The sequence below is a fragment of the Streptomyces sp. NPDC051976 genome (assembly GCF_040680795.1).
Classification (GTDB): domain Bacteria; phylum Actinomycetota; class Actinomycetes; order Streptomycetales; family Streptomycetaceae; genus Actinacidiphila.
The window spans coordinates 57,672-115,342 of the sequence record NZ_JBFAXL010000010.1; the positions used below are offsets into that span (position 1 = coordinate 57,672).

Sequence of the window (57,671 nt, forward strand, 5' to 3'; positions counted from 1 at the left end):
GTGGTACGGGTGCGCTATTGAGTCATTGCCGGCGGCGTCCACGGCGTAGACCCACAGGGTGTGCCGACCAGGGGCGACGGGCGTCACGGTGAAGCTCGCCTGGCTGTTCGTGGCGGGCACGACCTGCGCGGCCGGTGGATTCGTGGTGGGCGGCTCGGCGTCGAGGCCGAAGACGTACTTGGTCGGCCAAGCCGCGACGGGTGCCAGAGGGTGGGTTGCGTGGAACGTCCCCGGTGTGCCCGCCTCGACACCAGGCCCGCCACCATTGTCCAAGTCGGGGTAGCGGTTGTCCTGCGTGGTCACGATGGGCTCGTCCGGCGCCCTCTGGTCGACAGTGAAGTGGCAGACACCGGCGGTGGCCGATGTGTCCTTACCGTCGGACGCCGTTACCTGCCAGCTGACAACCTCGCCATCCGGGAGGCCGGAGATGAAACTCGCGGGGATGACCGCCGGTGCGGCCGTTCCACTGCCGACGTCCTTGCTTCGCACGACCGTGTGCGTGGGGTTGTTCGTCGACCAGTAGGTGTACGAGGCCTGGATCTCGTCGCTGTCCCCGTCCTTGGTCACCGAGGTGAGAGTCGGGGGAGTGGTGGCGATGGTCTTGCCGAGGATCGGGTAGGGAGTGTTGGCGCCGCAGCCGTAGGAGGTGGCGTTGAGTTTCACGGCGAGGCCGGTGGGCGGGCTGGGCACGTGGTTGTAGGTGATGCTCATCGAAGGGTTGGCGGCGAATCGCTTGAAGTGGTAGCCGTTCGACTCATTCGCGTTGATGAGTACGTAAGCCAGGGACGACCAATGTCCGGCCGCGGCGCGGGCGACCGTTGACGTGGCCGAGTAGCCGCTGGAGACATAGCTGGTGCAGGCGGGAGCGAACGACCGGCTGTCGATCTTCGAACCTGCCGCAGGTTTGTTGTTCCACGAGAACTTCGAGTTGATCGCGGACGTCAGGTACATGTTGATCGTGCTGGTGGTGTCGCACTGGGCGGCGTATGTCTCCATGACGTTGATCGCGGCCGAGACGATATGCGTGCCCCAGATGGTCGACGGGACGCTGAGCTGGAAGTACGAACGCTCGACGCCCACACAGCCGGTGTAGGTGTTGTTCCCGACTCCGGGATCGCCGTACGCAGTGGAGTCATAGTTCGAGGTGGTGGTCGGGCACGCTGCCTGCACTTCGTTCCAGTGCTGGCGGGTGCCGGATTCCGGATGGGGGTTCCAGGTGGGGTCGATGTACAGCGGGTACACCGTGTTCGAGGCCGTCAGCATGCTCTGATCAGGCGACAGGGTCAGTGCGTCCTTGGTCACCTTGGTCTGGACGTCAGCCACGTGCGCGCCTGGCGGCGGTCCTGCGTCCGGGGTCACGGGATCGGCGGCGGCTGCCCTCACTTCCGCCGAAGCGGACCGGTCGGCAGGTGCCTTGACGGAAGCGGGGGCGTTCGGGGCGTGAGCCGAGTCCCACATGATCGGCCTGGGGGCGCTGAAGACCACGCCTCCGCCGGGTCCCACGGCGGTGAGGTTGTCCTGGGAGTCGTCCTTGACCGTGACGCCCGTGCTGTGGAGAGCCAACGTCAGCGTTCTGAGTGCCGGATCGGCCGCAGCACTCGGCGACTTGACGATCAGTACCTCGGAGAAGCCCCCCAGGGTGGTCGCGGTAACCTTCAGGTCGACGCCCGTCAGTACGTCCGGGTAGGTGAGACTCGCGCCTGAAGCAACCGGGGTCGGAAGATCCGTCGGCCATCCGAACGACAGTTGCTGGTCGCCGGTGCCGAGCGATGCCAGCGGCGCGGACGCTCCCCCTCCCGAGAGTTTCAGTGCTCCCGAAGCGGCTGCCGGCCTGTACGTCCCGTCGTCGTTGCGGACGAGGGTGGCATCGACGGGTACCCACCCGCTGCCGTGACGCACCCGGGTGGGCAACAACGAGGAGTCCTGGGTCAGGGCGCCGTCGGGGTTCGCTGTCGTGGTGGAAGTCTCGGTCGTCAGTGCGTCGACCACGACCGGCGTGCCGGACTTCGCTGCCTGCTGCTTGGCGTCGTCCAAGGCCTGTCGCTGTGCTGTCGTCAGGCCGCTGTCGTCGGCGGCCGCCATCGGGGCCAGATCAGTGGGCTTCGGGTCGGACGCGGTGGGGGCCGGCGTCGCGGTGCTGGGCACTCCGCCACCCGGCACAGACGCGTCGGCGGCGGCCGACCCGGCTTGGGCGAGGGTCGCCCCGGAGACGAAGCTGAGCAGCAGTACGCCTACCGCGGCCGTAGTCTTCCACCGCGTGGAATTGTCCGAATTTTGGCAGCGCGCACGTATTCGTCGATGCATTCCCCACCCCTGGTGTCCTGAATCGCAGGCAAAAGCGGCAGTAAAGCTACTGCTCTTCCGGTCGATTGGGCAACAAGCGACGACTTTGCGACACGCAGAAGCGGTGCGGGGAAATATGGAGGCGGGAATTCCGGAATACTGGGGAGTCAGGTAATCCGTCACATACGGCACTGTGCTGCATGTGAGTAATGTGTGGTTCGCTTGCTTCCGTCCTGGGGATTTGACGAATCCATGGGCTGGGCTATGGATCACATTTGCTGGATGTTCACCTTCGGTGTGGATGCAGTGGGTTCCCGGCTGATAACTTTCCGTTGGCTTTACGGTGCCCGTGGGGGGGATTTGTGATGCGCAGTTATTCCGGCATGCCCTTGTCCAGACGATCGGCGACGAGCGTGCATCGACTGTGGGCGTGGGGGCTGCGGGCCGCGCTGGTCGCGCTCGTCGTGCCCTTCGTCACGGCCGGCCCGGCCGCGGCGGCCGATGCCCCGCACTACCATCTCGCCGCGGTGAAGGAACATCCCGTTCCTGTTACGCCGGTCAAGGGACGCCCCGCCAAAGTTCCGGCCATGCCGGCATGGGACCCCGCGAAGGCGCATCACGCCTGGCCGGCAGCAGGCAGTGCGGATGTTCCGGTGGCTCCTACCGCGGCGCGAGCCGCGGCCATGCCGCTGCGGGTCGCGCAGGCACCCACTTCCAAGTCCGCGAAGGCGGCGGCTGGTGCGGCCCCCGTCACTCGTGTGCACGTCAGCGTGTCACCGCACTCGGTCGCCCAACGCCTCCACGTGGACGGAATCCTCTTCCAAGTGGTCCGCGCCGACGGGCACTCGGGGTCCAGCAACGTGCAAGTCGGCCTGGACTACAGCGGTTTCCGTGACGCCTATGGAGCGGACTACGGGTCCCGCCTGCGGCTCGTCACCCTACCGGCGTGCGCGCTGACCACCCCTGACCTTCCGGTGTGCCAGAAGCAGACGCCCCTCCAGTCGAGCAACAACAGCGATACGCAGACAGTCTCGGCCGTCATCCCGCTGAGCACGGTCACAGCGCGAGACGCCCCGCTCCTGGCCGCCACGGCCGACGTCGCCGGCGGCGGCGGAAGCTTCGGCGCGACCTCGCTCTCTCCTTCGGGGCAGTGGTCCGGTGGCGGATCCACGGGCGCCTTCTCGTGGTCGTACCCGATCCCGATCCCTGACGTCCCGGGCGGGCTCCAGCCCTCGGTCGGCCTCTCCTACAACTCCCAGAGTGTCGACGGGCGTACCTCCACCACCTCGCCGCAGGCCTCCTGGATAGGCGACGGCTGGGACTACTCGCCCGGCTTCATCGAGAGCTCTTACGCGCGCTGCGCGGACGACGACAACGGCAAGGGCCCCCAGACGTCGGACCAGTGCTGGTCCGACGACACCGACCAGTTCACGCTTTCCCTCAACGGCTCCTCCAACACGCTGGTGCACGACACCGCCACCGGCGCCTGGCACCCGCAGGGCGACTCGGGCGAGATCGTGAAGGTCGCCACCGACACCGTCAACCCCGACACCGAACACCGCTACTTCACCGTCACCACCCGCGACGGCACGACGTACTACTTCGGCCGCAACCAGCTGCCCGGGTGGTCCGACCACGGCACGGCAGCCGATGACCCGGTGACGAACTCCGTGTGGACGACGCGGGTCTACGGCAACGACTCCGGCGAGTACTGCCACGCCTCGACCTTCGCCGCCTCCTCCTGCGCGCAGGCCTATCGGTGGAACCTCGACTACGTCGTCGACGGCCACAACAACGCGATCAGCTACTGGTACTCGCCGGAGACGGGGTACTACGGCCCGAACAACACCACCACCCCCGCTCCGTACACGCGCGGCGGCTACCTCACCAAGATCCAGTACGGTCAGCGGGCCGGCAAGGTGTACGACACCGCGGGAACCCCGGCCGCCGCGCAGGTGTATTTCGACACCTCCGAGCGCTGTCTGGCCGACAGCACCTTCGACTGCGCTTCGTCCAAGCTCAACGCCACGAACGCCGCGCACTGGCCCGACGTGCCGGTGGACCAGACGTGCGCCTCCAGCGGCACCTGCAACAACCACGGCCCCGCGTACTTCACCACGAAGTGGCTCACCGGAATCCGTACCCAAGTCCTGGTGGCCGGCGCGTACAAGAACGTGGACTCCTGGGCACTCGCCCACACCTTCCCACCGCCCACGGACGCGAAGGACACCACGACTCCGACCGCCTGGCTGTCCTCGATCACCCGCACCGGACTCGACGGCGGCAGCGCCGCACTCAAGCCGGTCACGTTCGACGGCCAGTCGATGATCGGCCGCGTCGACGGCCTTGACGGCTACCAGCCGCTGTCACGCTACCGGCTGACATCCGTCACGACCGAGACCGGCGAGCTGATCAGCGTCAACTACTACTCGGCGCAGTGCCATCGGGCCGGCACCCCCGTCATGCCGTCCGCCCCGGACACCAACAAGTACAACTGCTACCCCGAGTACTGGACTCCGCCAGGCAAGACCGCAGCCATCCTCGACTGGTTCAACAAGTACCTCGTCCACTCGGTCACCGAACAGGACATCACCGGCGGCGGCCTGCCGGTGGAGACGGACTACAAGTACCTCGGGGACCCGGGCTGGCACTTCGACGACGACCCGGGAACGCTCGCCAAGTACCGCACCTGGAACGAGTGGCGGGGTTACGCCAAGGTCGAGACGCGCAGTGGCTCTGATGGCGGGATCGTCACCCTGTCGAGCAGCGCCTACTTCCGCGGCATGGACGGCGACAAGACGTCGACCGGAACACGCAAGGCGACGCTCACGGACTACGCCGGAGACGACACCGTCACCGACAAGGACGAGTTCGCCGGGCAGGTCTTCGAGGCCCAGAACTACAACGGCGACGGAGGAGCGCTCCTCAGTGATGCCGTGATCGACCCTTGGGAGAGCGCACCCACCGCCACCCAGTCACGCGTGAACGCGGGCCTCGATCCGCTCGTGGCCCATCAGACCGGTACCCAGCGCGAACGCACCACCACGTTCAAGGCCGACGGCAAGCCCCGGACCGACGAGACCGACTACACGTTCGACACGGCGAGCGGCCTCCCGATCAAGGTCAACGACGTGGGCGACACGTCCACCACGGCCGACGACCGGTGTGAGCAGACGTGGTACGCCAAGGACGGCTCCGGGGCCACCATCGCGCTCCCGCGCCGCGTGCAGACCGTCGCCGTCGCCTGCACCGGGACGCCGCACTACCCGGATGACCTGATCAGCGACGACGAGGCCTTCTTCGACGGCTCCACCGACAACACCGCCGCCGTCACCGGCACGGGTGACGTGACGATGGTCAAGAAGGCCGACTCGGTCGCCGCCGACGGCACCCCGCACTACGTGACGGCCATCACCAACACCGTCCCGTCCACGGGTGTCGCCGACTACGACATCTACGGGCGGGCCCTCAGCCAGACCGATGCCCTCGGCCGCCGCACCATCACCACCTACACTCCGGCCACCGGCGCTGCGCCGACGAAGATCAAGACGACGCAGCCGCAAGTCACCGGGCAGCTCCAGGGGTTCAGTTCGACGACGACCTATGACCCGGCCCGCGCCCTGCCGCTGTCCACCACCGACGCGGCCGGCTACACCACATCCAGTACCTACGACCCGCTCGGCCGGGTCACGGCATCGTGGGACGCCGGATTCTCGCAGTCGCTGGGTGCCGACCCCAACGTCACCTACTCCTACAACCTCTCGAACGCGACACCCTCAACCGTGACGACGAAGACCCTCGTCGACAACGGCAGCGCCACGACGTACCGCACGTCGGTGAGCATCTACGACGCGCTTTTGCGCCAGCGCGAGACGCAGACGGCGACGGTCGACGGCGGCCGGGTCATCACGGACACCGCCTACGACGATCACGGATGGAACGTCAAGGTCAACGGCCCTTACTACACCGGCGGGGCGCCCGACGGGACGCTCGTCTACGCTCCCGACGACCAGGTCGCCACGGAGAGCGGCACCTTCTACGACGGCGCGGGCCGGGTCACCGCTTCCGTGGCCTACAGCCTGGCGTCCGAGAAGTGGCGCACCACATACGCCTATCCCGGCTCCGACCGCACCGATGTCACCCCGCCGCTCGGCAGCACGCCGACCTCGACGATCACCGACGGCCGCGGCCGGACCGTCCAGCTGCTCCAGTACCACGGCACGACGCCCAGCGGTGCGGCGGACACCGTCTCCTACACCTACGACAAGGCGGGCCACCAGACGGGCCAGGTCGACGCGGACGGCAACACATGGTCCTCGACATACGACCTGCTCGGGCGGAAGGTCTCCCAGACGGATCCCGACACCGGCAGGAGCACCTACGCGTACGACCTCGCCGGTCAGGAACTCAGTTCCACCGATGCCCGGAACAAGACCGTCAGCACGACGTACGACGAGATCGGCCGGCCGACCGCCGCATACGACACGAGCGGCAACGCCACTCCGTCGACGGCGAATCGGCTGTCCTCCTGGACTTACGACACCCTGAAGAAGGGCCTGCCCACCTCGTCGACCAGCTATGACGACGGGCTCGCCTACACCAGCAAGATCCTCGGCTACGACAGCCACGGGTGGACGCAGTCCACCGAGACGATCATCCCGTCCGGGGACGGCAACCCGGCAGGAACGTACGCGACGGACCGCACCTATACGCCGACGGGCAACCTGCACAGCTACACCGAAGGGGCGGTCGGCTCGCTGCCACAGGAGACCGTCAGCTACAGCTACGACGCCTTCGGCCATCCCACCTCCGCCGGCGGCGACGTCGACAGCTGGGACTACGTCGACAAGCTGACCTGGACTCACTACGACGAACCGGAGCAGTTCACCTTCGGGCCCTCGGGCAACTTCACGCAGACCGGTTACACCTACGACGCCCAGACCCGGCGCCTCACCGAGCAGCAGACGGTGGCCGGTTCGGGACGCGTTCTGGCCGACACGACCAACTACCAGTACCAGCCGGCCGGAACGATCACGAAGATCACCGACAAGCTGGAGACCGGCCAGACCGACACCCAGTGCTTCACCCATGACTGGGACCAGCGTCTGACCCAGGCATGGACGGCGACCGACGCGTGCCAGGCAACCCCGGCGTCCGGTTCGGCCGCGACCGTCGGCGGGCCCGCCCCGTACTGGCAGTCGTGGACGTATGACACGACCGGTGACCGGAAGACGCAGACCAACCACAACCTGACCGGTGACGCGGCGCAGGACAGCGTCTCGACGTACACCGACGGCAAGCAGGCAGGCGACACTCTCCACGCGCACACCCTCGCCTCGGTCAGCACGCACACGCCGGGGGCGCCGCAAGTCGACACCAACACCGCCTACACCTACGACGCGGCGGGCAACGTCCACACCCGGACCACCGCAGCGGGCACCGACACCTTCACCTTCAACACGCAGGGCAAGCTGGCTCAGCTCGACCAGACCGGCCAGGCCGCCCCGACGAAGTACGTCTATGACGCCGACGGCAACCTGCTGGTACGACGGGACGCCGGCGGAAGCGAGGCGTTCCTCGGCGACGAGGAGGTCACGCTCAAGGCCGGTGACAGCACGCCTTCCGCGGTCCGGTACATCTCCGTCGCCGGCATCACCGTCGCCGTGCACTCCGCCGCCGGCGTCTCCTACCTGGTGGCCGACCGGCAGGGCACCGGCCAGCTCCAGATCGACGCGACGACCCAGAGCATCACCCGGCGCCAGTACCTGCCCTTCGGCGAGACCCGTACCGCCACCTCGGGGTGGGTCGGAGACCGCGGATTCGTCGGGGGCGAGCAGGACGACAACACCGGTCTGACCAACCTCGGCGCTCGCGAGTACGACACGTCGACCGGCCGGTTCCTCACGCCCGACCCACTTCTCGTACCGGGCGAGCCGGAGTCGTGGAACGCCTACGCCTATGCCGACAACAGCCCCGTCACGCTGTCGGATCCAGCGGGCACACGCACCGAGGAATGCAGCACGGGTGAGGTCGTCTGTACGGGCAACAACGTGCACAAGGGCGACAAGGCCGCCAAGAAGGCAGAGAAGGACTCCGACGGTTGCAATGTCAGCAGTTGCAGCAGCTGGAGCAAACCGGCGCCTTCCCAGGCCACGATCCAGGCCGAGGACGATGCTCTCGGCGCCGAGCAGGCAGCGGCTACGGCCGCGGCCACCGCGGCGGCGGCGAAGGAGCAGAAGGAAGGACTGGTCGGCCGGATCGTCAGCCTGGTGGGCGACCTGATCGGTGTCAACGACGCGATCTCCTGCGTCACCGAGGGCAACGTGATGGGCTGCATCAATACCGCCCTCACCGCTGTCCCCTGGACGAAGCTCTTCAAAGCCGCGAAGGTCGGTCTGAAGGCACTCAAAATCTGGCGGGCCGTCGAAAGAGCCGAGACCGCGATCAAGGACGCGGAGGACGTGGCCAAGGTCGCCGAGGACCTCGCCGACGTCAAACGCGCGGCCGCGGCGGAATCGGCTGCCGCTGACGAAGCGGCGGCGGCCGAGAAGACCGCCGCCGGCGACGCCTGCCCCACTCCGGTGCACAGCTTTGTGCGTGACACCCCGGTGCGCCTCGCCACCGGCAAGAGCGAACCGATCGCCCAAATCAGAGCGGGCGACACGGTCCTCGCGACCAACCCGCAGACCGGGCTGACCAAGCCCGAAAGGGTCCAGAAGGTCATCGTCACCCACACCGACGAGGACTTCACCGATCTGTCCATCGCCGCGTCCCCGGCCAACCCGAACGCACCCCCTGCGGCGGCCCACACCCTCACCACCACCTGGCACCACCCCTTCTGGGATGCCACCCGCCACCAGTGGACCGACGCCCACGACCTCACCCCCGGCACCACCCTCCGCCAGCCCGACGGCACCACCGCGACCGTCGTCGCCGTCCGCAACTACCACCACCACGCGACCACGTACGACCTCACGGTCGCGGACGTCCACTCGTACTATGTGCTGGCGGGCGAGACGCCGGTCCTGGTGCACAACTGCGGTGGTTCCATCCCCCGCCATAGGTCGGTATGCGACTGCGCTAACGGAGGCAAGCCGCAAATGTTGCGCGGTCCCAAGCCAGCTGGTACGGGGCCGCACAACCTGAAGATAGCCGAAACCGCCGACGAGGTAACGGATGGCCAGGTGATTGCGGGAGGAGCCAGATTGCCTGAACGTGAGTTTGCCACGCCAGGTGGGTTCAAGGGTTCTCGTCGGCCAGATATCCTGGTGGAACGGCCGGACGGCACCCAGTACGGCATTAATATCGGAAAACAGACTATGCGGTCCGGAGCCCCGATCAAGCGAGAAGCGGAAGCGCTGCAAGACCTCGAAGGGATCGGAATGGAGATGCATTTCGTTGCTTACAACTAGCGAGTCTCGATGAAAGTAGCACTTCAGTTCCATGGCAGTCGTCGCGAAATCTACGCCATGGCTTGGGAGTGGTCCCGAGAGTTGGGAATTCTCCTGACTGAGGAGCGCTTCGCGCCCACCTATCAGGTGAAACTGGTAGGTGGGGTGCATGGATCAGGGACCCCACCGGAATGTGAAGACAACGTTCGCCGCATTTCCTTGACTCCATCTCCAGCCGATCTGAACGCCGCTTCAGCGCTCGATTATTTGAAAAGGAATCCGGACTCTCTATTCATTACCATTGGCGGGCAGTCGGACGCTATCTTGCGAGAGTCTGTTCTTTCGGCCATGACTGACGAAGTGACTCTGGCGGCAGTCTGGAAGAAGCTTCGCGAGCGCGCCAGAAAAACCATGCTCAAAGGAGCTTGGGTGGAGAACACTATGTCGGGCGCCCGGTCGCGGGCCGCGAATCATTACTACACGACAGAAGCCAAGTGTCTTGCGGACGCTGGCGTCACGCTGATGGGCGGGACGGACTGGATCAAATACCAGCTTGACTAGCGCTGTTCCTGCGTGGCTTCCAGTCAGCCAATTTGTTATCAGAACGTCCACATCAGCTCCGTCGGACTTTGGTTCGGTGGGGCTTCTGGCGGATTGACGGCAGCACCTGGCGGCAACGTCAACGGATGGGAGGTGCGCAAGTGTTTCGCGGTGTCGGGCCGGTTGTCGGACCCGGCAGGGTTCTGGAGCGTGCGGCCGAGGAGGTTGATGGTGGCGCGCTGGAGTCGGAGCCGGACGCGGGCGTAGACGGAGGCGGTTGCACGGACACGAGCGTGGCCGAGGAGCTTCTGGATCACGACGAGTTCGACACCTGCCCCAGGAGGAGCGTCGTGGTGGAGCTCCGTAGTCCGTGGAAGCGGATGCGTTGGAGCCCGGAAAGACGGGGCTGTTGTCCTTCCACCTGGTCGCGGCCGCGTCACGGATGCACTCCAGGTCGCCGAGTCGTGGGTCGACTGCATCCCAACCCTGACCGAGAACCCGACTCCTGACGGCATTATGAGGATCGAAGTTCTGATTTTCGCGCAATGGTGTGAATGCGACCTGTTGAAATCGCGGGCCTCCGGACGGCGGTTTGGCGCGCCAGGTAACGATCCAGGCCGAGGGTGATGTTCTCGGCGCCGAGCAGGCAGCGGCTGCGGCCAGCGCGGCGGCGGCGAAGGAGGAGAAGGAAGGACTGGTCGGCCGGATCGTCAGCCTGGTGGGCGACCTGATCGGTGTCAACGACGCGATCTCCTGCGTCACCGAGGGCGACGTGATGGGCTGCATCAACACCGGCCTTACCGCTGTCCCTCTGGTCGGAGCTCTCCAAAAGCCGCGAAAGTCGTTCTGAAGGCATGCAAGATCTGGCGTGCCGTCGAACGGGCCGAGGCCGCGTGGCCAAAGTCTTGGGGGGGGCGACTTGGGTCCGCTGCGTCTGTGTTCGATGTCGCTATGCGAGGCATGTTGAAGAGAGCGTTTTGTGAAGGATGGGATGAGGCGACCTGGGGACCGACGGGGGGTCACGCACTGTTCGAAATGATGGACATGGTCGCTTAACCACATGTTATGTGTGTGGAGTTAGTCCCGTTTTGGCAGGGAAGTCCCCTTGGTCTTCGCTCCTAGAGGCCAGGTGGCCGCAGGTTCGCATCTGTCGTCCCGACCAGTGTTTTCGCGGGTCGGAGGGCCGTTTCGGCAGAGATGCGGGGGCGGCCTTCTCGGTTTTTGCGGGGCGGGGGTGCCTACTGGTCGCGTCGTGCGGAACTCGGGGCGGCGGGGGGTGAGTTCCCGGTGGGCCGCCTTCGGTGTCGTTCGGGGGGCGGCGATCTGCGGGAGCGGTGGTCCGTCCCGCCCGAGTCGCGCCAGCGTGGCTTTGGCTGCGAGGTCGGCTACCGACAGTCCCGCAGCCCGCGGACGCGCTCCGCGGAACCCCAGGTCCCACACCCGTACCGCACGTAAGTGTGCGCATGTTTTTGCAGAGTTGCGTCTGTATTCAACGAAAATGGATCCAGATATTGCATGGGTGTGTCCAGGAGGCTACGGTCCCCCTGCACTGTTCAGGCCCCACCCTCATCCCCCCACCGCCCCCCACCACGGAACCTTCGGTCACTCGCCCGCTCCGGTAGCCGGTGAGGCGGTCCGCCGTGTCCGGGCGTGCCTCACCCCTCACCTCAGAGAGGAGCAAGTCGTGTTCGCCAGACTCAGAAAGCTCAGGCGTGCGGTCGCCGCGGGAGGTGGCACCGTGCTGCTGACCGCGGGTGTGGTCGCCCTCGCGGCGCCGCAGGCCATGGCCGCGGCCACCGGCGGAAGCGGTGCGAGCCTGCCGTACGTGGAGGTGCAGGCGGAGAACTCCAGCACCAACGGATCGGTCATCGGCCCGAGTTGGGCGGCGGGTCAGCTCGCCGACGAGGCGGCGTACCGTAAGGCGGTCACGCTCTCCGGCAGCGGCAAGTACGTCACCTTCACCACACCGGTGGCGACCAACTCGATCGACTTCCGCTACAGCATCCCGGACACCGGCGGCGGCTCCGTATACACCGCGCCGCTGTCGTTCTCCGTCAACGGCGCCGCGCAGCCCGACTTCACGCTGACCAATGCCTACAGCTGGTACTACGGCAGCTACCCGTTCACCAACTCGCCGGGCAGCAACCCGCACCACTTCTACGACGAGGCGCACCGGCTGCTGTCGCAGACGTATCCGGCGGGCACCACCTTCACCCTGCAGGTGCCCTCCGGCGGTACGGCGACCACGATCGACTTCGCGGACTTCGAGAACGTCGGCCCGGCGCTCGGCCAGCCCTCGGGCTCGGTGTCGGTGACCAGCAAGGGCGCCGACGCCACCGGTGCGGCCGACTCCACCGCGGCGTTCAACGCCGCGATCGCCGCCGCCGGTTCGGGCGGCACGGTGTGGATCCCGGCGGGCACCTTCAAGGTCCCCGGCCACATCGCGGTCAACAACGTGACGGTCGCCGGAGCCGGCATGTGGTACTCGACGGTGACCGGCGCCGCTCCGGGTTTCTACGGAAACTCCGCGCCGTCCGCCAGCACCGGCGTACACCTGCAGAACTTCGCGATCTTCGGTGACGTCCAGGAGCGCAACGACAGCGCCCAGGTCAACGGCGTCGGCGGCGCGATGTCCAACTCCACCGTCTCCAACCTGTGGATCGACCATCTGAAGGTCGGCGCGTGGATGGACGGCCCGATGGACGGGCTGACGTTCAGCGGGATGCGCATCCGCGACACCACCGCGGACGGCATCAACTTCCACGGCGGGGTCACCAACTCCAAGGTGACCAACAGCGACATCCGCAACACCGGTGACGACGGCGTGGCCACCTGGGCCGACTCCGGTCTGGGCGCGGACGCCAACGACACCATCTCCGACAACACGGTGAGCCTGCAGATCCTCGCCAACGGCATCGCGATCTACGGCGGCCACGACAACACCGTCAGCGGCAACCTGGTCACCGACACCGGCCTGGCCCAGGGCGGCGGCATCCACGTCGGCCAGCGGTTCTCCTCCACGCCGGTCGGCACCACCACCATTTCCAACAACACGCTGATCCGCGACGGCAGCCTCGACCCGAACTGGCAGTTCGGCGTCGGCGCGCTGTGGTTCGACGGCAGCCAGGGCTCCATCACCGGCCCGATCAACGTCAGCAACGCGCTGATCGAGCAGAGCCCGTACGAGGCGGTCCAGTGGGTCGAGGGCACCGTCAGCGGTGTCAACCTCAGCAATGTGACGATCGCCGGCACCGGCACCTTCGCGCTGCAGGAACAGACCGGCGGCGCCGCCAAGTTCACCAACGTCACCGCCACCGGAGTCGGCGCCTCCTCGCCCGTCTACAGCTGCGAGGGCGGCAACTTCGTGGTCACCGACGGCGGCGGCAACTCCGGTATCAGCGGCACCCCGCTGTGCGGCGGCTTCCCCGCCCCGGTCTTCCCGCCGTACCCGGCCGAGGGCGTCACGGCCAACCCGAGCGCCCTGAACTTCGGTTCGGTGGCGACCGGTGCGACCAGCGCCGCGCAGACCGTGACGGTCAGCAACCCGACCGGTGCGGCCGCCGCGGTGTCCTCGATCGCGGCCACCGGTGACTTCGCGCAGACCAGCACCTGCGGCTCGTCCATCCCGGCGAACGGCTCGTGCGCGATCAGCGTCACCTTCAAGCCCACCGCGACCGGCTCCCGCACCGGCACCCTGACCGTCAACGCGGGCGGCACCACCAGCACCGTCGCGCTGTCCGGCACCGGCACCGCGCCCGGCCCGGTCGTCAACGCCAACCCGGCGTCGCTGTCCTTCGCCGGTACGGTCGTCGGCGCCACCGCCGCCGCGCAGACGGTGACCCTGACGAACTCCGGCACCTCCTCCGCCACGGTCTCCGCCGTGTCGGCCACCGGCGACTTCAGCCAGACCAACAACTGCTCCACCGTCGCCGTCGGCGCGTCCTGCGCGGTCACCGTCTCGTTCAAGCCGACCACCGGCGGCGCTCGCACGGGCACGCTGACGGTCACCAGCAACGCCAACAACAGCCCGACCACGGTGGCGCTGTCCGGTACCGGCATCGACAGCTCCACGAACATCGCCGCGGGCAAGACCGCGTCGGCCAGCTCCAGCAACGGCACCTACACCCCGGCGAACCTGACCGACCCGGACGCCTCCACCTACTGGGAGAGCGCCAACGGCGCCTTCCCGCAGTGGGCGCAGGTCGACCTCGGCCAGAGCTACGGCGTCGGCAAGGTCGTACTGAAGCTGCCGCCGTCCACCGCGTGGGCGACCCGCCAGGAGACGCTGTCGGTGCAGGGGTCGGCCGACGGTTCGTCCTTCTCCACCCTGGCCGCCTCGGCGGCGTACACCTTCGACCCGAACGCGAACAACAACACGGTGACCATCACCTTCCCGTCCGCCTCCGCGCGGTACGTACGGGTGAACGTCACCGCCAACTCCGGCTGGAACGCGGCGCAGTTCTCGGACTTCGAGGTCTTCCCCAGCGGCAGCGGCGGCGGCACGTCCGCGACGCTGACCGCGGCCCCGGCGTCCCTGTCCTTCGCCTCGCAGGCGCCCGGCACCACCAGCGCCGCGCAGACCGTCACCGTCAGCAACACCGGTACGGCCGCCGCGGCGGTCTCCGGGGTCAGCGCGACCGGTGACTTCGCGCAGACCAACACCTGCGGGTCGTCGATCGCCGCGGGCGGCAGCTGCACGGTCAGCGTCACGTTCAAGCCGACCGCCTCCGGTACCCGTACCGGCACCCTGACGGTCGCGAGCAACGCGTCCAACAACCCGCTGACCGTGGCCCTCACCGGCACCGGCAGCGGTACGGTCAGCATCAACCTGGCCGCGGGCAAGCCCACCGCCGAGTCCAGCCACAACGACGTGTACCCGTCGTCGCACGTCACCGACGGGGACCGCAACACCTACTGGGAGAGCGCCAACAACGCCTTCCCGCAGTGGGTGCAGGTCGACCTCGGGTCGGCGCAGAGCGCGTCCAAGGTGGTGCTGCAGCTTCCCGCGTCCTGGGGCGCGCGCAGCCAGACGCTGACCCTGTCGGGCAGCACGGACGGGTCGAGCTTCACGACGCTGAAGGCCTCGGCGTCCTACACCTTCGACCCGAACACCAACGGCGACAGCGTGACCATCACCTTCCCGGCCACCTCCGACCGCTACTTCCGCGCGACGTTCACGGCCAACACCGGCTGGCCGGCCGGCCAGCTCTCCGAGTTCCAGGTGTGGAACTCCTGATCACCCCGACGGGACCCGGTGCCGCCGGGAGGCCCAGCGCCTCCCGGCGGCACCGCCGTGCAGGGCCCCACGGGCAGGTGCGCCCAGTGGGTGGCACCGCTCTGATGCGTACGGGCGCCGTGTGCGTGGGCGAGGAAGCCGATGATGCCGGTCCCGCGGCCGTGTTCGCCGGTTCCGCGACTGGCCGTCCACGCGCCCTCCTCGGCCGCTCGGCCGCCGTCGTCGACCTCGATGTGCAGGGAGCCGTCGGCGGGGAGGTCCAGATGCAGGGCGACGGGCGGCCGCGCGTGCTCCACGGCGTTGGTGACCAGTTCGGAGACGACGAGCAGTACACGTTCGGTGATGTCGTCGTCGATGCCCCAGGCGTCCAGCGCGCACCGCGCGATACGGCGGGCGGTCCGGGCGGACTCGGGGCGGTGAGGCAGCGCCCACACGCCCGACAGGTCGGCTGTCGCGGTACGGCCGGCGGTGGCGTACACGGCGATCACCTCCGAAAGGGAACTCAGCTCTGATCCGGACAAACCCTTGCGTTCTCAGTTCTACGAGAAAGGGAGATCCCCGACATCGGGGACACCCCCCAACCCGTACCCCAACCTTCCGCCGCCGGAATCCGCCGGAATCCGTCGGAGTCCGCCGCCATCGGCACCGCGCAGCGGAATGCGGGAGGGGCCGGTTCAGTGCCACGTCTGAAGGCCGCGGAGGGCGCGTCGGTTCTCGACGCCGAGTTTCCGGTAGATGCGGTAGAGATGATTTCCCACCGTGCGGACGGATATGGTCAGGCGTTCCGCGATTTCCCTGTCCGTCAGTCCTTGGGCGACCAGCACCGCGATCTCGCTCTCTCGTGAGCTCAGCGGCTGGGCTTCCTTGAGACCTTGCAGGGCGGGGGTGACGGCTCCTTCGCAGCGGGCGGCCAAGGCGGTGGCCCGCAGCCTGGCCGCCGTCGCCCTGCGTTCGTTGCCGGAGTGCGCGTACAACCGTGCCAGCTCCGCGTATGCCTCGGCGGCACAGAGGTCGGTACCGCACGCGGCGAAGACGCCCGCGGCCTCGTGGAGGAGATCCGGGTCCTTCATGGCCACGGCGCGGCCGTAGTCCAGCCGCGCCTGCAGAAGCGGTCCCTGTACGGAGATGTCCCAGAAGGGGCTGGTGTGCCGCGCCAGGCCGAGGCGTGTCATCTCGTGGACGAGGATCGCCACGTCGCCGTGAGCCCCTCGGGAACGATGCAGTGCGGCAGCCTCGGCGAGGAGGTCGGCCGCCTCGGCGCGCCTGGCTCCCGCGGTGGCCGACCAGCCCAGGGCGACCGCGTGGTGGGCCATGAAATAGGAGCAGCCGAGCGCCGGGAGGGCGTCGGCGACCCGAGCCGCGGCGGCCCGGTCGGGCAGGGCCGCGCAGGCGAGCGCCCGGTAGACCAGGGCGCGCTGCCGCCACAGGTCCCAGCCGGTGTCGTAGGTGGAGGTGAGCGTCAGGTGGGGGAGGGCCTGGCGTGGCCGGCCGCGCTCCAGGAGGACCATTCCCAGGGCGAGCCCCCTGCGGGCGTCGACCGTGATGTGCCGGCCCGGGACGGCCGCACCGCCCGGGTGAAGCAGGATCTGCTGCGCTTCGTCGAGTGTGCCGCAGTCGGCGAGAGCGAGGGCGTGGACCTCGTCCAGGGAATGGACGTGGAACGCGGCCCGGCAGGTGTCGGGCGCCGTGTCGTCGTCGGCGAGGCGCCGGTGGAGGCGCAAGGCGTCGAGCGGGCGCCCCGCGTGGCACAGGGCGGCCATGACGAAGACGCCCGCTTCGCGCTCGACCACCGGGTCGCCATGGGCGAGAAGTGGCTCGGCGAGGCGCAGGGAGTCGGCGAACCGGCCCTGGAAGTACGCGGCCATCGCCTGGTGGTGCTGGAGTTGTACGCCGGTCATGGTGGCGATGAGCGGGCGGGCGTCGTCGAAGCGCCCTTGAAGGAGCAGGCTGCGACTCCTGAGGTCCTGGACGGCGGGTTCGGGGTCGGTCGCGTCCAGCAGGCGGTCCGCCGAGGCGAAGTCCCCGAGCGCGACCAGCGAGCGCCCGTGCGCCGCCACGGTGTCAAGGCTCTGCTGCTGGTTCCAGGCGCATTCGGTGAATCGCGCCGCGGCCTTCAAGTCCTCCATGTGGTAGGCGAGTTGAGCCGCTTCCAGCAGGTTCTGCACGCCGACGGGCAGGGCTGCCTGCAACCGCCAGTCCAGGACGCGCAGTCGGTCGTCGTGGCCGACGGGGGGCTCACGCTCGTAGGCGTCTATCCAGGTACGCAGCAGCGCCCGGCGCTTCAGTTCCGGCATGCGCTCACGGAGGAAGTGCCCGAGCAGGCGCAGGCCGAGGCGGACGCTGGGGCACTGCGACACGGTCGTCCCCGCGGTCCGGGGGACCGGGGGCAGCACGACCCGAAGCAGGTGCCGCTCCTCCAGCCCCACCAGGGAGCCGGTGTCCGTCAGCGTTTCGAGTACCGGCAGTGACGCCGGCTCCGCGACCGCGATGAGGTCCAGGGCCCGTACCTCGTCGGCGTTGAGATGACGCAGCATGCGGCTCAGGATGTCCAGCAGCGCGGGGGACCACGGGACCCCGTCGGTCACGTCCCAGCCCTCGGGGTGCGCCACGATCATGCCTTGCTCGCACGCCGCGTGCACCAGCTCGCAGAGCAGCCGGGGATTGCCCTCGGCCAGGGCCGCGAAGTGCGAGGCCGCCGTATGGAGAAGCCGGTCCCCCAGCAGGTTGGTCGCCAGATGCCGAGTCGCGTCCGTGTCGAGTGCGCGCAGGTCGACACGGGACAGATGGCTGTCCTTCCGCGGTCCGAGGATCGCCGGGGCGTGGTCCAGTTCGGTCGTCACCGTCACCAGCAGGTCGACGGACCGGCGTTGGGCCACGTCCCGCAGCGTTCGGGCGGTGGCGCTGTCCAGGTGGTGCGCGTCATCCACGACGACGACGGGACGGGCGCTTCGGGTGGCGGCGGCCAGCGTCTCCAGCGAGCTCGCGGCGATGTGGTCGGCCGGTGGCAGCGCGTGCCTCTGCCGCGGAACACCCCCATGCCTGAGGAACATGATGCGGCGCGACGAGGGCAACGCCTTGGCGACCTCCTCCGAAAAGCGCGTCTTCCCCATACCCGTGGTTCCGGCGACGACGATTCCGGCGTAGCGGTCGCTACCGGATGTCATGGCGTGTACCGCCGCCATCAACTCCATATCCCGTCCGATCAGCGGGACTTGCCCCGTAGCGAGAGGAACCGGGCGTGCCGGCGCTCCTGTTGCTCCCTTGAGGGAAGGGGCATTCACCTGGTTGTCGGGCCGGAAGGAATTCTTCACTAGATGCTCCACTGCGTTGCATCCGGACTGTCGAATGCGTAACTGTCGAAGACATCGTCAGCGCTGCGGCGACGAGCACTCACGGAGTCGCCTCACGGTGTGGTCGTCGAACTGACCGATGCCAGCCCCACGGCGGGGACTTGTCTCCGCATCGAGGCAAGAGAGAACGAGCATCTCCCGGCGGAAACCGAAACTCGTGAGTAGTTGCTGCTCAAATCCCCGGCGCGGCCCGCTCGTCGATCCCCGGGGACCGACCCCGGGGTGGTCGACATGGGGGGTGCCCGTTTTCTTGGGGGTGCGTGTAGGGGGTGTTCCCCGATGCCGAGGCCGTCGGGCGGCGGGCAACGTCGGGGGCAGCCAGTTCCCGCACTCCCGCAACGAATGAGGTGAGTCGCGCATGCCGCGGATCTCTGATCTCGACCGTTGGCCACTCATCGACCGTGCCGAAGAACTAGCGGCCTTCACGAAGACACTACGTCGCCGCGGCCGGTCGTTCATGATTCACGGACCGGCGGGTGTGGGAAAGACCCGGCTGGCGGAGGAGTGCCTGCAGCAGGCCATCGCCCTGGGGCACCAGGGCGGGCGGGCGCTGGCTGCCGGGGCGGCGGCCGGGCCACTCGGTTGCCTGGGGCATCTGCTGTCCGCCCACGCCGACCAGCACGATCCGGTGGCTCGGCTGATCGCGGCGACAAAGGCGCTCGGCGCACAGGGCCGCGACCGATTCGTACTCCTCGTCGATCACCTCGAAATGCTCGACAGCGCGTCGACGCTGCTGGTCAGCCAGCTCCTCGAGACCGGAGTGATCTTCCTGATCGCCACCGTCAGCCCTGGGCCGCCGGCGCAGGCGCTCTCCGGGATCGTCCGGCCCGACCACGACTGCCGGGTCGACCTGGCCGAACTGGACCGGGACCGCACCGAGCACCTGCTGCGTCGGGTACTCGGCGGATTCGTCGAAGCGCGGACCGTCAGGGAGTTCCACACCTTGAGCCAGGGGAATCTGACCCTGCTGAGCGAACTGGTCGGCGGTGCCAAGGCGGCGGGCGCCCTGCGGCAGGACCAGCGGACCTGGCGGCTCACCCGGCCGATTCCGCGCACCGGCCGGCTCACGGAGCAGTTCGACGCACGGCTGGCCGCGCTGGACGCCACCGCACGCGACACACTGGACCTGCTGGCCGTCGCGGGGCCGCTCACGACGGGTGATCTGGCCGAGACGGCTTCGGAGACGGTGCTGATCACGTTGGAGGCCGCCCACCTCGTCACCGTCCGCCGTCACGGGCGCCGCACCGTGATGGATCTGGCCCACCCCGCCCATGCCGAGATACTGCGCGCCCGGATGCCGGTGCTCCGCGAGCGCGCGCTGCTGACGGAGCAGGCCGCCCGGCTCCGCCGCCGCGGCCTGAGGAGACGCGAGGACCCCCTTGCGCTGGCCACCTGGCACATCCGGGCCGGCGGTGGCGCCGACTCCCGGCTGCTGCTCCGGGCCGCCGCCGTGGCACGGCAGGACGAGGACTTTCCCAAGGTGACGATGCTGCTGCGGGCCCTGCCCGAGGCGCGGCGCACGGGGGCCGCTCTCCTGACGCTCGGCGGGGCCCACGCCGTGCTCGGCGAGGTCGACGAGGCCGAGGAGGCGTTCTCCACCGCCCAGGCCATGGCGGCAACCGAGCGGGACAGGGTCGGCGCCTGCCTTGCCCGCACCGCGAATCTGCTGGGAAACGGTGAGCGGCTCCGCCAGGCACTGGCCGTCAATCGTGTCGCCCTGAAGGGGGTGGAAGGTGCTGAAGGGCGGCAGTTGCTGCGCGCGAACGAAGCCCTGATGCTCACCGTGGCGGGCTCCCCGAGTGCGGGTACCGCTGCCCTGGAGCGGTTGCCGCACGCGCGGCGGATGCTGCGTGACGGCGATCGGTGGCCGCTGGGATCCGCCGTGGCGTCCGCGGGTCTGGCCATGGTGGGGCGGGCCGGCGAGGCCGTGGAGCTGGCGGAACGCGTGCACGCACGGCAGGCGCGGGCGACGGGCACGGCGTCGTCGGGTCTGTCTGCCGCGCTGCCGGCCTTCCGCACGTTCGCCCTGACCGAGGCGGGGCTCCTCGGCCGGGCGAGGAAGATCGGGGAAAGGGGCGTGGCGGACCTCTCGGCCGGTCATGCCCCGGTGCCGCGACTGTGGCTGTTCTTCCACCTCGCCCGCTGCGAGTGGCTGGCCGGCCGGATCGACGTCGCCTTCCGGCTGTACGCAGAAGCCGCCTGTCTCGGCCGTTCGCGCCGGCAGGACAGGGCGCTCAAGCTCGCCCTCTCCGGTCTGGCGGCCTGCGCCGCGGTGCTGGGCACGGAGGATGCCGCCACGAGTGCGGCGGCCGAGGCCCGTACCCTGCCCGGCCCGGGCTTTCTGGCGGGGGAGGAGCGGCTCGGCGAGGCATGGGTCCTCGCCGCGCGCGGCCACCTGCCCGCTGCCCGGCGGGTGTTGCACGAGGCGGCCCGTTCCGCCCGGGACAGCGGGCACCTCGGCTCCGAGGCGGCTCTGCTGACCGAGAGCGCGCGGCTCGGCGGCGCCAAGGAGGCCGCACACCGGTTGAAGGAACTCGCCGCCCTCTGCGAAGGCGAACTCACCGCGGCGAGAGCACACTTCGCGGCGGCGCTCGCCTCCCGCGACGCCCAACTGCTGCTGGCCGTGTCGGAAGAGCTGGAGACCCTGGGCGCCGTGCTCCTGGCCGCGGAGGCGAGTGGCGGGGCGGCAGAGGTTCTCGCCCGCGACGGGCAGCGGTGCGAAGCCGCCACAGCGGCGGCACGGGCCAGGACACTGGCCGAGCCGTGCGGCGGCGTACGGACCCCCGTACTCGCCGGGAACGCCGCAACCGTCGCGCCGTTGACCTCGCGGGAACGCGAGATCGCCCTGATGGCCGCGCGCCGGATCCCGAGCAAGGACATCGCCGAGCAACTGGTCCTCTCCCGGCGCACGATCGACAACCATCTCAGCCACGTCTACGCCAAGTTGGGCGTCAGCAGCCGCGGTGAACTCTCCGCCCGCTTGTCGGTGTGAGTCGCGGGAGAACCCCTTCCGGACTCAGGAGGCACGCGCGGGGCGAACAGGCAAGGAAGGCGCACCATGGGACCGGACGACGCAGCGGCGCAGCACAGGGTTTCGGTCATTCCCCTGCCGTATTGCCCCTCCTCGGTTCCGCGCGCGCGGCGCGCCGTGCTCGACGTGCTGGGACGGTGGGGGATCCTCGACGCGGAACCGGTGGCCGCGATCGAGCTGATGGTGTCGGAGCTGGTCACGAACGCGGTCGTGCACGGGCGGCCACCGGTGATCCTCGAGTGCGAGACCCGCGGGGACGACTTCGTGATCCGGGTGTACGACGGCAGCACCGCACCGATCGACGTGTTCGCCGAGTGCCCCGACGCCGCCGCCGAGCGCGGAAGAGGTCTCGCCATCGTCAAAGCGCTGGCGAAGAAGTCCCGGATCGACGTCGGCGCGTCCGGTACGACAGCCACCGCCTCCCTCTCCCTGTAGCGCGCGGAATTGAGCAGCTTCTACTCATGGAAGTGGCGAAACGGCTTCGTACGATCGGTCGACAGATTCCCACGGGGGCGATCTGAAGGGGAATAAGGAACGCGAGATGCACCATGGCACCACCAACGCCGTCCCGACGACATGGGTCGTACCCGGTTACCTGGACGAGGCGGAGCTCGGGACGGGCGCGAGCGGGCGGGTCGTCCGGGCGCGGCACACAGCCACCGGGCGTGCGGTCGCCATCAAGTACCTCGCGGAGCGGCTGCGGGCGGACCGCGGATTCCGGGCCGTCTTCCGGTCCGAGGCCCAACTGCTGTCCGAACTGCGGTCGCCGCATGTGGTGCGGATGTACGAGTACGTCGAGGACACCGCGGGCGTCGCCATCGTCATGGAGCTGGTCGAGGGCATTCCGCTGCGGGCCGTGCTGGAGCAACAGGGCGCCATCGCCCCCGAGGCCGCGCTGCTTGTGCTCAAAGGCTCGTTGCTGGGGCTGGCGGCGGCACACGACGCCGGGATGGTGCATCGCGACTACAAGCCGGACAACGTCCTTGTCACCGCCGAGGGCGCCTCGATGCTCGTGGACTTCGGCATCGCGGTGCGGTCGGGCAGTACGCCGGACGCGGCCGGCACGCCGTCCTACATGGCGCCCGAACAGTGGCGGGGCTCCGTCGCCACACCGGCCACGGACGTGTACGCGGCGACCGCCACGTTCTTCGAGTCCCTGACCGGGATGCGGCCGTACAGCGGTGTGAGCGCCATGGAGTTGGGGGTGCAGCACATCGAGGCACCGATACCCGACGCGCTCGCTCCCGAGTCGGTACGGTCGTTGATCCGCCGGGGTCTGGCCAAGACCCCCGGCGACCGCCCGACGACCGCGGCGGCGTTCCTGGCCGAGGTCGAGGCGGTCGCGGTCGCGCGCTACGGCACCGACTGGGAGCGTCGCGGGCAGGTCGCGCTGGTCGCCCTGGCGGCCCTCCTGCCGTGGTTGTTCCCGGCAGCGGCCACGACCGCTTCGACGAGCGCGGTCTCGGCAAGCACGTCTCCGGCCGGCACCTCCATGGCCGGTGCGCCCGGGGCCGGTGCCTCCGCGGTCGGTGCGTCCGCGGTCGGCACCGCCATGACCGGCGCGTCCCTGGCCGGTACCGCCTCGGCCCGTACGTCCCTGGCCAGGAGGGCGCGGAAGCCGGCCGCGGCGGCCGCGGTAGCCGTGGTGCTCGGCGTCGTCGTGGCGGCCGCCGCGTGGCCCAGCGGGCACCAGGGCGGGGGCACGGCGGCACCGATGCCCGCGACCTCCCCGGCGGGGCCGTCCGCCGCCGCGAGCCCTGAGGGCACGACGGCCTTCCCCGAGCCCTCCGGCTCCGCCGATGCCACACCTTCCCCCGGTTCCACCGCCTCCACCGGCCGCAGGGGCTCCCGCGCGGTTCCCACCGGCGCGCCGACCCGTACGCCGGGCAGCACCGTGACCTCGGGTGTCGCGCCCGCCCCGGTGCCGACGGGCTCGGGGACGGGGAGTCCCGGTGGCACCGGAGTGCCGACCACCACCTCGTCGTCCGCGCCGCTCGACGTGCGGTCCGTCACGATCGACACGTTCAGCTGCACGGGCCGGCAGGCCAGCGCGGTGATCACCGCCCGTACCAACGCCGCGGCCGACGGCTCCGTGACCGTGAGCTGGTTCCACGCCGACGACCCCGAACTGACCACCAGCACCGTCGAGGTGACGCAGACGTTCGCGCTGCCCCGGGGGCGGAGCCAGGTGTCCGTTCCGGCCGGACATTACTTCGACGGTGGCGCCTGGTGGGGTGTGAGCGTCTCGACCAGTCCGCCGGCCGCCCGCGGCAACGCCTCCTACCAGGTACGCGACGCCCTCTCGTGCGACCCGCCGCGTTGACCACGCGTCCCTGCTGACGGACTCGTACGCGAGCCGGCTCCGTGATCCTCGACCACAAGGAAGTACCGATGCTCACTCCGTGTGTACGCGCAGTCGAAAGAATGTTTGAAAGTGGGAGAATAGACGCACGGCTATCTGATTCTCAGGGGTAGCGGGAGACTGGACGCATGGCCACGCGTGCTTTGCTGGAACGCGAACGGGAGCTCGGTGTACTCACCGAGCGGGTCCAGGCGGCGCGGGCCGGCGCCGGGGGATTCGTGCTGGTCGAAGGGCCGGCGGGGGTCGGTAAGACCCGCCTTCTGGAGGAGGCGCGGGAGGTCGCGGCGGCGGTCGGCACCCGGGTCCTGGCCGGGCGGGGATCGGAGATGGAGCGCGAGTTCGCCTACGGCGTGGTGCGGCAGTTGTTCGAACCGGCCCTGGGCGAGGCTTCGGACGGTGAGCGCGAGGAGTGGCTGTCCGGCGCCGCCGAACCGGCCCGCTCGGTGCTGGGCTCGGTGACCTCGCAGGTGCCCCCTGGTGACTTCGCGACGCTGCACGGGCTGTACTGGCTGGCGGCGAACATGGCGCAGCACACCCCGCTGCTGTTGATGGTGGACGACCTGCAGTGGGCGGACGCGCCCTCGCTGAGGTTCGTGACGTATCTCCTGCACCGGCTGGAGGTGCTGCCCATCGCGGCGGTCGCCGCGTCCCGCCCATGGGCGCGGGAGGAGGAGACGCCGCTGCTGCGGATGATGAGCACCGACCCCTCCACCGTGTCCCTGCGGCCGCGCGCGCTCAGCCGCGAGGCCGCGACCGAGTTGGTCAACGACGCGCTGGGGCCGGGGACGCGTACCGATGAGGACTTCGTGAGCGCGTGCCACGACGCGACCGCGGGCAATCCGCTGCTGCTGCGGCAGTTGATCCAGCTGGTGCGCGCCGAGGGTATCGAGCCCGTCGCCGGCAACGCCGCCAAGATCCTGGAGCTGGGCCCCAAGGCCGTCTCCCGGTACGTGGGGGTACGGCTGCACGAGCTCACCCCCGGTCATGTGCGGCTCGCCCGGTCGGTGGCGGTACTGGGCGACGGCGCCGAACTGCAGCACGCCGCCGCGCACGCCGGGCTGTCCGTCATGGCGGCGGCGGACGCCGCACGCGAGTTGCAGCGCGTCACCATCCTGGCCCCGTCGGCCCCCGGCGTCCCGGACGGCATGCTTCCCGGGACCGAGCCGCTGGCCTTCTGCCATCCGCTGATCCGCGCCACGGTCTACGCCGACCTCGACGCCGCGACGCGGATGGACGCGCACGCGCGCGCCGCCGACATTCTCGGCGACGCCAAGGCCGCACCGCAGCACATCGCCGCCCACCTCCTGCACATCCACCCCGGCGCGGACCCCCGCACCGTGACGGTGCTGCGTGCCGCCGCGGACGACGCGCTCGCCCGCGGCTCACCGGACAGCGCCAGCATCTACCTGCGCCGGTGCCTCGAAGAGCCGCCGCCGCGGGAGGAGTTGATCGACGTCCTGGTCACCGCGGGTACCAGCGCGTTGATGATCAACACGGACGCGGCGGTCGCCCCCCTGCGGCAGGCCCTCGCGATGTCCGCCGATCCGCTGCAACGGACCCAGCTCAGCCTGGCGTTGGGCGGAGCGCTGACCTACCTGCTGCGCACCGAGGAAGCCTCCGAGGTCTACGAAGCCGCGGCCCGCGAGGCCGACACCGAGGAGAGCAGGCGCCTGATCGCGGCGGCGACGCTCTCGGTGTCGATCGTCGCCCCGCACCGTCCGGACCTGATGGCCTACGCCGACGAAGCGGCCCGGTGGACCCCGCACCCGAGTCCGGGCGGGCGAACGCTGGAGGGCATGCTCGGGTTCATCCGGACCTGCCAGGGCGATCCCGAGGCACTCGCCTTCGCCCAGCGGGCCGGCGAAGACCAACTGGCCAATGTGCCCGGGGGGGAACCAGCGCTGGTCGGAGTGTGGTGGACCCTTCTCGCGGCCGACCGGAACGAGGTCATGGACCACCTCAACGAAGCGGTGGCCTGGGCACATCGCAGGGGATCGGTGCGCACTCTGGCCCCCGCGTACGACTACAGGGGCCTGGCATGGCTCTGGCGTGGCCAACTCGCCGAGGCGGAGGCCGACTCGTACCAGGCCATGCGCGCCATCGACGCGGCGAACATCAGGGTGGGACGCCCCTTCAACAGTTTCGTGCGCGCCGAGCAAGGCATGTGGCGGGGCGAACTCTCCCAGGCCGCCGACGCACTGCGCTGGGCCGACGTGGACGACCCCATGACGGATCCCGGTCAGTTGTTCCTCTTCCTCGGCGCCCAGGCCCGGCTGCAGCGCTTGCAGGGCGAGTACGAGCACGCGCTGACGACCGCACGGAAGGCCGGGCAACGCTTCGCGGCGCACGGTGGATTGAACCCGGCGGTGCTGCCCTGGCGCTCCGAGGCCGCCCTGAACCTGCTGGCACTGGACCGAGTCGAGGAGGCACGCGGCTACGCGGAGGAGGAGCTGGCCCTCGCCCGGCAGTGGGGCGCGCCCCGCGCCCTGGGACGGGCGCTGCGCGTCACCGGTCTCGTCCAAGGCGGTCAGGACGGTCTGGCGACGCTGACCGAGGCCGTCGCCGTACTGGACGGGTCCCCGGCGCGTCTGGAGTACGCCCACGCGCTGATCGATCTCGGTGCCGCGGTCCGCAGGGCGGGACAGCGCGGTCAGGCCCAGGAGCAGCTGCGCAAGGGGGCCGACCTCGCCCAGGCGTGCGGCGCCGCCCCCTTGGTGCAACAGGCGATGACGGAGCTCAGGATGACCGGAGCCCGCCCGCGGCGCATCGACCTGACCGGGCCCAAGGCGCTCACCCCCAGCGAGCGGCGTGTCGCGGATCTGGCCGCCGAGGGATGCACCAACCGGGACATCGCCCAACGGCTCTTCATCACCATCAAGACGGTCGAAGTGCACCTCACCAACGTCTACCGCAAGCTCAACATCACGCGGCGCGCACAGATCGAGCGTGAACTGACGCCGCTGGTGGAGGAGATGACGTGACCATATGCCCACCAGCGTGTGACAGAGAGTGACTTAGGCATGGCGGACGCGGCGTCGGGGCTGTTCGAGCGGGGGGAGGAGTGCGCGGCGATCGGGGAGTCGGTCGCGGACGTCGGGCACGGCGCCGGGGGGCTGCTGCTCGTGGAGGGGCCCGCGGGGATCGGCAAGACCCGGCTGCTGGCCGAGGTGCGGGCGAAGGCGTCCGAGGCGGGGCTGGCGCTGGGCCGGGCGCGGGCGTCGGAGATGGAGCGCGACTTCGCCTTCGGGGTGGTGCAGCAGCTGTTCGAGCCGCTGCTGGCCGCCGCGGACCCGGCTGCCCTGGAGGAGCTGTGGCAGGGCCCCGCCGCACAGGCCCGGGACGTGTTCACACCGACCGGCACCAGCGGTTCCGCGGCGGGGCCGGCCGGCGACTTCGCGGTGCTGCACGGCCTGTACTGGCTGACCGCCAACGCCAGCCAGTCCCACCGGCTGGTGCTGGTGGTGGACGACCTGCAATGGTGCGACGCCCCCTCCTTGCGCTACCTCGCCTACCTCCAGCCCCGCATCGCGGACCTGGGCCTGCTCGTCGCCACCGCACTGCGCAGCGGCGAACCCGCCACCGACGAACGCCTGCTGCAGCAGTTCACCACCGCCCCGGAGACACGAGTGCTGCGTCCGCACCCACTGACCGCCCAGGCCACCACGCGGCTGCTGGAAGCGGCGCTGCCCGCCGGGGTCGACCCGGCCTTCGCCCTCGCCTGCCACCGGGCAAGCGGCGGGAACCCGCTGCTCCTGCGCGAACTCGCCCGCACCCTCATCGCCGAGGAGATGGCGGCCGACGCCGGGAACGCCGCCCGGGTGACCGACCTCGGCCCTCGCGCGGTCACCCGCCTGGTGGAGACCCGCCTGGCCCGCCTTCCCGGGACCGCGGTGACACTGGCCCGGGCGGTGGCGATCCTCGGCGACCGCGCGGACCTGACCGCCGCCGCCGCTCTCGCGGGGCAGGACACGGCCGTCGCCCTGCGCGGCATCGCCGCCCTGGAACGGCTGGAGATCCTGCGCGTCCGCCACGACCAGGCCCGTACCCTGCTGTCCTTCGTGCACCCCCTGGTACGGGCCGCCGTCCACGACGGCATCGGCTACGCCTACCTGGTCCGGGCACACCACCGCGCCGCGCACCTGCTCACCACCGCCGGCGCCGACCCCGAACGCATCGCCGCCCACCTGCTGCACACGCCGCCCGCCGCCGACCCCGGCACGGTCGGCACACTGCGCGCGGCCGCGGTCTCCTCGACGCGGCGCGGCGCCCCCGGCAACGCCTACACCTACCTTCGCCGCGCTCTCGCCGAACCACCCCCCGGCGACCAGCGCCGTGAGGTGCTCGTCGAAGCCGGACAGACCGCCTTCCTGGTCGACCTGAAGCTCGCCGCGGAGCACCTCCAGGAGGCACTGGACCAGACCGTGGACCCGCTCCAACGCGCGGACCTCGCCCTGCAGTTGGGCACCGCCTATCTCTGGCTGCTGGACCTCCACCGCGGTGTCGTCGTCTGGACGGACGCCCTGGAGCGGCTCGACGACGCCCAGGTCGACCGCAGACGCCGGATCGAGGCGGCCCTCCTGGACGGCGCGCTCGTCGCCCCGGGCCAGGACGACGTCACACGGCTGCTTCCCGGACTGCGCGCACTGCCTCCGCACGACTCCGTCGGCGGCCGGCTGCTGGACTGTGCCCTCGCCAGTTTCGACATGGTCGTCTGCGACCCGGCCGGCGTGGCCCGGGCCCGGCGCGCCCTGGCGGGAGGGGATCTCGTACGGGAAGCCAGCCTCGAAGGCGCGCTTCCCGCCGGATGGATGGCCCTGCTGACCGCCGACGACGAGACCACGGTGATGGACAGCCTGGACTCCGCGGTCCGGCACGAGCGCCTCCGGGGCACGGCCGGCATCGTGCCGTACTACGCGTTCCGGGCGCTGGGCTGGCTGTGGCGCGGCCAACTCGCCGAGGCCGAGAGCGATGCCAGGGAATCGCGCCAGCTGGCCGCGATCGCCCGCATCGAGGTCAACCGCCTCTTCGCCGACGTGTATCTGGCCGACTCGCTGATGGAACAGGGCCGCCTGGACGAGGCCGAAGAGGTCCTGCGGTCGATCGGCGTCTCCGCCGCGTCCCGCCCGCCGGGACCGGCCTACTTCGCCCTGGACTCCTACGCCCGGCTGCTGCGCCTGCGCCGTCAGGACGCGGCGGCCCTGAGAGCCGCCCGCGCCGCAGGCCGGGTCTGGGACGCGTTCGGCTTCGTGAACCCGGCCATGGCGGCGTGGCGTACCGAGGCCGCCCTGGCACTCGACGCCCTCGGCCAGACCGACGAGGCGCGCCGGGTGGCCGCCGAGGAACTGGAACTGGCCCGCCGGTGGGGCGCGCCCCGGGCCCTCGGCCGAGCGCTGCGCGTCAGCGGCCTGGTCGCCGGGGGAGAGGCGGGCCTGCCGCTGTTCCAGGAGGCGGCGGCGGTGCTGGAGGACTCCCCGGCGCGGCTGGAGTACGCGAAGGCACTGACCGTACTCGGCGCCGCCCTGCGCCGCACCGGACAGCGAGCGAAGTCCCGGCCGTTGCTGCGGGAGGCCCTGGACCTGGCCGCATGCTGCGGAGCGGCCCCGCTCGCCGACCGGGCCCGTACCGAGCTGGCCGCCGCCGGCGGACGACCGGGCCGCGGCGCGGCGACCGGGGCCGAGGCGCTCACCCCCAGCGAACGCCGAGTCGCCGAACTCGCCGCCGGCGGCGCCACGAACCGCCAGGTCGCCCAGCGGCTGTACATCACCCCCAAGACCGTCGAGGTCCACCTCAGCAGCGTCTACCGCAAACTCGGCATTCCCAATCGCACCCAACTCGCCGACGCCCTCACGCCGTCGTGCCTCGAGCCGAGCAGTTGAGTAGCAATTACTGATGCGGTGACCGCACCCCCCGCCGAGATAATGGTGTCTCCCCGGTCGGCATTCCGCTCCTGAGTTTCCGATACAGGGGAAGTCCGTCGCTCTGACACAACTACATATCGCGGGGAGGTGAAAAACATGGAGAACGTTGACATCGTCGACGAGTTCGACGACATCGCGATCGAGGAACTCGACGACGTGGCGGGTGCGGCGTCGCCCCTGACCACGAACTGTGGCGGCTGTGTCGGCACTGCCAGCTGCCCGGCCACTCTCGGCACCGCGTTCTGCTTCACCGGCTGACGCCGGCCGGCACTTCGTTTGTCCCACCCCACTTCTGTCCACTGAAACGAGGTGAAAAATGAACGAGAACCCCGTCACCGAATTCGACATCGTCGAGGACGTCTGCATCGAGGAACTGACCGAGGCCGGCGCCCAGGACGGTGGGTGCTTCTCCACCGCCGCCACCTTCGGCTGTCCTTCCACGGCCTCGACGGCAGCCTGTCTCAGCTCGAGCTGACACGGAACGCCCCCTGCCCACCACATACATCTTGAGAGGAGGTGATCAACTTGAGCGGAACTGACTCGACGACGGCCCTCCGGGCGCCGGAGATCGACACCCTCGAGGTTGACGAAATCGCTATCGAGGAACTGGCGGAGGTCGGTGCCTCGACCGGCAACTGCTTCGGCACCGCGGGCACGATGAGTTGTCCCGGCACCGCCGGCACATGGGGCTGCTTCACCTAGAAGTGGTGAACCCGGGTTCGGTACTGGCGGACCTGCCTGCCAGTACCGAACCACATTGGGGAGCATTGAGATGGCAACAACGAAAATCACCAGTCAACTCCTGCGCTGGCTCGTATTGCGAGAAGGCTGGGCGGAGGACAGTACGGACCTCTTCGCCCGGTTGGTTCGCGAGGCACCGGTCGTGCGTTTCCCGGGCGCCAACGGAATGTGGGTGGTGTCCCGCCACGACCTGGTGACGAAGATCTCGAACCACAAGGGGTTCGCCACCGTACGGCCGACGTTTCCCGAGCATTCCCGGGAGAACAACGCGGACTTCGTCGATTTCTTCACGCAGTCCCTGACCTTCCAGCCGCCCGATGACCACCGGCGGCTGCGGGGCGTGCTCGCCGGCGGGTTCACCTCCCTCTCCCTCGAGCGGCTGCGTGAGCGGACCGCCGCTCTCATCGACGAGCTGCTCGCCCCGCTCGTCGCCGACGGCGGCGGTGAGTTCGTCTCCCAGGTGGCCGTACCCCTGCCCTCCCTGGTCACGGCGGCGCTCCTCGATCTGCCGGAGGAGGACTGGCCGAGCGTGACGGGCTGGGCGCGGGGCATGCTCGCGCAGCTCGGCGCGGCCTACTTCGGGGCGGCGACGCCCATGGACCCGATCTCCATCGAGCAGTTCCGGGCTCTGCGGTCCTATGTGGACGAGGTCGTCCGCAGGCGGGAGAAGAGCAGGGGCCCGGACGTCATCTCCCGGCTCGCCGCCGCCAAGGACGCCCGGCAGGTGAGCCACGAGGAGGTCGTGAACCTGGTGCTCCTGCTGTTCATGACCGGCGTGGACACCGTGACCAGCGCCCTGGCCAACTCACTTGTCGGCCTGCTCGGTCGGCCGCAGGAGTGGCGGCGGGTCGTCGCGGACCCGGACCGCGCGGGGGCGGCCTTCGAGGAGTCCGTCCGGCTGCTGGCCCCTGCCGCGATCGGTGTCCGGACGGCCCGCGAGGACGTGGCGTTCGGCGCCCGGACCGTCCGCGAGGGCGATGTCGTGATGCTGGCCTACGCGGCCGCCAACCTCGACCCGCGCCGGTTCGAGGACCCGCTGGAATTCCGGTGGGACCGGGTGCAGAGCACATCGATGACCTTCGGCCACGGCCGCCACTACTGCCTCGGCGCCCGACTCGGCCTGATGCAGGGCGAACTGGTGCTGCGGAAGCTGGCCGGTACCGATGTGGCACTGGCGCGGACCGAACCCCTGGTGTGGAGAAACGAGTTGGCCTTCAACAGCCCGGCCGAACTCCGGCTGCGCTTCGGTCCCGACACCGCGGTGCCACGGCGAGAACTCTCCCGAGGGATGTCATGAGGCTGCTGCGGCGGTTCGGCCGGAACCGGCCGGTGCGGACCAGGCATGTGCGCCAGGTGGAGGAGGCGGACTGCGGCGCCGCGTGCCTCGTCGCGGTCCTCGGCTGGTTCGGACGGCACGTGGAACTCGAGGAGTTGCAGCGCGAGTCGGGCGGCGGCCGCGACGGCCTCACGGCGGCGGTCCTCGGGCGGACCGCGGCGCACTACGGACTGGCCGGCCGGGGCAGGCGCATCCGGCTGTCCGGCGACGACCGGACCGACATCCGGGCGATGCGGTCGCTCAGCACACCGGCGATCCTGTTCGTCGACGGCAACCACTTCATGGTGCTGGACGAGGTCACGCAGGACGGATGGTTCGTCCTCAACGATCCGGCCGGCGGCCGGTGCCGGATGGCCCTGGCGGAGTTCCGTACGCGCTTCAGCGGCATCGCGCTGACCTTCGTGCCCGCCCCGGACTTCGTACCCGGCGGCCGGCGGGACCCGTTCGCCCGCGAGGTCGCGGCATGGGTGCGCTCCCGGTGGGGACTGATGACCGGTGCGGTGGTCGCGGGCGCGCTGTCCGCCGTCCTGACGGTGGGTGCGACGCTGCTCATGCGAGCCGTCGTGATGAAGCTGGACGTCGCCGACGTCTCCGGGGCGCACCGGCTGATGACGGCCATGGCCGGTGCCACGCTCGGTGTGCTGCTCGCCAGTTGGGGCCAGCAGCGGCTGCAGTCCGCGCTGCTGCGCGGACTGTCCGCGGACCGCTCACGGTCGTTCATGCGGACACTGCTGCACCTTCCGTCCGCCTTCTTCGACCGGCGCTTCATCGGCGGTGTCGCCGCACGGGTGCAGATCTCGGACACCATCGCCAACCAGCTGACCGGAACGGCCGTCCCGGCGCTCGTCGGTGGCATCAGCATGACCGTCCTGCTCACCGTGCTGGTCGTCCTGGCACCTGTGGCGGCGCTGTTGGCGGCGTCGGGTACGGCGATGTCGTTCGTGCTGCTGCGCCGGATCACCACGGAGGAGTCCTACCGGCAGGGACGGCTGCTGGCCGAACAGGCCGTACGGGACGGCGAGGTGATCAGCGGCCTCAACATGATCGAGACCCTCAAGGCGGAGGGAAGCATCAGGCGGCTGCTCGACCGCTGGGGCCAGGCGCACGCCAGAGGCACCACGCTCGCCCATGAGTCGATGGTGTCGGCTCAGCGCATGATGGCCGCGGTCACCGCCGTGGACTCGGCCGCCTCCGTCGCCGTAGTGGTCTGGGGCGGGCTCGCCGCGGGCCACTGCAGCCTGTCGTTCCCCGACCTGATCTCCGTGATCACCCTGGTCGGCGCGTTCCAGGCGGCTTCCGGGACAACGGCCCGCAGCGGACTGGCGGTCAGCGGCCTGCGCAGCAGCCTCGCGTCCTTCCGCGATGTCGTCGGCCCGGCCGCGGCGCTCTCCCGGCCGGACGCCACGCCCCACCCGGTGCGCGAGGCCCGTGCGGTCGCCGCGCGTACGCACCGGGCCGGGCGCCTGGAGATCTCCGGTGTCGCGTTCGGCTACGACAGCAACCAACCGCCGCTGCTCAAGGGGTTCAGCGCTCTGCTGGAACCGGGCGAACGGCTGGTCGTCGTCGGTACCACCGGAAGCGGGAAGTCCACCCTGGCACGGCTGGTGGCCGGTTGTGTACGGCCCTGGGCGGGCGAGATCGCCCTGGACGGCCGTCCGCTGGACTCGTACCCGCCGGGAACGGTCGGATATGTGAGCCAGCACCCGGTGCTCTTCGAGGGGACCGTCGCGGAGAACGTCAGGTTCGGCGGCACCGAGGTCGACGAGCTGATGATCGAGGAGGCGCTGGCGACCGCCTGCCTGGACGGGGTGGTCGCCCGGCGCGGCGGGGCCTGGGGGGCCAGGGTCGAGGCGAACGGCCAGAACTTCTCCGGTGGTGAGCGCCAGCGGCTGGCGCTGGCCCGAGCACTGTGCCGCCGGCCCGGTCTGCTCGTCCTCGACGAGGCCATGAGCGCGGTGGAAGGCCCGCTCGAGGCCAGGATCGACGGCAACCTGCGGCAGTCGGGGCTGACCACCCTCATGATCGCGCACCGGCTGGACTCCGTGTCCGCCGACGATCTGATCCTGGTGCTGGACGGCGGTTCCACCGTGCAGGTGGGCACCCACAGCCGCCTGTCCGCGGAATCCGGGCACTACCGTGCCCTGCTGGGAGCTGCCCGATGACCGCGACAGTCCTCGACTGGCCCTCGTGCCGGGCCGCGCTCCGGCAGGTGCTGCCGGTGCTCGGGGTGCCAGGTGCGGAGGTCCCCACCGAACCGCCCTCCGACACGGACCCGATCGCCATGGCGGCGGCCCGGGCCGGCATCCGCGCACGCCACGCCGTGCTGCGCGAGTCGCTGGACAGCCTGCCGCGGATGCCCATCGTCGCGGTGCGCCGCGGAGAGGCCATGGTGCTGCTCGCCTCCCGCCGGGGCTGGACGATCAGCGCGCCCACGTCCGGCGCCCCGACCCGCGCCCTGGCCCAGGCGGACATCGACCAACTCGACCGCCACGCCTGGGTGATGGAGCGGCGGCTGCCGTCGGAGGGACTGCGCGGATGGCGGCTGCTCCCCTTCGCCCTGCGCGGTTCCGGCCCGGCGATGACCGGCACGGTGGTGACCGGCCTGCTGGTGTCGGCGCTGTCCTTCGCCGTACCCGTGGTCTCCCTGTTCCTGGTCATGGCACTGCTTCTGCAGCAGGACGGCAGGGTGCCCTGGCTGTGCCTGGCGGTCATCTCCACCGTTCCGCTCGGCTGGCTGCTGGGCGGCTTCCGCGACCGCTGTGTCGCGACCGTACAGACCGGACTGCAGGCCGGGCTCGAACCGGCGGTGTGGGACCGCCTGTTGCACCTCCCCCTGTCCTTCTTCCGGCGGCACTCCACCAGCAGGCTCTTCAACCACGCGTCCGGTGTCGGCCGGCTGCGGGGCATGCTCGGCTCGTCCGGTCTCGACGCCCTCGTCAACGTGGTCTTCGCGGCGCTGGCCGTCGCGCTGCTCAGCATCGTCGACGTGGTGCTCGGCCTGGTCGCCATGGGGATCGCCATCACGCTGCTGGCGGTGGTGAGTTGGCTCTCCTGGAGACAGCACAAGCACGATCTCGAGGTGTACGACGCCGTGGAGAGCGTGCAGTCCACGGTCTACCCCGCACTCCTGGGGATCGACGAAGTCCGTGTGTACGGTGCCCAGGACCTCGTGTTCGCGCGCTGGTGGAAGATCTACTCACGCCAGAAGCGCGAGGACGACGCGGGGCTGCGCTATGCGGAGCTCTCGATGGCGCTCATCTCGGCGGCACTTCCGCTGTTCCTGTCGGCGCTGCTGCCGCTGATCGCGGCCCGCGGGATCGGCGGCCAGGCGATCTGGGCGGCGTCCTTCGCGGCGGTCCAGCTCAACCTGGTACTGATCCGCCTTCCCGTGGTTCTCCAGGCGCTGCTCTGGGTGCCGGCGATGCACGCCCGGCTGCTGCCCATTCTCACCACCGCGCCCGAGGTCGAGCCGACCGCGGCGCTGCCGGGACGGCTGACCGGATTCGCCGAACTGCGGCACGTCACCTTCGGCTACGCGGACTCCACCGAGCCGGTGCTGAACGGCCTGAACCTGTTCGTCCACCCGGGCGAATTCCTCGCCGTGGTGGGCGAGTCCGGTTCGGGGAAGTCGACGCTGCTGCGGCTGCTGCTCGGTCTCGACCGTCCGGAGCGGGGCGCGGTCCTGCTGGACGGTGACGATCTGCGCGATCTGGACCTGGACGTGGTCCGCGGTCAGATCGGTTACGTCCCGCAGGACAGCAAGGTCCCCCGGGGCGACATCCGCTCGATCATCCTGGGCAGCAGCGTTCGGCGCGACGACGCGACCGCGTGGCGCTCGGCCGAACTGGCGGGTATCGCGGGCGACATCAGGGCGCTGCCCATGGGAATGGACACGCAACTCACCGACGGCCTGACCGGCTTCTCCGGCGGACAGATGCAACGGCTGCTGATCGCCAGGGCTCTCGCGAAGCAACCGCGGTTCCTGCTCCTCGACGAGGCGACCAGCGCGCTGGACAGCGCGACCCAGGACCAGGTGAGCGCCGCCATCGACGCGCTGGGGATCACCCGGATCGTCGTCGCCCACCGCCTGTCCACCATCCGGCGAGCCGACCGCATCGTCGTCCTTTCCCAGGGACGGATCGTCGAGTCCGGAACGTATGAGGGCCTGGTCGCCGCCGGCGGTCGCTTCGCCGCCCTGGCGGCCTCGAACCTTATCTGAAGAGGAAAAGCACATGGGAAAAGTCACCAGGTTCAAAAGGTACGTCCGCAGCACCACGGTGCCCGGGGATGCGGTGTACCTCAGCGCCGAGCACCCGCGGCAGACCCGGCTGGAGGGCCGGCTCATCGAGTCGATGGCACCGCTGCTGCAGGGACGGCACAGCCGGGAGGACATCATGTCCGAACTGGCGGGGGAGTTCGGCTCCCGGCGGATCGGGCGGGCGCTCGACGCGCTCCTGTCCGCAGGACATGTCATCGAGGCCGACCCCGAGACGGACGAACGCGAGGGCGGCTACTGGGAGTTGCTCGGCGCCGACGGCGATCGGGCGACTCGCGCGATCCGGGGCGCCACCGTGAACCTGGTGACGGTCGGAGAGGTGCGCGGCGACTGGTTCACCGAAGCGGCCGCCGAGTTCGGGATCGCGATCGACGAGGCCCGGGGTGCGGCGCCGACCGGTGCCGGGGGTGCGGCGCTGACCGTGGTGCTCACCGACGACTACCTCCGCCCCGAACTGACCGAGATCGACAGCCGGGCGCGGGAAGAGGGCCGCCCGTGGCTGCTGGTGAAGCCCGTCGGCTGTGTCCTGTGGGTCGGTCCGGTCTTCGAGCCGGGGGTCACGGCGTGCTACGAGTGCCTGCGGATACGGCTGGTCAACAAGCACATGCTGCACTCCTACCTGCGCCAGCGGGGAGCGCTGGACGAGACGCTGCTGAGCTCGATCGCCGATGTGCCGGGCACCGTGAAGGTCGCCACCAGGATGGCCGCGCTGGAGGCCGCCAAGTGGCTCGCCGGGGTCGGTACCGGCGCTGCCGCGCCCGGCCGTGAGCCGTCCCCGGCGCGGGTGATCTCCCTGGACACCGTGGCCCTCGCGCTGGACCACCATCCGGTCACCCGCCGTCCGCAGTGCCCGGCCTGCGGCGACCCCGATCTGCAGGCGGCCCGCCAGCGCTCCGCGCCGGAACTGGTCAGCCGGACCAAGGCGACCACGGGCGACGGCGGCCACCGCGCGCAGGATCCCCAGCAGTTCCTCGACGCCTACCAGCGCTTCATCAGCCCCATCAGCGGACCGGTGAGCAGCCTTGTCAAAGTGCCCCTCGATGTCGAGGGTCTGCACACCTACACGGCCGGCCAGAACTTCGCCGTGCCGATGGCTAACGCGGCCGACCTCCGTGCCGGTCTGCGCAGTTCGAGCGCGGGCAAGGGCATCAGCGACGTCCAGGCGCGAGCCAGTGCCCTCGGCGAGGCCATCGAGCGCTACTCCGGAGTGTTCCACGGCGACGAGGCACGGATCGTCAGCTCCTACCAGGACCTGGGCCCCGACCGGGCGATCGACTCCAACGCCGTACACCTGTACAGCGAGCGGCAGTTCACCGAGCGCCTGGAGGGAAATCCCCGCCGGTCCCACTTCCACTGGGTCGGCGAGAAGCTGGACCCGGCCATGCCGCTGGAGTGGTCACCGGTCTGGTCGCTGACGGAGCGGCGGCACAAGTATCTGCCGACCTCCGCGCTGTACTTCGCCTACCGGAACACGGAGTTGCCGTTCCACGCGGGCGCCAACTCGAACGGCTGCGCCGCGGGTACGAGCCTGGAGGACGCGATCCTGCAGGGCTTCTTCGAGCTCGTCGAGCGGGACACGGTGGCCATGTGGTGGTACCACCGGCTGCGGATGCCCCGGATCGACCTGGAGTCCTTCGACGACCCGTACTTCGCCCGCTGGCAGCAGCGCTACCGCGCCCTGAGCCGGGACACCTGGGTGCTCGACGTCACCAACGACCTCGGCATTCCGTCGGCGGTCGCGGTCTCGTACCGCACCGACAAGCCGGCCCAGGACATCCTCTTCGCCCTCGGCTGCCATTTCGACATGCGCATCGCCATCGGCCGGGCCCTGTCGGAGATGAACCAGTTCCTGCCCGCGGTGATCCCCATGAGGGCCGACGGCACCGGTCACTACGCCTACAACGACCCGGACCAGCTCGACTGGTGGCGCACCGCGACCGTGGACTCCCAGCCCTATCTCCTCCCCTCCGACGCCCCCGCGCGCACCGCGGGCGACTACCCGGCCGTCGCCTCGGACGATCTGCTCGACGACGTCCGGCGCGCCCAGCGGATCGTCGAGAGCAAGGGAATGGAGATGCTCGTCCTCGACCAGACGCGGGTGGACATCGGCCTCCCCGTCGCCCGCGTCATCGTTCCGGGCATGCGGCACTTCTGGCCCCGCTTCGCTCCCGGCCGGCTCTTCGACGTACCGGTGGAGCTGGGCTGGCTCGACCACCGGACGACCGAGCACGACCTCAACCCGATTGCGATGTTCCTGTGATGAACGACCACGCGACCACCTGCCCCGCCCTCACGCTCGGCACCGTCCTGCGCCAGGGCGTCGGACTGCGGTACCAGGACTCCGACCTGCTGCTCTCCAGCGGCGACCGCTTCGGGTTCCGGCTCAGGAACGTACCCGGCGGCATTCTCGACGTGCTGAAGGGCCTGGCCGAGCAGGCCGTGCCCAACGACGGACTGGACGCCCGGCTCGCCGCACGCGACAAGCAGCGACTGGCCCGGGTCCTGGAGCGCATCGCTCCCCTTCTGGCGACCGGTCTGATCCTCGACGGGCAGGAACTCGTCTCGATCGAGGCCACCGCGCCGGCTCGCCCGTACCGTCCGGTGGACGTACCACCGGACGCACCCGTACGGCTGTCGAAGTTCGCCCTGCTGCGGCGGCGTGAGGGCGTGCTGGTCCTGGAGTCGCCGCTCGCCGCGCACCGCTGTGTGGTGAAGGCACCGGCGGCGGCCGCCGCCATGGCGGCTCTCGCGGGCATCGGCACCCCGGCGTCCCTCGCCTCGCCCGCACTTCCGGAGCCGGCCGCCGCGGAACTCGTCGGGCACCTGGCGGGCGCGGGCTTCGTGGACGTCGGCCGGCTCGGCGAGAGCGGCGTCACGTTCCCGGACGACGCGAACGACGTGGTGCGGCAATGGGACTTCCACGACCTGCTCTTCCACTCCCGCAGCCGGTTCGGCCGCACCGATGAGCCGTTCGGCGGCCGATTCCCGTACAGGGGAAGGATCGACCCCCTTCCGGCGGTGAAACCGGCCCCGCCGGGAGAGGGGGTCGAGCTGTACCGGCCGCTGCTGGCGGAACTCCTGAAGACCGACCCGGGGTTGCTGGCCGTGATGGAGAACCGCCAGTCGCTGCGGGAATACGGTGAGCGGCCGATCAGCCTGCGGCAGATCGGTGAGTTCCTCTACCGGGTGGCCCGGGTCAAGGGCACCTACGGACCCCGCCCCGACAACGGCATGCCGTACGAAGCCAGCACCCGTCCCTACCCGTGCGGCGGCGCCGCCTACGAGCTGGAGCTCTACCTGACCGTCCGACGGTGCGAGGGGCTCGATCCCGGCGTCTACCACTACGACCCGCTCGGCCATCGGCTGCGCCTGGTCAACTCGGACGCCGTGGTGCGGCAGGAGATGCTGGACTTCGCCTCGACCTCGACGGGCGGCATCGCGGTGCCGGACGTCCTCATCACGATGACCTCCCGCTTCCAGCGGCTCTCCTGGAAGTACCAGTCCATCGCCTACGCGGTGACCCTCAAACACGCCGGCGTGCTCTACCAGACGATGTACCTGGTGGCCACCGCGATGGGCCTGGCCCCCTGCGGCCTGGGCAGCGGGAGCAGCGAGGCGGCCGAGCGGGCCTTCCACCTCGACCCGCTGCGGGAGTCCTCGGTCGGCGAGTTCCTCCTCGGCAGCGCCCCGAGCAACCGCCCGGTACCGGAGAGCGACCGCGGCTGGGCGGACTGGCGACCGGCAAACGACCCGCAGTGGCAGCGAGAGACCCGCCACCTGCTGCCCTGACAGCGCCCGGACCCACACACGAAGGAGGACCGCAGTGACGGAAAGCGCCTCGCTCATCGTCTCCCGGGCCGCCGGCCTGCCTGTCGCTGCGCTGGAATCGCTGCGCACCACCGAGACCCTGCGGCTGGTGCGCGAGGCACTCGCCGAGCGGGACCGCGCGCGGGGACTGGCCACCGGACTGGAGAACGCACTGGAACGGCTGGTGCCGTCACCCGACCTCGACCGCCCGGAGCGCCGTGCGGCTCTGCGGCTGCGCCGCGACATCCACAACCTGAGGCTGTCCCAGGCCACTTCGGCCGCCGCCACGCTGCTCGTACCCCACCTCGACGCGGACCTCCGGGCACGGCTCGCCGACTGGCAGGAGGCGGCAAGGGCGTGGTGCGAACTCCTGGCACAGGCGGAGCAGACGGCCCTGGCCGAGACCGCGCGCGCCGGGGCGGCCATGCTCAGCCGGCTCAAGGACCCGAGGATCGTCCGTGGCGGCCTGGCGCTCGCCAGCCCCGCCTTCACCGCCGAGCTGCTGAAGCACCCCGCCGGTACGGCGCCCTCCTGGGACTCGAAGCTGGCCAGGAGCGCCACGGCCTACCTCACCAGGGGGACGGTCAAGCCCAGCCCGTTCGGCACGCTCACCACCGTGGGCCTGTCGGACTGGGAAGGGCGGTCCGCGGACGAGGGCACGAAGAGCCTCGCCGCCGTCTCCACGCACCGAGCGGTGGCGCTCGATCTGCTCCGGGCCTGGGTCGAACACGCCGACGCGCCACCGCGGTTGGGCGTTCTGCGCAATCCGAGCACCCGCCGGCTCGGTACCCGCACCTTCGCCGCCCTGCCGCTCTACGGGCGGGCCAACGGGGTGTTCCTGCGCGAGGACGAGATCACGGACTGCGGCGAGGCCGCCCAGGTACTCGACAAGCTGCCGCCGTATCCGATCTCGCTCGCCAAGGCGGCCGACGTGCTCGGAGTCGGCCAGGACGAGGTCGCCCGGTGGGTGGCCCTGGGCCTTCTGCACCCGGTCACACCATGGGCGTTGTCGCAGGGCCGCCACTTCCGGGCCTTCGCCGAGGTCGTCGACGAGACCCCTGGGGCCTTCGCGGACGCCGTGCGCGCCCTGGCCGACGTGGAGGCCCAACTCGACGGCGACCCGCAGGCGAACGACGTGGTGGGACTGGACCGCCGCGCGCGCTCCGCGACAACCGCCGCCTATCGCGCGCTCGACCGGCGGCCACCCGACTGGCTGCCCCACGTCGGGCTGCTGCACAACGCGGCCGGCCACGGACAGGAACGCTGCCTGCCACTGAGCGCGGCCGTACGCGACGATCTCCACCGCGCCGTCGCGGAGACGCGCCCACGACTCCACCGGGTCGAGCTCTACGACCGCATGCTGGAGCGCTTCACGCACTGGTACGGCACCGGTGGCTCCGCGGACCTGCTCACCTTCTGCTACCGGCTCCTCACGACGGACTTCTCCCCGCTGTGGTACCTGAGGCCCGGGGCGCGGGAGCGGACGCTCGCCGTGGGCGCGGCGGGCCACGGCACCGTCGGCAGAGCCACCCACACGGTGTTCTTCCAGGTGGCGGCCCGGTCGTGGAACCAGGTCGAGCGCGGCGAGCACCTGACGGTCGTGAACACCCTGCACTGCGGGTTCACCGGGCTGCTCTCGCGGTGGGCCGCCATTCCGGCACTCCACGACCGGCTCGACAGCGCGTTCACCGCGTGGTTCGAAGGACAGCATCCAGGCTGCCGGGTCTACCAGATGTCGGCGCACGCGGACTGGGTCGGGTTCCAGCGCCCCACACTGCGCGGGATTCCCCGCATCGGCTGGGGAGCCGATCTGGCCGACGAGGGCCATGACGCGCACGATCTGCGGCATTTCCGTCTCGTGCACGACACGGCCACCGACACCCTCCAGGTCCGCGATCACGACGGTCTGCCCGCCGCCTTCGCGTATCTGGGCGCCATCTCCCTCAGCCAACTCCGCGGCGTCGACCGGGTACTGGCCACTCTCAGCGACCCGTGGATGCTCCAGCCGCCGGACAGCTCACCCTCGCCCCACCAACCGCGCCTGCAGCGGGGCAGGGTGGTGCTGCGCCGGGAGACCTGGCACATGGCGGCGCACCAACTGCCGCGCCCCGTACGAGGCCAGTCGCCCGCGCGCTTCCTCACCGAGGTGGAGAGCTGGCGCCGACAGCACCACCTTCCCGACGAGGTCTTCCTCACCCAGACAACCCAGATACGCAGCGAGTACCGCAAGCCGCAGTGGATGGGATTCGACCACCCCCACTCACTGTGGGCGGTGCTCCGCCAGATCGAGGACTCCGTGACCGTCGACATAGCCGAAGCACTTCCCGCGAGCACCGAGCACTGGGCACCGGAGGGACAGGACAGCCCCACGGCAACCGAGTTCATCGGGATGGTGCGTCATGACTGAACCCGCCGGCTGGCTCTACTACCGCGTCTACCTCGCCGACCTCCCGGAGATCAGAACCCTCGTCGAGCAGGTGGTGGCCCCGACCATGCGCCGTCTCACCGCCGAACGCCCCGGGCTGCGGTGGTTCTTCCTGCAGTACGTCGACCCGCTCGGCGTGCACCTGCGGCTGCGGCTGCACACACCGCTGAGCGGCATCAGCGCCTACGAGACCGTATTCGACGAGGCGTTCGCCGTCGCCCTGGACCACCTCCGGGCGCACTCGGGACCCACCGCCGGTCAGATGAGCCGCATGGTGGCCAAACGCCTCTACGAGCCCGAGTACGAGAAGTTCGGCGGGCCCGAGGGTGTGGCCCTGGCGGAGCGGATCATGCAGCGCGGCAGCGAGGCGGCGCTGGCCTGCGCCCACCCTGGGGTACGCCCGCTGCGCACGACGGTCGGCGCGGCCCACACCGACCTGCTCGTCCGCCGGTTGCCCCCGGAAGCGCAGCTCTCCTTCCTGCACCAGTACGCCTGGTACTGGTCCGGTCGCGCCCGCTCCGACACTCCATGGCAGCCACCCGTGCCCGTCCTGGACCCGTCGGACCCGGCGGCCGTCCGCCGGGCCCATCGGCTGCGCGTCCTGATGGACGAGTCCCTGGAGGACCCGTACGTCGGGCCGGCGCTCACGCACTACACGGCGGACTTCTGGCGCCTGGTGCACACCGCTGAGCGGTCGCGCCGCGACTATCTGACGGCGTTTCACCACATCCATCTCATGAACAACCGGCTGGGGATCGTGCCCGGTGAGGAAGTGCAGATCGCCCGACTGCTCTGGCTGGAACGCCTGACCGGCGGCCGCGCTCGCACCGACACCAAGGGGCAGGCGGCATGACCGTGCGCAGCGGCCCACATCGGGGTCCGGTGATCCAGGTCAGCGACCTCACGGTCGACCACGGCTCCAGGAAGTCCGTGGACGCCATCTCGTTCGAGGTCCACCCGGGAGAGATATTCGCGCTGCTGGGAACCAACGGTGCCGGAAAGACCACGACGCTCGACGTGCTCGAGGGATATCTGAAACCGTCCTCCGGGCAGGTGTCCGTCTTTGGAGTCGACCCCTACGCGGCCCGAGCGGCGATCGCCTCCGAGATAGGGATCATGCTGCAGGAAGGCGGATTCTTCGGAAACCTGACGGTGGCCGAGACGATCACGGCGTGGCGGCGCTTCACCCCGAACGCGGTGTCCGTCGGGGAAGCCATGGCTCTGGTCGATCTCCGGTCCAGATCCCGGACGAAGGTCGGCCGGCTGTCCGGGGGCGAGCGGCGACGGCTGGATCTGACCCTGGCTGTTCTGGGCAGGCCCAAGCTGCTCTTCCTGGACGAGCCGACGACCGGGTTCGACCCCGAATCACGCCGGGACACCTGGCACTTCCTCCAGCGCATGGCGGGCGACGGCGTGACCGTACTGCTCACCACGCACTACATGGAGGAAGCCGAATTCCTCGCCGATCGCATCGCCATCATGGACCGCGGGAAAATCGTCCGCCAGGGCCCGGTCGCCCAGTTGCTGGCGGAGGAGTCCAGTATCCATCTCTGGCTGCCCGCCGGTTTCAGGATCACCGCCGGGGACCTGCCTCCGCTACCGGCGCACCGGGTGGAGGTGGGCGGCGGAAAAATCAGTGTGGTCACGACGTCCCCGCAGGCCGCGCTTTTGCGACTGATGGTCTGGGCCGACCGGAACAATGTGACGTTTCAGAGAATCGAATCCCGGACCGCCTCACTGGAAGACGTCTTCCTCGACGTGGCGACCTCCGGAAAGGCGGGAGCATGACCTGGATGCGCTTCACCTTCTCTCAAGTGCTCCTGTCCCAACGGGTCTACTGGCGTGATCTGGGATTCGCTCTCACCGGAGCGATGATGCCGCTCGCCCTCAGCCTGGCATTCGTCGTCAGCCAGCGCGGCAACGGGATGATCGAGGGTTTCGGGGCCGGTGTGTTCCTGCTCCCCGGGTTCATCGGCTTCGTCATGGTCTGGGTCGTCTACAACATCATCAACTCCGCGGCGGCCCGCCGTGACCGCTTCGTCTACAAACGGCTCCGCGGAACTCCGCTGCCCGACAGTGCGATCCTCACAGGAGAGGCGGTGAGCGGCAGCATTCCCAGCCTGCTGCAGGTCGTGCTGCTGATCGTCGTCGGAGGGGGACTGGTCCACAGCCCCGCCCCTCGCAACATCCCCTTGCTTCTCCTCGGGATCGTCCTCGGCACTCTCACGTTCGCCATGCTCGCCATCGCCGTGTCGGGGCTGCTGCCGAGCGGAGAGGTGTCGACCTGGATCGTGACGCCGGTGATCCTCCTCATGATGATGACCTCCGGCGTGGCGGTTCCGCTCTCCAGCCTTCCCGACTGGAGCCGGCACCTCACGCCCTACCTTCCCTCGAGTCCCGTCGTGGAGATCCTCAGGACGGCGTACCTCGGCCGTGATTTCGCCAGCCACCCCATGGCCGCCCAGGGATTTCCACCCGTCGGCCTCACCGGTGGATTCCGCGCCTGCGCGGAACCGATCGCCCTGCTGTGCGTGTGGATCGCCCTCGCCGTCTTCCTGGGCCGCCGCTACTTCCGGTGGGACCCCCGGCGGGGAAAGTAAGTCAACTCCAAGACAAAGGACAGAAATGACCAAGCGGAAGAAGATCACGGTGGTCGTGGCCACGGCTCTGGGAGTTCTCATCCCCTGGGCAGCCGGAGCCGGTCGGGCCCATGCGGTCAGCTACCAGCCGTACTACCACATCAAATGCACCCCCTGGACGTACTGGGACACCTCGTCCATATACTCCGACCGCGACGACTATCCGGCCGGGCTGGAAATCGCCACCTGCCTGGGAATGGACGGATACCAGCGTCAGGGCGCCTTCTACGCCAGAAACACGGGCAAGCACAACATCATCCTGCGCAACATCAGCGTCTACACCCAGCCCATGGAGTCGCAGTACAACGCGTACGGCGAGAAGCTGGCCACCTGCGACGTCGCGGTGATGCACAATCTCATCCCCGGATCCACCTACAGCTGCACCACGAAATGGGCCACGGACGTACTCCCGCGTCCCACCTCCTCCGCGAGCGGCAGCGTCGAATACCTCAAGTGCGACCTGCCGTACTACCAGTGGCGCGAGGCCGGCGTCTCCGTGGACGAGGTCAGCAACTACACCGGCCCCTACAAGGGCGTCTACGTGAGCGACGAACCCGGGTGCTAGGAGCATCCGGGCCGACCGGGGGGATGGGCTCGTAGGTGTCGCGGCGTGGGATGATCGGGGGATGGTCGATCGAGTCATTGCCGCGTGTGACGGGGCAGCCAAGGGCAACCCGGGGCCGGCGGCGTGGGCCTATGTGGTCGCGGACAGTGCCGGGACGCCGCAGCGCTGGCGGGCCGGGGCGCTGGGGCACAGCACCAACAACGTGGGTGAGCTAACGGCGTTGGAGCGGTTGCTGGAGGCGACGGAGCCCGGGGTGCCGCTGGAGGTGCGGCTGGACAGCACGTACACCCGGGACGCGGTGACGAAGTGGCTGGCGGGGTGGAAGCGCAACGGGTGGAAGACCGCCGCGGGGAAGCCGGTGGCCAACCGGGAGCTGATTCAGCGGATCGACGCGCTGCTGGAGGGGCGGGACGTCACCTTTGTGTACGTGCCCGCACACCAGGTGAACGGTGACCCGCTGAACGCGATCGCTGACAAGGCCGCCAGCGACGCCGCCCGCACGCAGGAGGACGCCGGCGGGACCGCCGCCGAGCTGCCGGTACCCGAGCCGGCCCGGAACTCCGCGGCGCGCGGCGGACGTGCCTCGTCCTCGTCCTCCTCGTCCTCGTCCGCGGCCAAGAAGGCTTCCCCGGGCGGTTCGCGGACCCTGTCCGCCCGTTACGCCGGCACCTGTCCGTGCTCGCGTCCCTATGCCAAGGGCGACAAGATCACCAAGGTCGGCAGCAGTTGGGGTCACCCGGAGTGTGCGGGCGCCTACTCCTGAACCGAGAGGTCAGGACAGCCGCCACAGGCGGATCGTGCCGTCGGTGGAGCCGTGACTCCTGACACCGGATGCTTTTACTGTTCCGCGTCGCGTTTCATCAGGACGCTGGCCAATGCCGCGCGGTTGGGGACGCCGAGCTTGCTGTAGATGCGGCCCAGATGTGTGTCGACCGTCCGCGCGCTCAGGAACAGGGTGTCGGCGATCGCCCGGGTGGTCATACCGGTGCCGGCGAGACCGGCGATCTCCCGTTCCCGCGCGCTGAGTGTCGCCAGCGCGTCGACGCGGCGCTCCCGGCCGGCGAGTGTGGCGAGCCGGCCGCGCTCGTGGGCGACGTCGTCGGCAAGGCGCCGCGAACCGCACTGCCCGGCCAGGAACGCGGCACGCTCCAGCCGGCTTTCGACGTCATCGGTCCGGCCCGCGTCCAGTGACAGCGCGGCCATCGCGACGAGGGTGCGGCCCACCTCGATGCGCTTCCCGGCCGTGGCGAAGCCCTCGACGGCGTGCTGCGCGGATGACGCGGCCTGGTCGAGGTCGCCGTGCAGGGCGTGCGCCCGCATCCGGGCGCGCTGGGCGAAGCCGCGTCGGCCCGGTGAGGGAAGCTGCTCGACGCTGTGCTCACCGAGCCGCGCCCACTCCCGCGCCGCCGTCCGGTCGCCCTCGATCCGCGCCAACTGCGCCAAGGGGTCGCACCATCGGGGCTTGCGCCACGTGGTGAGCCGGGGCAGTTCCGTACCGCCCACGGCGTCCATCAGCAGCCAGCCGCCGCGGGCCGGGTCGCCGGTGAGCAGCACGACCTCGGCGTGGAAGCAGCGGACCATCACCGCCCACGCGGTCGGCGGACCGTAGGCCATCGCGGCGGCGCGTTCGGACAGCGCGAGCGCCTCACGCCGGTCGCCCTCGTCGCCCCGCCACAGCAGTGCCCTGGCCCGAAGTGCCGTGACGATGGCTTGTGTCGGGGTACGGCCGCTGTGTTCCGCGTAGTGGGCGGCTTCGTCGAGGGTGGCCAGGGAGCGCTCCAGGTGCCCGGAGTGCAGCTGGACCTCCGCGAGGGTCTTGAGCATCGGCGACAGGATGGAGTTCTGCCCGGCACGGCGGGCCAGTGCGGCACCGCGGGTGAGATGGCGTTCGGCCTCGGTCAGCTGCTCCAGCGTCGATTCGGTGATACCGAGCTGGTAGACGGACTGCAGATTGGTCAGGACGGTGGCGTCGGCGGTGGCGTCGATGATTTCGGCCGCGCGGGCCGCCGCGTCTTCCGCCGCCGCGTGGTCGGCGGTGAAGAGATGGGCGAGGGAGCCCTGGGCCAGGGCCATGGCCTCGCCGACGCGGTCGTGGTGGCGGCGGGCGATCGCCGCGGCGGTGTCGGCGTGCTGCCGGGCCGTCTCGTACTGCTGCTGGTCGAGGGCGGCGTCGGCGAGCTCGGTGTGGAGCACCGCGGCGGCCACGTTGTCGCCGTCGGGCAGCGCCGCCAGCCCGGACCGTGCGATGGCGGCGGCCTCGGTGTACCTGCCGAGCCGTTGCTCGGCGCGGCCCGCGTCGGCCGCCGCGGTCGGGTCGAGCGGTGCGTGGCCGGGTGTCTGGGCCCGCAGCGCGTGCAGGAGCGCCCGGCCCTCCACCACCTTCCCGGTCAGCAGGTGTGCGCGAGCGAGCAGGACCTGAGCCTCGTGCCAGTACGCCTCACCGGGCTGGAGCAGCGACGTAGCCGCCTCCAGATGGGCCGCCGCCTGGGCGGGAGCGGTGTGGAGTGCCTCGCGCGCCGCGGCGATCAGGGTCGTCACGTGGTCCGGCTGGTTCGGGTCGGCGGCCCGCGCGACATGGTGGGCCCGCCGCGCGATCGGCGCCGCCCGCTTGGCGAGGGCGGCCTCGGCGCGCAGATGCATCTCGGTGCGGTGGCTGAGCTCCAGCCGCTGGTACACGACATCGGCCACCGCCTCGTGGCGCAGGGCGAGTTGGGAGGTGGACCCGGCCGTCCGTACCAGGTCCAGGCGGGTGAGCTCGTCCAGCGCGCGGACCGTCCCGGCCACGTCCATGCCCGCGACCTCGGCGACGAGCTCCGGGTGGAACGGCTCGCCGAGAACGGCGGCGGCGCGTGCCACCGTGAGGGCGGGCAGGGTGAGTTCGGCCAGTTCGCCGAGGATCGCCGTGCCCGCTTCCGCCCTCGCCTCACCGTGGGCCGCGACCGCCTTGAGGTACTGCGGATTGCCCAGGCCCACGCGATGGAGGTCGTCGAGGTCGGGCTGATCTCCCAGCAGCTCACGGGCGTGTTCGAGGGAGAGCGGGCCCAGCCGCCACACGTCGAGCAGACCCGCACTCGACGCCCGGGCCAGTACGAACGCGAGCGCCGGCGACAACTGCCGCTCCCGGTACGCCAGGACCAGCAGCGCCGGACGGGCCGCGACCGACCGGATCAGCTCCTGCACCGCGGGTATCCGCTCCGCCGCGAGGCGATGCAGGTCGTCCACGGTGGCGACGACGGCGTCTCCCGCGCTCGATCCGGCAGCTCGCTGATGCCCGTCGCCACCCTCCGCAGGCGGGATGTGCGGGATATCGGGCGGATCCGCGTCACAGCCGTGGGAGGCGCGTAACGGTATGCCGGACGCCCTGGCGTGCGCGGTCAGCGTCGACATCAGCGCGCTCTTCCCGATGCCGGGCTCTCCGACAAGCGCGATCGCCCGCCCCTGACCCGATCGCACCTCGCGGAGCGCCGCCTGGAGGGCCCGCACCTCGACGTCACGGCCGACCAGCCCACGAGCGGATGCGCTCAACGGACTCCTCGCTCTCTCTCGCCGAGGCTCCGGCACCGATCATCCTCAGGCTACGCGGAATGTGCCGGTTTTCCCGACGATCGGGGTCACGTCGTCGGGATTCCCCGAGGCAGGGGCCCCAGCCGCCTCTGTGTTCCCTCGCGTACCGCTGGGCCTGGACGACCTGGAGGACCTGGACGCATGGCTGACCCGGGACCGCCGCCGGTCAGCGCAGGGTCGGTACGGCGCCGCATTCCGCCCAGGCGAGGTTGACCCCGCGCAGTCCGGTGCCCCAGCGTGCGGCGATCTCCGTGAGGCGGGCCGGGGCGGGCGGGGTGCGGCCGAGGCCGATCGCGTACCGGGCGAGCGCCGGCCCGGTCTCGAAGGGACGGGGCCAGGCGAAGGCATCCGGCGCTCCGGCCTCCGAGAGGGCGGTGAGCAGTGCGCGCAGGCGTCCTCGGACGCGCCCCAGCATCTCCTCGAACTCCTCCGTGGGTCCTCCGGGGCCCACGGTCAGGACCGCCCAGGCCGCGTGCCGCCGGTGCAGGGGCGGCGGGGACAGCAACTCCGGCCAGGGGTCCTCGCCGGTCTCCGCTGCCCTCTCCAGGATGCTCCAGGCACGGTAGAGCTCATCGGTCAGCAGGTCACGGAAGCCGGTGGTGACCTGCACCGCGCAGTTGCGGATCGGTTCGGTGGGGGTCAGCAGGACCAGCGGCGCCCGCGATCCCGTATCGGTGGGTGTGAGGCCGACCGGCGTCCGCCAGTCCGTGGCGGCCCAGGTGCCGAAGAAGTCGCGGAGCAGTGCCGGCGCGGCGGAGCCCCCGGCTTCGCGTGTGGTGCGGGCCGCGAGCACCGACCAGGCCAGGCCCGGCAGTCCACCGAACGGGGCCGAGTCGAGGCCGCGCGCCCTGGCCCACGCCTTCACCTGCCGGGCGAGCCGCGCGAAGGCGGCGTGGTCGTCGCCGACCGCCGCCCGTACCGCGTCCGCGTCGCTCACCGCGCTCAGAGCGATCGCGGCCGCCTCCCCCAACTGGGCGCGCCGGTCCACCGCTTGGGCGGGATCGACGGTTCCGGTGGCGACGACCGCCAGGTCGACGTCCAGGCCGCCGCTATGGAGTCGCAGGCCCGGTACGCGAGCGCCGGTCACCTGCCGCACCCGGGTGGCGTCCGGCAGCGCGTCCGTCACCCGTGCCCGGACGGCGGCCAGTTCGACGCCGCCGGGCAGCGCCGCGATCAGGTCCAGGTCCGCTCCGGGCAGCGCACACCCCATGCGCCGCGATCCGACGACATGGACCACTCCTTCGCCCAGCGCCTCCGACAGGCGCCGCACGATGTCGCGCGCGGGGGCGTCCTGAGCCTCGCCCCACGCGGGCGGCTCCACGGCTGCCGGGCCGGGAGTTTCGGGCAGCCACTGGACGTCGCCCGTTCCCAGGGCGACCGTGGCGCGCGGCCGCATCGGTTCGTCACCCCGGCGGGAGAGCAGGACCACCTCGCCGACCCGCGCCGACACGCTGTCGAGCCGGGCGGCGTAAGCGGCGGCGAGCCGCCGCGGATCCCGGGTCCGCCCCAGGGTCAGATGCGGGGTGAAGCCCTCGGCACGTCCACGGCAGCGCGGAAAGCGGTCCTCCAGCGCCCGGCGCAGCCCCGCCCACTCGGCCGTGTCGCCTGCCGCCGGGTCGAGCCAGACGGTGGCGTCGTCGCGGTGCTCGAAGGTACGCACCCCCTCCAGCCGCGCGGTGAACGGCGGCGTGCCGGTCACCGCCTCCGCCAGCAGCGTGACGGCCCGCTCGAAGTCGGACTCGGGCACGAAACCGAAGAGCAGATTGACGTGCGGCGGCCACCGGTCGATCTGCGGATCGTGCGCCCGCCGGATGTCCTGGAGCATCGGCCACACCTCCTGTGGCGGTAGCCACGCGAGCGCGGTGCGGGCGGTCGGCCGGGCGTCCAGGACGTCCAGGGCGTCCGCGGCATCGGCAGCGCCCAGCCCGAGATCCGCCTGCACGCCGTAGTGGTCCGAGACGTACAGCCCGTCCGTCGTGGGCGCGTCACCCCGCAGGCGGGCACCGGTCGCGCGCAGCCGTCCCGAGCGGAGGAAGATCCGGTCCAGCCGGGAGGCCCGGCCGGTCAGCGAGCCCACCGCGGCCAGCGGATTGACGCCCGGGTCGAACGTCGGCGTCCGATCGCCGGGGCCATGGACCTCCGTCCAGACGTCCCGCAGCCCCAGCCTGGCGGCGGGTCCGTCACCGCCGTCGTTGAAGTCACCGACCAGGACCACGTCGCCGTCCACGCCGCCAAGTCCCCTGGCGAGCCGGTCCAGTTCGGCCTGCCGCCGGGCCGGGCCGTCGGGGGAGTGGTCGGAGCTCAGATGGGTCGCGGCCACCACGAGGGGACCCGCGCCGGTGTCCACGGTGACGGCGGCGACTGCCTTGTGCGGCCCGAGGTCGTGCCACCCCGCCTCCCGTACGGGCAGCCTGCTGAGCAGCAGCAGCCCGCCGTCGTCGATGTCCCGTCCGCCCGGGTCGGTGCCGAGGGTGTAGCCGGAGCGGACCCAGGGCGCGCCCAACAGCAGGTCGAGCAGCCCGACTTCGACTTCCTGGAGCGCGATGACGTCCGCGTCGGCGTCCTCCAGCGCGGCGAGCAGCGCAGGACGGCGCCGGGCGGTGTCGATGCGGTCGCTGTCGTACCGGTCCCACAGCGTGTTCCAGGTGAGCACGCGCAGACTCGCAGTATCGCCGGCCGTCCGCCGCGGTGTGCCGTCGGCCGGGCGCCATCCGGCGCCCGGCTCCCACCGGAAGGGGGTCCTGGCGGTGAAGAACGGGGCCCGCAGCAGGCGCGGTTCGCGTCTGCGGCCCGCGTCCGAGGTGTCGACACGGTCGACGCCGGTGGCGCGGTCCCAGAGCAACTCGCCGTCCGCCTCGACGAACAGCACCCGGTGCCACGGGATGTCACCACCGGGTACGAAGGACGGCAGCGGGACGCGCTTGGGTGCGGCGCCACGCTGGTTGACGCCCAGCACGAACCGGGCGGGGTCGAACCGCGGGTCCCAGCGCACCCGGTGGTAGATCTCCTCGCTGGTACGCATCACCCCTCCCCTCCGTCCACCGAGCCGTGCGGGCAGTCGTCCAACGAGCCGTCCCCCGAGTCGTCCACCGCATCGTGCAGGGCCCCTGCCGTGTCGACGACGGTGCCGCCCGCCCCGACGTACCACGTCCGGTGCGCCTCGCCCGGGTAGGGCGGGTTGAAGCGGTGCAGCTGCGAGATGAGCACCTGCGGCGGCACCGGGTGCGTCCGCTTCTGGTTGCGCCGCACCAACTCGTCCTCGTCGACCAGGGCGACCACCTGCGTGACCAGGGCGTCGCGGCGCCGTGCCACACCGTGCACCAGGGAACGCTGGTGCTGGTTGAGGGACGTGGCGTCCCACACCACGGTCCCGCCCTCGGCGAGCGCCGCGTCGAGCCTGGCCAGACCCTCCCGCAGGACATCGCCATTGGCCCGCTGCCCGGCCCGTGAGCCCCGCGCCTGGCGCAGATCGTCGAGGGAGAGGTACGCGTCGGTCCCGGGGAGGCTCGCGGCGAAAGTGCTCTTCCCGCTGCCCGAGGGCCCGACGAGATGGACCAACCGCGGGAACGCCCCCGAGCGCCACCGCCAACTCGCCGCCACCGCCTCCTCGACGGTGCCGATCCGGCCCCCGGCGAACGCGTCCCGCGCCTCCGCCCAGCACCGGTCGGAGGCAGCGGAGCCGAGGCCGCTCAGCGCGTCGCGCAGCCCGGCGCGCAGCGGCTCCAGCGGCGACCCACCCATCAGCCCCGCGTCCTCGGCGTGCAGCTGGGACCAGTCGACCTGCTCGCGCGCCTCGGCGTCCGGCGCGACCGCCCCCGCGAGCGCGTGCAGCACCCCCAGGTCGGCGGCGAGCGAGAGGCGGACCAGGCCGCTCCGGCGGTCGCCGTCCGGATAGGGGCGCTGGAGACCGGCGGAGAGCCCCACCAGATCGGCCACCCGCCGTGCGGTACGCATGCCCAGCGGTTCCGCGAGCCGCGGCGTGAGCCACGCCCGAGGCGAGCCGTGCAGCAGCGCGGCCAGGACGCCCGCCAGCCGGGCGTCCCCGTACCGGCGGCCCAGCCCGTCGAGCCTCGCGGACACCTCGACGACGGCGGCTTCGGCGGCGCGCGGATCGTCCGGGACGACCCCCGACGCGGCCGACAGGGACGGCACATCGGCGGTCCCGCCCGAACGCACCGACCACAGCGCGGCCTTGGGGCCCACCCCGTTCTCCACCACAGCGGCGTGCATCCAGTGCGTGTCGGTCTGTACGTGTCCCCCGCGCACCCACTTGGCCACCCGCTGCCCGAACTCCCGGGCCGCGAACCCCTCGACGGTGCGCACCACGTAACCCTCCTGGCGCGCGGTGTCCAGCCGCAGCGCCCGCAGCGCCCGCTCGTCGAACACGCCCCGCCACAGCACTGGGGGCGCCGGAACGCCCAGCCGCCGCAGGAAGCCGACCGTCCGGTCCCAGCCCAGGCAGCGGTCGCCGTCGTCCCAGACGGAGAACCCGTAGAACCAGCTCTCCAGGTCCTCGTAGGCAAGCGAGTGCCGCGCGAAGAGGTTCTCCCCGCACACCCGCCAGCCCCGCGGTATCTCGCCGCCGATCCGCCCCTGCAGGCTCTTCACCCACGCCCGCGAGGGGTGGTGCGCGGAGTCCAGCGAGCGGGCGTGCAGCCCGTCGGCGTAGAGGGTGGTGTTCTCCCCGTCGAGCTTCTCGGTGACCACGACCTCGCGGCCCCGCAGCCCGGACAGGTCACCGGCGCGTACGTCGTCCGAGGCCGCCCCTGGTGACCAGGGGAGATGCGGCGTACGGGGGTAATGCACACGCATGATCCGGCTCTCCAGGACGACGTCGGGCCCGGTCACTGTAAGTGGCCGCGGGAGAGCGGATCCAGCGAATAACCACCCGCGGGCGGCGGTCGCCAACTCCCGCGAACCCTGGCAGGTCTATACCTTCTGCGCCTAGTCTTCGGGGCGGGCGGGCCGGCGGGCGGTGCCGGCGGGCGGTGCCGGCGGGGTGGGACGGAGTGGGCGACGTGAGTGCGTGGCTGGAGTTGCGTGAGTCCCGTACGGTGCGGCCGGTGGCCACGGCCGAGCCGCATGTGGTGGTGCGCTGCGGGTTGGCGGACACCTTGCTGGCGGATCTGGCGGTGTCGGTGGTCCACTTCTTCGACGCGGCGCTGGACGAGGAGCGGCTGGCGGCCGGGCTGGCGGTGGCCCTGGAGCGGGTGCCGGTGTTCGCCGGGCGGATGCGGACGGCCGACGGCGTACCGGAGATCGTCTGCGACGGCTCCGGAGTGCCGCTGGATGTCTACGACGTGCACGAGACCCTTGCGGAGGCCATGGGGCGGGTCACGACGCCCGGCACCGAACTGGTCGGCCCCGTGGAGGCCGCCAAGGCCCGTGGCGGCGGGCTGCCGCTGCTGACGGTACGGGTCGGCCGCACCGCGGACGGCGGCACCGTGCTGGGTGTCTCCTGGCACCACGCGATCGGCGACATGCACAGTTTCGTGCTGCTGATGCGTGCCTGGTCGGCTGCCGTCGAGGGGCGCGAGCCGCCCGAGGTGGAGATCGTCGCGGACCGGGACGCCTACCTCGACCGGGTGCTGCCCGCGCGGGACTGCGGACGACCGGGATTTCGGGTGCCGGGGCCCGAGGAGGCGGCCCTGCTCGCCCATGAGGTCGCCGTCTCCGTACTGGCCAACCGCACCGTGCAGATCTATTTCGGTGACGCCGAGACCGAGCGGATGCGCGCTGCCTACAGTGCGGAGGCCGGCCGCCGGCTGTCGGCGAGCGACGTCCTGTGCGCCCATGTCCTCGGCGCACTGCGGGAGTTGGACGGGGACGCCGAGGCAAGAGGACTGACGGTGCCCGTGAACCTGCGGCGCGCGCTGGGGCTGCCGACGGCCGTGCTCGGCAATCTGCTCGGTGAGATCCACCTGGACACGCCCGCGGACAGCCGACCGGAGCAGGTGGCCGCGCAACTGCGCGAGGCCGTAACGGACTTCACCGACGCCCATCTCAACCTGCGGGCGAACCAGGCGTTTCTGGAGCGGCTCGGACGCTCCCGGCTGAACGAGTGCGTCCCGCTGGGCTTCGACCCCGGCCGCCGCAGGTTCACCTTCTCCAACTGGAGCCGATTCGGTCTGTACGAGCTGACGTTCGGCGCCGGTCCCGCGGTGTTCTTCAGCCCGGCGGCCAACCTTCCCCTGCCCTGGGTGTCCTGGATGGTCGAGGGGTTCGCGAACACCGGGTCGCTGTTCACCGTCGTCCTCCCGGCCCGGCTGGCGGGCCGACTGCGCCGCCCCGAGGGACGCGCGCTGCTGCACCGCTTCCTCGCCGAGGAGGACGAACGCCCGCCGGCCGCGGCGGCGGTGCGCCGACTGCTGTGACGGTCCGGAGCCGGGCTGCCGCCGGCTACTCCTCGCGTTCGAGCTCGGCCTGGGCGCGCTGCTCGTCGAGCTCCTTCTGGGCGGACTCGTACACGTCATGGATCAGCGCCTCGGCCTCCTCCCGCGACGGCTTCGCGGGGAGACTGCGCACCTTCTCGACCCAGGTGTCCGCGGATTCCTTCATGTCGCACTCCTTCGAACGAGGGCGACCCCGTACTCAAAACATTACGCCGGTGGTGACCTCCGCGGGGGTCGGAGGTCACCACCGGCCGCTCAGGGGGCGCTGGGCGCCCGCTCAGGTGGCGCTGGGCGCCGGGACCGGGAGGTCGACCGCCGCCTGGTCGGCGTCCTCGGGCACCTCCGGGGGGATGCCCGTCAGAGCGCTCTCGTGGACGTCCTTGCTGCGCAGGGTGGCGGCGGCGATCACGGCGGCGACGAAGGCGAAGACCGCGCAGCCGGTCATCGTGGTGTGGAACCCGGAGGTGAAGGCTTCCCGTCCGGCGTTCCGTACCTGGTCGTACATGCCGGGGCCCGCCGCGTGGGCGGCCGGGTCGATGCTGCCGGTGCTGACCGCGGTGCCGATGTCGTGGCTGTGCGACCCGAGCCGCTCTCCGGCGGCGGAGTTCTGGAAGGAGTGGACGACGCGGTTCTCGAAGACCGCGCCCGCGACGGCGATGCCGAGTGCCATGCCGACCTGCTGGAACGTCTCGCTGATGCCGGAGGCGACTCCGGCGCGGGCGGGTTCGGCGACGCCGATGGCCAGGGCGGCGCGTACGGGGGTGAAGAGACCGAAGGCCGCGCCGGTGAACAGCAGGCTCGGGATGAGCGCGGTCCAGGAGTCGTCGGCGCCGCCGAGACGGGTGAGCAGCAGCCCGATGCCGAGCGCGGCCATGGCGGTGGAGATCAGGGCGGCGAAGGGCACCTTGCCGACCAGGCCGCCGGCGACCGCGCCGAAGACGAACATGCCGCCCGTCAGCGGCAGGAAGTACAGCCCGGCCTGCCAGGCGCTGCTGCCCAGCACGCCCTGGAAGAAGCTGGTCTCGGTGAAGATCACCGGGAAACCGGCGCCGTTCGCGAGCAGCGTCACCACGGCCAGGCCGACGAACGTGCGGTTGCGGAACATGCCCAGGTCGAACATGGCCCGCTCGCCGCGGGCCCGCGCCACGAGGACGAAGGCCACCAGGCCCACGGCGCCGACCGCGTAGAGGCTGACGGTGGTGGCGGAGAGCCAGCCGTTCGAGTTGCCGCGGATGATGGCCAGCACCAGGGCCGCCAGTGACACGGTGAAGGTGACCGTGCCCAGGAAGTCGGGCGGCGTCGCCTTGGCCAGCCGCGACTCCCGTACGGTGCGGGCGGCGATGGCCAGCAGGAGCACGCCGATCGGGACGTTGAGGAAGAAGATCCAGCGCCAGCCGGGGCCGCTGGTCATGGCACCGCCGATGAGCGGTCCGGTGGCGGCGGCGATACCCATCGCACCGCCGAACACACTGAAGGCGGCGGCCCGTTCCTTGCCGCGGAACTCGTGCCCGAGCAGCGCGGGGCCGACCGCGAACATGATGGCCGCGCCGACGCCCTGCACGCCTCGGCTGACGTTGAGCACGGTGATGTTCCCGGCCAGCCCGCACGCCAGGGACGCGGCGGTGAACACGACGAGGCCGAGGAGGAAGAGCCGCTTGCGCCCGCTGCGGTCGGCGATCGATCCGGCCGTGACGAGGAGGGCGGCCAGCGTGAGCGCGTAGGCGTCGAAGACCCACTGCATCTGGCTGAAGTCGGCGTGCAGCGAGGAATGGATGCCGGGGAGGGCCACGGACACGACGCTCAGGTCGAGCATCA

Annotated in this window: 33 protein-coding genes (2 of these 33 cut by a window edge); 24 read left to right on the top strand and 9 right to left on the bottom strand. The window is 70.7% G+C overall.

The window, feature by feature from the left end:
* Positions 1-2,145: the 5' portion of a hypothetical protein gene (locus AB0M29_RS13675; RefSeq protein WP_365382422.1), read on the bottom strand. The gene continues 1,935 nt to the left of window position 1, outside the view; the window shows 2,145 of its 4,080 coding nt (coding positions 1-2,145); the start codon lies at positions 2,143-2,145; its stop codon lies beyond the left edge, outside the window.
* 551 nt (positions 2,146-2,696) lie between these two features.
* Here AB0M29_RS13675 and AB0M29_RS13680 point away from each other — a divergent pair.
* Both AB0M29_RS13680 and AB0M29_RS13685 read left to right on the top strand, forming a co-directional pair.
* Positions 2,697-9,695 carry an RHS repeat-associated core domain-containing protein gene (locus tag AB0M29_RS13680; protein WP_365382423.1) on the top strand — a complete coding sequence of 2,333 codons (6,999 nt, stop codon included), beginning with the start codon at positions 2,697-2,699 and terminating at the stop codon, positions 9,693-9,695.
* Positions 9,696-9,704: 9 nt separating this feature from the next.
* Positions 9,705-10,235, top strand: a complete 531-nt coding sequence (locus tag AB0M29_RS13685) for a hypothetical protein (RefSeq protein WP_365382424.1) — start codon at positions 9,705-9,707, stop codon at positions 10,233-10,235.
* Positions 10,236-10,273: 38 nt separating this feature from the next.
* On the opposite strand, the gene AB0M29_RS13690 is transcribed toward AB0M29_RS13685, so the two are convergent.
* Entirely contained in the window at positions 10,274-10,531 is a 258-nt protein-coding gene (locus AB0M29_RS13690; protein ID WP_365382425.1) for a hypothetical protein, read from the bottom strand.
* A 275-nt stretch (positions 10,532-10,806) separates the two neighbouring features.
* Here AB0M29_RS13690 and AB0M29_RS13695 point away from each other — a divergent pair, with 275 nt between their 5' ends.
* On the top strand, positions 10,807-11,064 hold the full coding sequence (locus tag AB0M29_RS13695) for a hypothetical protein (RefSeq protein ID WP_365382426.1): 258 nt from the start codon (positions 10,807-10,809) through the stop codon (positions 11,062-11,064).
* A gap of 834 nt (positions 11,065-11,898) precedes the next feature.
* Positions 11,899-15,450, top strand: a complete 3,552-nt coding sequence (locus tag AB0M29_RS13700; protein ID WP_365382427.1) for a choice-of-anchor D domain-containing protein — start codon at positions 11,899-11,901, stop codon at positions 15,448-15,450.
* On the opposite strand, the gene AB0M29_RS13705 is transcribed toward AB0M29_RS13700, so the two are convergent.
* Together AB0M29_RS13705 and AB0M29_RS13710 are read right to left on the bottom strand one after the other, a co-directional pair.
* Positions 15,372-15,929: an ATP-binding protein gene (locus AB0M29_RS13705; RefSeq protein WP_365382428.1), complete on the bottom strand. Its 558-nt coding sequence runs from the start codon at positions 15,927-15,929 to the stop codon at positions 15,372-15,374. The two genes, AB0M29_RS13700 and AB0M29_RS13705, sit on opposite strands and share 79 nt — an antisense overlap.
* 195 nt (positions 15,930-16,124) lie before the next feature.
* Positions 16,125-18,614 carry a helix-turn-helix transcriptional regulator gene (locus AB0M29_RS13710; protein WP_365382429.1) on the bottom strand — a complete coding sequence of 830 codons (2,490 nt, stop codon included), beginning with the start codon at positions 18,612-18,614 and terminating at the stop codon, positions 16,125-16,127.
* A 544-nt stretch (positions 18,615-19,158) separates the two neighbouring features.
* Between AB0M29_RS13710 and AB0M29_RS13715 the strand changes: the two genes are divergently transcribed.
* The 19 genes from AB0M29_RS13715 (at position 19,159) to AB0M29_RS13805 (ending at position 46,663) form a co-directional block, all read left to right on the top strand.
* Entirely contained in the window at positions 19,159-21,792 is a 2,634-nt protein-coding gene (locus tag AB0M29_RS13715; protein ID WP_365382430.1) for a LuxR C-terminal-related transcriptional regulator, read from the top strand.
* Positions 21,793-21,858: 66 nt separating this feature from the next.
* Complete coding sequence (locus AB0M29_RS13720; RefSeq protein WP_365382431.1) at positions 21,859-22,266, top strand: ATP-binding protein; 408 nt, start codon at positions 21,859-21,861, stop codon at positions 22,264-22,266.
* 106 nt (positions 22,267-22,372) lie between these two features.
* On the top strand, positions 22,373-24,154 hold the full coding sequence (locus tag AB0M29_RS13725) for a protein kinase (RefSeq protein ID WP_365382432.1): 1,782 nt from the start codon (positions 22,373-22,375) through the stop codon (positions 24,152-24,154).
* 167 nt (positions 24,155-24,321) lie between these two features.
* Positions 24,322-27,174 (top strand): AAA family ATPase, encoded by a 2,853-nt coding sequence (locus AB0M29_RS13730; protein ID WP_365382433.1) that lies wholly within the window; start codon positions 24,322-24,324, stop codon positions 27,172-27,174.
* 39 nt (positions 27,175-27,213) lie between these two features.
* A complete protein-coding gene (locus AB0M29_RS13735) occupies positions 27,214-30,069 on the top strand; it encodes an AAA family ATPase (RefSeq protein ID WP_365382434.1) in 2,856 nt (951 codons plus the stop codon).
* Between the two features lie 138 nt (positions 30,070-30,207).
* A complete protein-coding gene (locus AB0M29_RS13740) occupies positions 30,208-30,369 on the top strand; it encodes a hypothetical protein (protein ID WP_365382435.1) in 162 nt (53 codons plus the stop codon).
* 58 nt (positions 30,370-30,427) lie between these two features.
* Positions 30,428-30,586: a hypothetical protein gene (locus AB0M29_RS13745; protein WP_365382436.1), complete on the top strand. Its 159-nt coding sequence runs from the start codon at positions 30,428-30,430 to the stop codon at positions 30,584-30,586.
* 50 nt (positions 30,587-30,636) lie between these two features.
* Complete coding sequence (locus AB0M29_RS13750) at positions 30,637-30,813, top strand: hypothetical protein (protein ID WP_365382437.1); 177 nt, start codon at positions 30,637-30,639, stop codon at positions 30,811-30,813.
* A 70-nt stretch (positions 30,814-30,883) separates the two neighbouring features.
* Complete coding sequence (locus AB0M29_RS13755; protein WP_365382438.1) at positions 30,884-32,149, top strand: cytochrome P450; 1,266 nt, start codon at positions 30,884-30,886, stop codon at positions 32,147-32,149.
* On the top strand, positions 32,146-34,350 hold the full coding sequence (locus AB0M29_RS13760; RefSeq protein ID WP_365382439.1) for an ATP-binding cassette domain-containing protein: 2,205 nt from the start codon (positions 32,146-32,148) through the stop codon (positions 34,348-34,350). Before AB0M29_RS13755 ends, AB0M29_RS13760 begins: the two co-directional genes overlap by 4 nt.
* Positions 34,347-36,407 carry an ATP-binding cassette domain-containing protein gene (locus AB0M29_RS13765; protein ID WP_365382440.1) on the top strand — a complete coding sequence of 687 codons (2,061 nt, stop codon included), beginning with the start codon at positions 34,347-34,349 and terminating at the stop codon, positions 36,405-36,407. The genes AB0M29_RS13760 and AB0M29_RS13765 overlap by 4 nt, the downstream gene beginning before the upstream one ends.
* A gap of 13 nt (positions 36,408-36,420) precedes the next feature.
* Positions 36,421-38,724, top strand: coding sequence for a TOMM precursor leader peptide-binding protein (locus AB0M29_RS13770; RefSeq protein ID WP_365382441.1), 2,304 nt, complete (start codon positions 36,421-36,423; stop codon positions 38,722-38,724).
* Positions 38,724-40,253, top strand: coding sequence for a SagB family peptide dehydrogenase (locus tag AB0M29_RS13775; protein WP_365382442.1), 1,530 nt, complete (start codon positions 38,724-38,726; stop codon positions 40,251-40,253). The genes AB0M29_RS13770 and AB0M29_RS13775 overlap by 1 nt, the downstream gene beginning before the upstream one ends.
* Positions 40,254-40,287: 34 nt before the next feature.
* Complete coding sequence (locus AB0M29_RS13780) at positions 40,288-42,678, top strand: lantibiotic dehydratase (protein ID WP_365382443.1); 2,391 nt, start codon at positions 40,288-40,290, stop codon at positions 42,676-42,678.
* Entirely contained in the window at positions 42,671-43,549 is an 879-nt protein-coding gene (locus AB0M29_RS13785; RefSeq protein ID WP_365382444.1) for a thiopeptide-type bacteriocin biosynthesis protein, read from the top strand. Before AB0M29_RS13780 ends, AB0M29_RS13785 begins: the two co-directional genes overlap by 8 nt.
* A complete protein-coding gene (locus tag AB0M29_RS13790) occupies positions 43,546-44,484 on the top strand; it encodes an ABC transporter ATP-binding protein (RefSeq protein ID WP_365382445.1) in 939 nt (312 codons plus the stop codon). Before AB0M29_RS13785 ends, AB0M29_RS13790 begins: the two co-directional genes overlap by 4 nt.
* Positions 44,481-45,296 carry an ABC transporter permease gene (locus AB0M29_RS13795; RefSeq protein ID WP_365382446.1) on the top strand — a complete coding sequence of 272 codons (816 nt, stop codon included), beginning with the start codon at positions 44,481-44,483 and terminating at the stop codon, positions 45,294-45,296. Before AB0M29_RS13790 ends, AB0M29_RS13795 begins: the two co-directional genes overlap by 4 nt.
* Before the next feature lie 25 nt (positions 45,297-45,321).
* Complete coding sequence (locus AB0M29_RS13800) at positions 45,322-45,900, top strand: hypothetical protein (protein ID WP_365382447.1); 579 nt, start codon at positions 45,322-45,324, stop codon at positions 45,898-45,900.
* A 61-nt stretch (positions 45,901-45,961) separates the two neighbouring features.
* Positions 45,962-46,663 (top strand): ribonuclease H, encoded by a 702-nt coding sequence (locus AB0M29_RS13805; protein ID WP_365382448.1) that lies wholly within the window; start codon positions 45,962-45,964, stop codon positions 46,661-46,663.
* Between the two features lie 74 nt (positions 46,664-46,737).
* On the opposite strand, the gene AB0M29_RS13810 is transcribed toward AB0M29_RS13805, so the two are convergent.
* From AB0M29_RS13810 to AB0M29_RS13820, 3 genes are all read right to left on the bottom strand, one after another.
* Positions 46,738-49,425: a LuxR C-terminal-related transcriptional regulator gene (locus AB0M29_RS13810; protein WP_365382449.1), complete on the bottom strand. Its 2,688-nt coding sequence runs from the start codon at positions 49,423-49,425 to the stop codon at positions 46,738-46,740.
* Positions 49,426-49,630: 205 nt separating this feature from the next.
* A complete protein-coding gene (locus AB0M29_RS13815; RefSeq protein ID WP_365382450.1) occupies positions 49,631-52,486 on the bottom strand; it encodes a poly(A) polymerase in 2,856 nt (951 codons plus the stop codon).
* The gene (locus tag AB0M29_RS13820; RefSeq protein ID WP_365382451.1) at positions 52,486-54,276 is read right to left on the bottom strand and encodes an RNA ligase family protein; all 1,791 of its coding nucleotides are present in this window, start codon (positions 54,274-54,276) and stop codon (positions 52,486-52,488) included. Before AB0M29_RS13820 ends, AB0M29_RS13815 begins: the two co-directional genes overlap by 1 nt.
* 206 nt (positions 54,277-54,482) lie before the next feature.
* Here AB0M29_RS13820 and AB0M29_RS13825 point away from each other — a divergent pair, with 206 nt between their 5' ends.
* Complete coding sequence (locus AB0M29_RS13825) at positions 54,483-55,838, top strand: acyltransferase (protein WP_365382452.1); 1,356 nt, start codon at positions 54,483-54,485, stop codon at positions 55,836-55,838.
* 25 nt (positions 55,839-55,863) lie between these two features.
* Here AB0M29_RS13825 and AB0M29_RS13830 read toward each other — a convergent pair whose 3' ends face one another.
* Entirely contained in the window at positions 55,864-56,022 is a 159-nt protein-coding gene (locus AB0M29_RS13830) for a hypothetical protein (RefSeq protein ID WP_365382453.1), read from the bottom strand.
* Between the two features lie 111 nt (positions 56,023-56,133).
* A protein-coding gene (locus tag AB0M29_RS13835) for an MFS transporter (RefSeq protein WP_365382454.1) crosses the window boundary here: on the bottom strand, positions 56,134-57,671 show its 3' portion. The gene runs 76 nt beyond the window's last position; 1,538 of the gene's 1,614 nt are visible here — the last part of the coding sequence; its start codon lies beyond the right edge, outside the window — the gene reads right to left on this strand; its stop codon occupies positions 56,134-56,136.

Excerpts from the sequence above, each read along its gene's own strand:
- AB0M29_RS13765 (WP_365382440.1), top strand. The coding sequence starts at position 34,347 with ATGACCGCGACAGTCCTCGACTGGCCCTCGTGCCGGGCCGCGCTCCGG.
- AB0M29_RS13715 (WP_365382430.1), top strand. The coding sequence starts at position 19,159 with ATGCCGCGGATCTCTGATCTCGACCGTTGGCCACTCATCGACCGTGCC.
- AB0M29_RS13770 (WP_365382441.1), top strand. The coding sequence starts at position 36,421 with ATGGGAAAAGTCACCAGGTTCAAAAGGTACGTCCGCAGCACCACGGTG.
- AB0M29_RS13805 (WP_365382448.1), top strand. The coding sequence starts at position 45,962 with ATGGTCGATCGAGTCATTGCCGCGTGTGACGGGGCAGCCAAGGGCAAC.
- AB0M29_RS13745 (WP_365382436.1), top strand. The coding sequence starts at position 30,428 with ATGAACGAGAACCCCGTCACCGAATTCGACATCGTCGAGGACGTCTGC.
- AB0M29_RS13760 (WP_365382439.1), top strand. The coding sequence starts at position 32,146 with ATGAGGCTGCTGCGGCGGTTCGGCCGGAACCGGCCGGTGCGGACCAGG.
- AB0M29_RS13785 (WP_365382444.1), top strand. The coding sequence starts at position 42,671 with ATGACTGAACCCGCCGGCTGGCTCTACTACCGCGTCTACCTCGCCGAC.
- AB0M29_RS13795 (WP_365382446.1), top strand. The coding sequence starts at position 44,481 with ATGACCTGGATGCGCTTCACCTTCTCTCAAGTGCTCCTGTCCCAACGG.
- AB0M29_RS13730 (WP_365382433.1), top strand. The coding sequence starts at position 24,322 with ATGGCCACGCGTGCTTTGCTGGAACGCGAACGGGAGCTCGGTGTACTC.
- AB0M29_RS13725 (WP_365382432.1), top strand. The coding sequence starts at position 22,373 with ATGCACCATGGCACCACCAACGCCGTCCCGACGACATGGGTCGTACCC.
- AB0M29_RS13685 (WP_365382424.1), top strand. The coding sequence starts at position 9,705 with ATGAAAGTAGCACTTCAGTTCCATGGCAGTCGTCGCGAAATCTACGCC.
- AB0M29_RS13800 (WP_365382447.1), top strand. The coding sequence starts at position 45,322 with ATGACCAAGCGGAAGAAGATCACGGTGGTCGTGGCCACGGCTCTGGGA.
- AB0M29_RS13790 (WP_365382445.1), top strand. The coding sequence starts at position 43,546 with ATGACCGTGCGCAGCGGCCCACATCGGGGTCCGGTGATCCAGGTCAGC.
- AB0M29_RS13820 (WP_365382451.1), bottom strand. The coding sequence starts at position 54,276 with ATGCGTGTGCATTACCCCCGTACGCCGCATCTCCCCTGGTCACCAGGG.
- AB0M29_RS13815 (WP_365382450.1), bottom strand. The coding sequence starts at position 52,486 with ATGCGTACCAGCGAGGAGATCTACCACCGGGTGCGCTGGGACCCGCGG.
- AB0M29_RS13740 (WP_365382435.1), top strand. The coding sequence starts at position 30,208 with ATGGAGAACGTTGACATCGTCGACGAGTTCGACGACATCGCGATCGAG.
- AB0M29_RS13720 (WP_365382431.1), top strand. The coding sequence starts at position 21,859 with ATGGGACCGGACGACGCAGCGGCGCAGCACAGGGTTTCGGTCATTCCC.
- AB0M29_RS13735 (WP_365382434.1), top strand. The coding sequence starts at position 27,214 with ATGGCGGACGCGGCGTCGGGGCTGTTCGAGCGGGGGGAGGAGTGCGCG.
- AB0M29_RS13830 (WP_365382453.1), bottom strand. The coding sequence starts at position 56,022 with ATGAAGGAATCCGCGGACACCTGGGTCGAGAAGGTGCGCAGTCTCCCC.
- AB0M29_RS13775 (WP_365382442.1), top strand. The coding sequence starts at position 38,724 with ATGAACGACCACGCGACCACCTGCCCCGCCCTCACGCTCGGCACCGTC.
- AB0M29_RS13755 (WP_365382438.1), top strand. The coding sequence starts at position 30,884 with ATGGCAACAACGAAAATCACCAGTCAACTCCTGCGCTGGCTCGTATTG.
- AB0M29_RS13710 (WP_365382429.1), bottom strand. The coding sequence starts at position 18,614 with ATGACATCCGGTAGCGACCGCTACGCCGGAATCGTCGTCGCCGGAACC.